Annotated in this window: 38 protein-coding genes and 1 pseudogene; 18 read left to right on the forward strand and 21 right to left on the reverse strand. The window is 65.1% G+C overall.

Annotated elements, in window-relative coordinates:
* Together L995_RS27645 and L995_RS27650 are read left to right on the forward strand one after the other, a co-directional pair.
* On the forward strand, positions 1 to 539 hold a 539-nt coding region (locus L995_RS27645), incomplete at its 5' end, for an OmpA family protein (RefSeq protein WP_047474558.1).
* 105 nt (positions 540 to 644) lie between these two features.
* The gene (locus L995_RS27650; protein WP_047474560.1) at positions 645 to 1919 is read left to right on the forward strand and encodes an amino acid deaminase; all 1275 of its coding nucleotides are present in this window, start codon (positions 645 to 647) and stop codon (positions 1917 to 1919) included.
* Between the two features lie 5 nt (positions 1920 to 1924).
* Here L995_RS27650 and L995_RS27655 read toward each other — a convergent pair whose 3' ends face one another.
* From L995_RS27655 to L995_RS27670, 4 genes are read right to left on the reverse strand one after another with little or no spacing between them, the layout of a single operon-like run.
* Complete coding sequence (locus L995_RS27655) at positions 1925 to 2554, reverse strand: response regulator transcription factor (RefSeq protein ID WP_012202778.1); 630 nt, start codon at positions 2552 to 2554, stop codon at positions 1925 to 1927.
* A 43-nt stretch (positions 2555 to 2597) separates the two neighbouring features.
* A complete protein-coding gene (locus tag L995_RS27660) occupies positions 2598 to 4721 on the reverse strand; it encodes a two-component system sensor histidine kinase NtrB (protein WP_047474562.1) in 2124 nt (707 codons plus the stop codon).
* Positions 4718 to 5533, reverse strand: a complete 816-nt coding sequence (locus tag L995_RS27665; RefSeq protein ID WP_016454246.1) for a carbon-nitrogen hydrolase family protein — start codon at positions 5531 to 5533, stop codon at positions 4718 to 4720. Before L995_RS27665 ends, L995_RS27660 begins: the two co-directional genes overlap by 4 nt.
* Positions 5530 to 9666 carry a YhdP family protein gene (locus tag L995_RS27670; RefSeq protein WP_047474563.1) on the reverse strand — a complete coding sequence of 1379 codons (4137 nt, stop codon included), beginning with the start codon at positions 9664 to 9666 and terminating at the stop codon, positions 5530 to 5532. Before L995_RS27670 ends, L995_RS27665 begins: the two co-directional genes overlap by 4 nt.
* Before the next feature lie 133 nt (positions 9667 to 9799).
* Here L995_RS27670 and glnE point away from each other — a divergent pair, with 133 nt between their 5' ends.
* A complete protein-coding gene (gene glnE / locus L995_RS27675; protein WP_047474565.1) occupies positions 9800 to 12541 on the forward strand; it encodes a bifunctional [glutamate--ammonia ligase]-adenylyl-L-tyrosine phosphorylase/[glutamate--ammonia-ligase] adenylyltransferase in 2742 nt (913 codons plus the stop codon).
* 352 nt (positions 12542 to 12893) lie between these two features.
* Here the strand turns inward: glnE and L995_RS27680 are convergent, their stop codons facing one another.
* Positions 12894 to 13514 carry a glutathione S-transferase family protein gene (locus tag L995_RS27680; RefSeq protein ID WP_016449378.1) on the reverse strand — a complete coding sequence of 207 codons (621 nt, stop codon included), beginning with the start codon at positions 13512 to 13514 and terminating at the stop codon, positions 12894 to 12896.
* Positions 13515 to 13628: 114 nt separating this feature from the next.
* On the opposite strand from L995_RS27680, the gene purB reads away from it, so the two are divergent.
* The 3 genes from purB to L995_RS27695 are packed head-to-tail and all read left to right on the forward strand — an operon-like array spanning position 13629 to position 16676.
* Positions 13629 to 15008: an adenylosuccinate lyase gene (gene purB, locus L995_RS27685; protein WP_017404067.1), complete on the forward strand. Its 1380-nt coding sequence runs from the start codon at positions 13629 to 13631 to the stop codon at positions 15006 to 15008.
* A 4-nt stretch (positions 15009 to 15012) separates the two neighbouring features.
* On the forward strand, positions 15013 to 16089 hold the full coding sequence (locus L995_RS27690; RefSeq protein ID WP_047474587.1) for an acyltransferase family protein: 1077 nt from the start codon (positions 15013 to 15015) through the stop codon (positions 16087 to 16089).
* Positions 16090 to 16115: 26 nt separating this feature from the next.
* Complete coding sequence (locus L995_RS27695) at positions 16116 to 16676, forward strand: YaeQ family protein (RefSeq protein WP_017404069.1); 561 nt, start codon at positions 16116 to 16118, stop codon at positions 16674 to 16676.
* A 29-nt stretch (positions 16677 to 16705) separates the two neighbouring features.
* Here L995_RS27695 and L995_RS27700 read toward each other — a convergent pair whose 3' ends face one another.
* From L995_RS27700 to L995_RS27710, 3 genes are all read right to left on the reverse strand, one after another.
* Positions 16706 to 17395: a hypothetical protein gene (locus L995_RS27700; protein ID WP_043790902.1), complete on the reverse strand. Its 690-nt coding sequence runs from the start codon at positions 17393 to 17395 to the stop codon at positions 16706 to 16708.
* A gap of 140 nt (positions 17396 to 17535) precedes the next feature.
* On the reverse strand, positions 17536 to 17715 hold the full coding sequence (locus L995_RS27705) for a hypothetical protein (RefSeq protein ID WP_047474567.1): 180 nt from the start codon (positions 17713 to 17715) through the stop codon (positions 17536 to 17538).
* A gap of 57 nt (positions 17716 to 17772) precedes the next feature.
* Complete coding sequence (locus tag L995_RS27710; protein ID WP_047474569.1) at positions 17773 to 18204, reverse strand: DUF3717 domain-containing protein; 432 nt, start codon at positions 18202 to 18204, stop codon at positions 17773 to 17775.
* A gap of 508 nt (positions 18205 to 18712) precedes the next feature.
* Between L995_RS27710 and L995_RS27715 the strand changes: the two genes are divergently transcribed.
* From L995_RS27715 to L995_RS27725, 3 genes are all read left to right on the forward strand, one after another.
* A complete protein-coding gene (locus tag L995_RS27715; protein WP_016449385.1) occupies positions 18713 to 19453 on the forward strand; it encodes a TerC family protein in 741 nt (246 codons plus the stop codon).
* A 134-nt stretch (positions 19454 to 19587) separates the two neighbouring features.
* On the forward strand, positions 19588 to 20046 hold the full coding sequence (locus L995_RS27720; protein WP_047474571.1) for a hypothetical protein: 459 nt from the start codon (positions 19588 to 19590) through the stop codon (positions 20044 to 20046).
* Between the two features lie 152 nt (positions 20047 to 20198).
* Entirely contained in the window at positions 20199 to 20546 is a 348-nt protein-coding gene (locus L995_RS27725) for a phage holin family protein (protein ID WP_012202791.1), read from the forward strand.
* Here L995_RS27725 and L995_RS27730 read toward each other — a convergent pair.
* Complete coding sequence (locus tag L995_RS27730) at positions 20520 to 22145, reverse strand: M48 family metalloprotease (RefSeq protein ID WP_047474573.1); 1626 nt, start codon at positions 22143 to 22145, stop codon at positions 20520 to 20522. The genes L995_RS27725 and L995_RS27730 overlap by 27 nt on opposite strands.
* Positions 22146 to 22301: 156 nt before the next feature.
* On the opposite strand from L995_RS27730, the gene moaC reads away from it, so the two are divergent.
* On the forward strand, positions 22302 to 22802 hold the full coding sequence (moaC, locus tag L995_RS27735) for a cyclic pyranopterin monophosphate synthase MoaC (RefSeq protein WP_034366225.1): 501 nt from the start codon (positions 22302 to 22304) through the stop codon (positions 22800 to 22802).
* 2 nt (positions 22803 to 22804) lie between these two features.
* On the opposite strand, the gene L995_RS33575 is transcribed toward moaC, so the two are convergent.
* From L995_RS33575 to sucC, 8 genes are all read right to left on the reverse strand, one after another.
* A complete protein-coding gene (locus L995_RS33575) occupies positions 22805 to 24211 on the reverse strand; it encodes a sulfatase-like hydrolase/transferase (RefSeq protein WP_156136149.1) in 1407 nt (468 codons plus the stop codon).
* A gap of 12 nt (positions 24212 to 24223) precedes the next feature.
* Positions 24224 to 25027, reverse strand: coding sequence for a TfpX/TfpZ family type IV pilin accessory protein (gene tfpZ / locus L995_RS32515; RefSeq protein ID WP_231574548.1), 804 nt, complete (start codon positions 25025 to 25027; stop codon positions 24224 to 24226).
* Positions 25028 to 25162: 135 nt separating this feature from the next.
* Positions 25163 to 25768 carry a pilin gene (locus L995_RS34750; protein ID WP_034366228.1) on the reverse strand — a complete coding sequence of 202 codons (606 nt, stop codon included), beginning with the start codon at positions 25766 to 25768 and terminating at the stop codon, positions 25163 to 25165.
* Positions 25769 to 25991: 223 nt separating this feature from the next.
* On the reverse strand, positions 25992 to 26705 hold the full coding sequence (locus L995_RS27745; RefSeq protein WP_047474576.1) for an FHA domain-containing protein: 714 nt from the start codon (positions 26703 to 26705) through the stop codon (positions 25992 to 25994).
* 248 nt (positions 26706 to 26953) lie between these two features.
* On the reverse strand, positions 26954 to 27736 hold the full coding sequence (locus L995_RS27750) for a PP2C family protein-serine/threonine phosphatase (protein ID WP_047474588.1): 783 nt from the start codon (positions 27734 to 27736) through the stop codon (positions 26954 to 26956).
* Positions 27737 to 28030: 294 nt separating this feature from the next.
* Positions 28031 to 28723: a TerC family protein gene (locus tag L995_RS27755; RefSeq protein ID WP_016449393.1), complete on the reverse strand. Its 693-nt coding sequence runs from the start codon at positions 28721 to 28723 to the stop codon at positions 28031 to 28033.
* Between the two features lie 165 nt (positions 28724 to 28888).
* Complete coding sequence (gene sucD / locus L995_RS27760) at positions 28889 to 29782, reverse strand: succinate--CoA ligase subunit alpha (RefSeq protein WP_016449394.1); 894 nt, start codon at positions 29780 to 29782, stop codon at positions 28889 to 28891.
* 20 nt (positions 29783 to 29802) lie between these two features.
* On the reverse strand, positions 29803 to 30963 hold the full coding sequence (sucC, locus tag L995_RS27765; RefSeq protein ID WP_016449395.1) for an ADP-forming succinate--CoA ligase subunit beta: 1161 nt from the start codon (positions 30961 to 30963) through the stop codon (positions 29803 to 29805).
* 435 nt (positions 30964 to 31398) lie between these two features.
* On the opposite strand from sucC, the gene argC reads away from it, so the two are divergent.
* Genes argC through yddG form a run of 3 tightly spaced genes read left to right on the forward strand, consistent with a single transcriptional unit; the run spans position 31399 to position 35154 of the window.
* On the forward strand, positions 31399 to 32331 hold the full coding sequence (gene argC, locus L995_RS27770; RefSeq protein ID WP_047474578.1) for an N-acetyl-gamma-glutamyl-phosphate reductase: 933 nt from the start codon (positions 31399 to 31401) through the stop codon (positions 32329 to 32331).
* Between the two features lie 20 nt (positions 32332 to 32351).
* A complete protein-coding gene (locus L995_RS27775; RefSeq protein WP_151019365.1) occupies positions 32352 to 34211 on the forward strand; it encodes a hypothetical protein in 1860 nt (619 codons plus the stop codon).
* A gap of 22 nt (positions 34212 to 34233) precedes the next feature.
* Entirely contained in the window at positions 34234 to 35154 is a 921-nt protein-coding gene (gene yddG / locus L995_RS27780) for an aromatic amino acid DMT transporter YddG (RefSeq protein ID WP_047474580.1), read from the forward strand.
* On the opposite strand, the gene recX is transcribed toward yddG, so the two are convergent.
* Both recX and recA read right to left on the reverse strand, forming a co-directional pair.
* Positions 35151 to 35630, reverse strand: a complete 480-nt coding sequence (recX, locus tag L995_RS27785; protein WP_047474582.1) for a recombination regulator RecX — start codon at positions 35628 to 35630, stop codon at positions 35151 to 35153. The genes yddG and recX overlap by 4 nt on opposite strands.
* Before the next feature lie 202 nt (positions 35631 to 35832).
* The gene (gene recA, locus L995_RS27790) at positions 35833 to 36936 is read right to left on the reverse strand and encodes a recombinase RecA (RefSeq protein WP_016449400.1); all 1104 of its coding nucleotides are present in this window, start codon (positions 36934 to 36936) and stop codon (positions 35833 to 35835) included.
* A 147-nt stretch (positions 36937 to 37083) separates the two neighbouring features.
* Between recA and L995_RS27795 the strand changes: the two genes are divergently transcribed.
* From L995_RS27795 to L995_RS27805, 3 genes are all read left to right on the forward strand, one after another.
* Positions 37084 to 37584, forward strand: coding sequence for a MarR family winged helix-turn-helix transcriptional regulator (locus tag L995_RS27795; protein WP_016449401.1), 501 nt, complete (start codon positions 37084 to 37086; stop codon positions 37582 to 37584).
* A 100-nt stretch (positions 37585 to 37684) separates the two neighbouring features.
* Complete coding sequence (locus tag L995_RS27800; RefSeq protein WP_012202808.1) at positions 37685 to 38359, forward strand: response regulator; 675 nt, start codon at positions 37685 to 37687, stop codon at positions 38357 to 38359.
* Positions 38360 to 38454: 95 nt separating this feature from the next.
* Positions 38455 to 39951 (forward strand): sensor histidine kinase, encoded by a 1497-nt coding sequence (locus L995_RS27805; RefSeq protein ID WP_047326381.1) that lies wholly within the window; start codon positions 38455 to 38457, stop codon positions 39949 to 39951.
* On the opposite strand, the gene L995_RS27810 is transcribed toward L995_RS27805, so the two are convergent.
* Positions 39935 to 40918, reverse strand: coding sequence for a LysR substrate-binding domain-containing protein (locus tag L995_RS27810; protein ID WP_047474584.1), 984 nt, complete (start codon positions 40916 to 40918; stop codon positions 39935 to 39937). The two genes, L995_RS27805 and L995_RS27810, sit on opposite strands and share 17 nt — an antisense overlap.
* 109 nt (positions 40919 to 41027) lie before the next feature.
* Between L995_RS27810 and L995_RS27815 the strand changes: the two genes are divergently transcribed.
* The gene (locus L995_RS27815; RefSeq protein ID WP_026062916.1) at positions 41028 to 41996 is read left to right on the forward strand and encodes a Bug family tripartite tricarboxylate transporter substrate binding protein; all 969 of its coding nucleotides are present in this window, start codon (positions 41028 to 41030) and stop codon (positions 41994 to 41996) included.
* Between the two features lie 175 nt (positions 41997 to 42171).
* Positions 42172 to 43104 (forward strand): N-formylglutamate amidohydrolase, encoded by a 933-nt coding sequence (locus L995_RS27820; RefSeq protein ID WP_047218928.1) that lies wholly within the window; start codon positions 42172 to 42174, stop codon positions 43102 to 43104.
* 74 nt (positions 43105 to 43178) lie between these two features.
* Here L995_RS27820 and L995_RS27825 read toward each other — a convergent pair.
* A pseudogene (locus L995_RS27825) lies at positions 43179 to 43480 on the reverse strand (hypothetical protein); the annotation flags it as partial.

Genomic DNA, 43480 nt, shown 5'->3' on the forward strand with positions numbered 1-43480 from the left:
CCGCGTCCGTGATCGGCGCTGGCGTGGGTGCACTGGGCACCTACATCTGGTCGCAGAACATGGAAAAGCAAAAGCGCGAGATGGAGCAGGCCACCCAGGGTACGGGCGTGAACGTGAGCCAGACGGCTGACAACCAGCTCAAGCTCGACATTCCCAGCGACATCTCGTTCGATACCAACCGTTCCGACATCAAGGGCAACTTCGCTCCCATCCTGGACCGCTTCGCCGAGGGCCTGCGCAACAACCCCAATGCCGAGGTGCGCATCATCGGCCACACGGACAGCACCGGCTCTGACGCCATCAACAATCCGCTGTCGCTGGACCGCGCCAACAGCACGCGCAACTACCTGACCATGCGCGGCGTCTCGGGCGCCCGCATCGCCACCGAAGGCCGTGGCTCGCACCAGCCCGTGGCTTCCAACGACTCGGCCAGCGGCCGTGCCATGAACCGCCGCGTGGAGATCTTCGTGGGCGAGATCCCGCAGCAGCACCAGCAGCCTCAGTATCAACAGCAGCCGCAGTACCAGCAGCCCCGCTGACCCGGGCTCTGTGCCAGATGCAACGCCCCGCAACGCGGGGCGTTTTTGCTTGGGCGGGCACCGGCATTGCCCTATGCTGGCTCCCATCCATCAATGGGGAGTCGTATGAGTGAAGCAAGCACAGCGGGCGCGGCCGACGTGGTCAGCCCGCTCGACAAGGGCCTGGGCGCGCTGTCCGCCCCCTGCGCGCCGCAGGACGCTGCCGCGCAGGGGTGGAATCTGCTGCGGGAAGACTTGAGTTTGCCGGTGGCCGTGCTGTCGCAGTCGCGCCTGTCGCACAACCTGGCCTGGATGCAGCGCTTTGTGGATGCCTACGGCGCCCAGCTCGCGCCCCACGGAAAGACGACCATGGCGCCCCGCCTGTTCCGCCAGCAGATCGACGCGGGCGCCTGGGGCATCACGCTGGCCACCGCTCAGCAGACGTGCGTGGCCCATGCCCATGGCGTGCGCCGCGTGCTCATGGCCAACCAGTTGATCGGCCGGCGCAACATGGCGGCCGTGGCCGAGCTGCTGGCCGATCCTGGCTTCGAGTTCTTCTGCCTGGTCGATTGTGCCGAGCAGGTCGAGCAGCTGGCCGCCTTTTTTGGCGCAGCGGGCCGGTCCGTGCAGGTGCTGATCGAACTGGGCCCCCCCGGCGGGCGCACGGGCGTTCGCTCCGATGCGCAGATGCAGCCGCTGCTGGACGCGCTGGCCCGGGCCGGTGCCGGCGTGCGACTGGCCGGGATCGAGGTCTACGAGGGCGTGCTCAAGGAAGAAGAACCCATCCGCACCCTGCTGCGACGGGCCGTGGACTGGCTCCAGCGGCTGGCGGGTGAGGGCCGGCTGCAGCGCAGCCCGGCCGTGCTCACTGGCGCCGGCTCGGCCTGGTATGACGTGGTGGCCCAGGAGTTCGGCAAGGCCGACATTGGCGGTCCGCTGGATCTGGTGCTGCGCCCGGGCTGCTATCTCACGCATGACGCGGGCATCTACCAGGCAGCGCAGCGGCGCATCGACCAGACCAATCCCGTGGCGCAGCAGATGCGTGCCAGCCTGCAGCCTGCGCTGCAGGTCTGGGCCTATGTGCAGTCGCTGCCCGAGCCCGGCCGCGCCATCGTGGCGCTGGGCAAGCGCGATACCGCCTTCGAGGCCGTGCCGCCCCGGCCCGCGCTGCGCTACCGCCCCGGTGATGCCGCGCCGGTGGCCACACCGCCCCATTGGGAGGTCACGGCCATGATGGACCAGCATGCTTTCCTGAAGGTGGCCGAGGACGATGGCCTGCGCATAGGCGACATGCTGGCCTTCGACATCTCCCACCCCTGCCTGACCTTTGACAAATGGCGGCAGTTGGCCGTCGTCAATGACCGCTATGACGTGGTGGACGTGATTGCCACGTATTTCTGAAGGGGTCAGCCGTGTGTGCGCAGCAGGTTGGCCAGTTCAACGGCCGACTTGACCTGCATCTTGTCGAAGACGCGCGCGCGGTGGACCTCGACGGTGCGCACGCTGATGTCCAGCTGGTCGGCGATGAGCTTGTTGGGAATGCCCTCGACCACCAGGCGCATCACGTCGCGCTCGCGCTCCGTCAGCTCGTTGAAGCGTGCACGCACGGCTTCGCGCGCACGGGTTTCAGCCTGGTGCTGGGCCGACAGTTCCAGCGCCTGTTCGATGCGGTCCACGAGGGCATTGTCCGAGAAAGGCTTCTCGCAGAAGTCGAAGGCGCCGCGCTTGACGGTGTCCACGGCCGTGGGCACGTCGGCATGGCCGGTCAGGAAGATCACGGGCATGCCTGCGATCTGGTTGCGTTCCAGCATGAGGTTGAACAGCGCCAGCCCGCTCATGCCGCCCATGCGCATGTCCAGCAGCAGGCAGCAGGGATTGCGTGGCGGTGGGCGCGACTGCAGCATGGCGTCGAAGGCCTCTGCGCTGTCATAGCATTCGCTGAGCAGGCGGCGCGAGCGCAGCAGCCAGGCCAGCGCTTCGCGGACATCGGTGTCGTCGTCGACGATGTAGACGGTGGCGTCGGGTACAGGTTCCATGGGCCTATTGTTCCATTTGTTCCATTTGTTCCATTGGTGCCATCTATGCCTGCACCTGCGCAGGGCTGTGCGCCGGCAGCGTGAAGGCGAAGACGGTTCCGCGCGGGCTATGGGGGCTGTGCTGCAGGTGGCCGCCATGCTGCTCGACCACGGTACGGCACAGGCTCAGGCCCAGGCCCATGCCCTCGTTGCGCGTGGTGAAAAAGGGCGTGAACAGCTGCTCCGCCACATGCTGGGGAATGCCGGTGCCGCAGTCGATGACGGCGAACTCCACCCAGCTGCGGCGCGTGCTGGCGGCCGCACGGCGCACGCGCAGCTGCAGCTCGCGCTCCATGGTCTCGGGCGAGTCCATGGCCTGCATGCCGTTGCGCGCCAGGTTGAGCAGCACCTGCTCGATCATGGTCGGATCGCACAGCACGGGCGGGAGGCCGGGCTCGATGTCGGTGGTCACGCGCACGCCCAGGTTGCGTGCCTGCAGGCTGATCAGCGGCAGCACGGCGTCTATGAGTTCGGCGGCGCCTATGACTTCGCGGGACTGGTCGCGCCGCCGCACGAAATCGCGCACGCTCTTGATCACGCGGCCTGCGCGGTCGGCCTGGAAGCTGATGCGCTCCATGGCCATGCGCAGGTCCTGCAGTTGCTGGCGCAGCCGGGCTTCATGGTCCGAGATGGCGCTGCCCGCACCTGCACCTGCACCTGTGCCCGTGCCCGTGCCATCGTCGCTCCCCAGCATGTTCAGCGACCCCGTGGCGTAGCTGGAGATGGCCACCAGCGGCTGGGTGAGTTCATGGCTCAGCAGCGAGGCCATCTCGCCCACCGTGGCCAGGCGGGCCGTGGCCTGCAGGCGCTCCTGCGAGGCGCGTGAGATCTCTTCCATGCGCTTTTGCTCGCTGATGTCGATGAAGGCACTCATCCAGCCGGTGTGCTGGCCCTGGGCATTGATCAGCGGCGCCTCGAAGATCAACACCGGAAAGCGCGTTCCGTCCTTGCGCATGAAGATGCTTTCATGGCCCTCGCGCGGCGGCGGGGCGTTGCCGGACAGGCGGCTGTCGCGCCGGCGTGCGTAGATCTCGGCGCGCTCGGGCGGCCAGTAGGGCGCAATGCTCAGTCCCAGCAGTTCCTCGGCCGTGAAGCCCACCATGCTGCAGAAGGCCGGGTTCACATAGCTGATGCGGCCCTGCAGATCGCGCGCGCGCAGGCCCGTGACCAGCGAGTCCTCCATGGCCTTGCGAAAGGCCAGCGCATCGCCCAGATCGCGCTCGGCGCGCAGGCGTCGGCGGTTGTCGCGTACCAGCACGGCGACCACGGACACCAGGGCGATGGACATCAGCGTCACCAGGGCCGTGAGCACGTTGGGGAATACGCTGGGCGCGCGGTGCCAGCTGTCCATGCGCAGCACCAGGGTGCTGCCCGGCAGGTCCAGCAGCTGCTGCGCCGTGAACATGCGCGTGCCGCGCCAGGAGGCGCCCAGCAGGGCCAGGCGCGTGCCGTCCGGCTCGGTGAAGGACACTTCCTGGGTGCGCGGCAGGTTTTTGCTGACCTGGGTGATCAGCAGGCTTTGCAGGCTGTAGGTGCCGATGACAAAGCCGATGATGTGGCCGCTTTGCGTCAATGGCAGGCAGACCTCCATCATCTCCGTGCCCAGGCCTTCGGCCAGCAGCTGGAAGTAGCTGGGCGAGTAGGCCGGGCCGTTGAGGCGGCGCGCGTGGGTGCAGGTCAGCACGGCCTCCGGATGGGTGTTTTGCGTGCGCAGCTGGTCTTCCCACTGCACGTTGCGGTAGGGCGTCTCGGCATGGGAGCGGATCTGCAGGCCCGCATCGCGCCATTCGATGCGCATCAGCTCGCGGCGCACCTGCAGCAGCTCGGCGGCGCGGGTCTTCCACTCGGCAGGGTCGTTGTCGGGCGCGTTCAGCGCCTGCAGGTCCTGCAGGTTGCGGTTGAGGGCGGCGCGTATGTCTGCCACGGCATTGGCGGTGTCGCGCTCCAGCTTGTCCTGGACCTGGGAGGCCTCATAGCGTCCGGCCAGCCAGACCATGGTGATGAGCATGCTGGCCACCAAAGCGACCAGCAGGCTCCACAGCGACCAGCGCCGCCAGGCAGTGCGCCAGCGGCGCCAGGGCCAGCGGCCTTCGGCAGGGGCGGGCGTGGACAGGTGCAGCGGATTCACAGGACGCGGTGCTCCAGGGCCGGCAACTGGCGGCGCACATGCGCCAAGCGCTCGCGCTTGATCTCGCCCAGCACCACACCGGCACCCTCGGCCTGCTGCGCCAGCACCATGCCCCAGGGGTCGGCCAGCAGGCTGTGGCCCCAGGTGCGGCGGCCGTTCTCATGGTGGCCGCCCTGGGCGGGCGCCAGCAGGTAGGCCTGGTTTTCGATGGCGCGGGCGCGCAGCAGCACCTCCCAGTGGGCCAGGCCCGTGATGTGGGTGAAGGCGGCGGGCACCAGCAGCAGGTCGGCACCCTGCTCGGCCAGTCGGCGGTACAGCTCGGGAAAGCGCAGGTCGTAGCACACGCTCAGGCCCAGGCGCCAGGACTCGCCCTCGCGCGAGGTGATGTCGCAGGTCACGGGCGTGTGGCCGGCCTGGACCACGGCGGCCTCCGTGTAGCGCTCGCGGCCGTTGTCGTAGTGGAACAGGTGGATCTTGTCGTAGCGCGCCACGCATTCGCCCTGGGGCGAGAACACCAGCGAGCTGTTGAGCACGTGGGCATCGTCATCGGCCACCAGGGGCAGGGTGCCGCCGACGATCCACAGCTGCAGCTCGCGCGCGGCGCGGCCCAGGAAGTCCTGGATGGGGCCTTGGCCGAAGCTCTCGCGATAGGCCAGCTTGTCGGTATCGCGCAGGCCCATGGCACAGAAGTATTCGGGCAGGGCCGCGAGTTCGGCGCCCTGCTCGCGCGCCTGACGCAGCAGGGCCATGGCCTGGTCGAGGTTGGCGCGCACATCGGGTTCCGACACCATTTGCAGGGCTGCGATTTTCATGGGTTCTCTCCTGAAGGGGCTGACTCGGTGGCGGTGGAGGGCGTGCGCGACGGTGTGTCAGAGGGCGTTGCGGCCCGGCGGCGCGGCAAGGCAGTGACCTGGGGATCATCCCAGCTGCCGTCGATGCGGAATTCCTTGGTGGCTGCCGCAATCAGCGGGCCCCGCAGCAGCACCTGCGCCAGAAAGCTGCCCAGGCCGATCACGGGGTTGATGGCCGTGGCCACCAGGGAGGCGGTCATCGCGTTGATCTCGGGCACCACCACCACGTGCAGATTCTGCGTCTCCTGGACCAGGTCTGCCGTGCCTTCCATCAGCACGGCGGCGTTGACGCCCTTCATCTGCATGTTGTTGGTGCGCGCCACGCCATCGGTGATCTGCACATCACCGCGCATGAAGTCGAAGGCAAAGCCGTTGCTGAAGACATCGCGGAAATCCAGCGTCAGCCGGCGTGGCAGCGCCTGCAGGCTGAGCACGCTCAGCAGCTTGGCCAGGCCCGGTTCGGCCTTGAGGAACTGGCCGGTCTGCACATCCAGGTGCATGGAGCCCGAGAGGCTGCGGAAATCGGGCGTGATGGGCGAGCCCGTCCATCCCGCCGAGCCCTGCAGGCTCCCCTTGCCATTGCCCACCACGCCGGGCATGTCAAAGCGCGTGAGCAGCTTGCCCACGTCGCGCAGGTCCAGCTGGAACTGCAGCTGGCTGCGCCCCGGATGCTCGGACTGCCCCTGGGGCAGGCGCCACTGGCCGTTGGCCGTCAGCGTGGCCTCGGGCGTGGAAATGTTGAAGCGCGACAGCTGCCATTCGCGTGCCGCCGCGTTGCCGGGCACGGGGCGGTTGCGGGCCTCGACCTCCAGGCGGCCCAGCGCATGGCCCGACAGGTGCATGTCGTCCACCACGATCTGCAGCGCCGGCAGCTGGCGCGGCCCTTCGTTGAACAGGGCGTCCACGCGTTCGGACTTGGCCTCCGGCACCGTCAGGCGGGACAGCCGGGCGACCAGTTGCCCTTCGGGCTGGGCGTCCGTGCCTTCGCGAAAGCCCACATAGCCATCCAGCTCCTGGGAGGTGAGGTTGCTGTGCCACGAGCCACCATCGCGCGAAATGCCCGCCACCACATCGTGCAGCTGCCGCCCCTTGGCCTGCAGTTGCTTGACGCGCAGGCTCAGCCGATCGGGAAGGTATTCGCGCGCAGGGTCCGTGGCGGCGTCGGCTGGCTCTGGCATGGCGCCGTTGGACTGCGGCGCCAGCGCCAGCCAGTCGTCGATATTGAAGAGCGGCAACTGCACATGGGCCTGCACGCCCTGGCCCGAAGTGGGGGCGGTGCCCGCTTCCTGGCCGATGAGGATGCTGCCGTGCAGCACGCGGCTGTGCTTGCCACTGATGTCGCGCTCATAGAAGACCGAGCCCGTGTCGCCTAGTTGCACGCTGATCTGGTCGCGCAGCGGGGCATCGGGCGAGGTGAAGCTGGCGGGTGCGAGCTGGTGGCTCACGTTCAATGGCTGGATGGACTCCGCCGCCTTGCCCAGCGGGGCGGGCAGGTTGATGCGCATGCCTTGCAGGCTGGACTGGACCTGGATTTCGGGTGTTCCGCGCCGCACCTTCAGCAGCAGGGAATAGGGCGACTGGCCTTCGGCATGGCGGGCCAGGTCGGCCACCCAGCCCAGTTCCCTGGCTTCGCGCAGCCCCTGTGCCGTGGCCGTGCCCTGCACGCGCACTTTGACGGACGATTCGGTGGCCGGCGCATTGCGCGCCAGCGCCTGCATGCCGCCATCGGCGCGCAGCTCACCGCCCAGCGCGCGCGCCTGCAGGCCGGCCAGCGAGAAGCCGGTTTCTGAGAACTTGACGGCCCCGCGCAGCTGGCTCAGATGGGGCGTCTGATCATCGAGCTGCAGGGAGTTGCCCGCCAGCGTGACCTGCCCGGACACCTTGCTGCGGTCCAGATGGTCGATGGGCAATTGCAGTTGCAGGGCCAGTTGCGCGGCGCCCGTGGCCTCGCTGCCGTCCAGCACGTGCCCGGTCAGCGCCGACAGGGCCGAGGTCTTGACCACGCCCAGCATGTCGGCCAGCGGGCCCTGGCCCTTGGCGGTCACGGCCACCTCGGTGTGGGCCAGGTTGGGAATGCTGGCCTGGATGTCGCGCATCTGCAGCTGCGGATAGCCGGCGAACTGGCCGCGCGCATTGCGCACGGCCATGGAGGAGCGGTCAAACACCAGCTCGCCGGACAGATCGACCAGGGCCGGCCAGGGCGCCTCGCCATGCGTGAGCAGATGGGGCGGCACATATTCATAGTGCACGTCATGCAGCTTGGCCGCGATGTGGAACTCGCCCTGGCTGGGCTTGTCGGCCGGTACGTGGTCCAGGTTGCCGCGCACCTTGAAGTTCACCGTGCTCGCGCGCCCGGCGTGTATGGCCTCGCGCACATAGTGGCGCGCGTCGGCGGGAATCTCCAGCGGCAGGTAGCGGTGCACGCGCGTGCCGTCGGCGTTGCGCAGCTGGCCCTGCAGGTCCAGCACGCCGGGAAAGCGCGGCTGCCTGTCGCTGCCGTCGCCGGTATGCCATTGCGCGCGGGCCTCGCCTTCGGTGTCGTCATTGGCAAAGCGCAGGCTGGGCACCTGCACGCTGATGGCCTGGCCGCGCAGTTGCCAGCGCAGGCTGGCCTGCAGGCGGTGCAGCGGGATCTCGGGCTCCTCGAACACGCCGGGGAACGACAGCGACGCCGGCCGCTGCTCTGTGCCCTCCATCTCCAGCTGGGCCTGGCCGCCGTCCTGGTCCAGCGAGAAGCGCGCGTTCAGGCCCTTGAGGCCGGGCATGCCCGGCGCCGCGGGGCCTTCGGACGATGCCACGCCGTTGATCGACAGTTGCTGCAGTTCGCCACTGGCCTTGTACTGCTGCAAGGACTCCAGCGGGCCGCGCCAGCTTCCCTGGAACTGGTGCAGACGGCCGGCCGGTGCCAGATCGGCCAGGTGCTGCTGCACCTGCTCTGGAAGCGGCAGGCGCTGGCCCAGCTGGGCGAGGATGGCCAAGTCAATGCCATCGGCCTGGAACTCGCCGTGCTCACCCAGCGCCCCCTGCGTGCTGGCGCCGGCGGGGTTGTAGCGCGCGCGCAGATTGCCAGCCGGCCAGTGCAGGCCGTCGCCCGTGGAAAATTCCAGGTTCTGCGCAGCGAAGCGCCAGCCGTCCTGGTGTTGCACGCTCAGCCTGCCCGTCAGGGCCTGCAGCTTCAGCGGCTGCAGGTCTTCGCGCCACTGCAGCTGCAGCGCGTTCACGGCCACGTCGGCCATGGCGCCCACGGGCTGGCCCTGGCGCAGGTCTATCCAGGCGCGCAGCGCGCCCCGGCCCTGCTGCAGGCGCAAGCCAGAGATGTCTATGTACTGGCCAAGCTGGGACAGGTCGATCTGCGTGAACATCGCATGGGCCTGGCCGCTCCAGCGGCGCCAGTTGCCCTCGTGCGTGGACAGCAGCGGCTCGCGGAACAGGCCGGTCAGCATGAAGCGCTCGCCCCAGCCCTCGGGCGGCGTGGCATCCAGGCGCAGTCCGTGGCCCCAGCCCTTGTTGCGCAGCACCAGGTCCACATCGCGCAAGGCCAGCGGCGGAGCCTGGCGCAGTTCGTCCAACCACAGCAGGCTGCCGCCGCGCAGGGCCAGTTCGGTCTGGGAAAACAGCCAGTCGGCGGCGGCATTGTCCCCGCCGGCCGAAGGGCTGATCTCGATGCCGGCCACGAAGACTCGGCCATCGGCCGCGCGGCGCACCACGAGTTCAGGACGGTCTATGTAGATCTGTTCCACGCCCAGGCGCATCAGCGAGCGTGCCGAAACGGCGACCACCACGCTGGGCAGGCGCAGGGCGTCTGCCGAATGTTCGGGGTCTTGCACCACCACGTCGCCCAGCTCGAAGCGGGGGACCAATCCCTCGCTGCGGGCCGTGATGCTGCCTATGCGAACCGGTAGGCCCAGCGTGCGTGAGGCCAGGGATTCCAGCTGAGGACGCCATTCGCCGATTCGCGGCACAATCCAGCCATGGAGCACCCCCCACACGGAGGCGAGGACCAGCCAGAAGGCCAGGACCAGCCCCAGTGACCACCGCGCAAGGCCGGCCATCCAACGGGTCAGGCGTGTGGGGTGCGGTTTCGGTTCGATCATCGGCGGCATCAGCTATGACGGGAATTATGACCGGCGCCCTCAGGGCCTGGGCGGTAACCAAGGGTTGCTGCAATCCCTCTGCGCGTGAGTGGCCGCTTCTTTCGCGTTCCGTATGCAATCCTCAGTTCACGCAATGGCAGGTACGGCCTTGAATGTCCCCGCACAGGCCGCCTATTCCCGTTTTCACCAACGGCTGCACCGTCGCTATGGCGACGAGCTGAGCCTTTTGCCGCCGGGTCCGCCCGAGCGCGCGTCCATGGAGCAGGCCCTGGCGGCACTGCTGGAGCGTGGCCTGGATCTGTCGGCTGCGCTGCGTGTGCTGCGCCAGCTGGTCATGGAGCGCACCATGGTGCTCGACTGCGAGCAGCAGGCGCCGCTGGCCGTGGTCACGCGCGCCGTGACCGAACTGGCCGAGCTGGCGCTGGAGCGCGCCTGCATCCAGGCGCGCGCCGAGCTCGACGCGCGCCATGGCGCGCCTCAAGGCCCCGACGGCCGGCCAGTGCAGCTGTGGATCATCGGCATGGGCAAGCTGGGCGCACGCGAGCTCAACGTCTCCAGCGACATCGACCTGATCTACGTCTACGAGCAGGACGGCGACACCGCCGGCCTGCCCGATGGGCGCGGGGTGATCTCCAACCACGAGTACTTCGCGCGCGTGGTCAAGGGCATCTACGGCCTGATCGGCGACACCACCGAGCACGGCTTTGTCTTCCGCGTGGACCTGGCGCTGCGTCCCAACGGGAACTCGGGGCCTTCGGCCGTCTCGCTGGCCTCGCTGGAGGAGTATCTGCAGACCCATGGACGCGAGTGGGAGCGCTTTGCCTGGCTCAAGAGCCGCGTCGTGGCGCCCATGGACTGCGTGCGCTCCCAGCAGGTGCAGGCGCTGCGTGCCGTGGTCCTGCCCTTTGTCTTTCGCCGCTACCTGGACTACGCGGTCTTTGATGCGCTGCGCTCGCTGCACCGCCAGATCCGCGAGCATGCGGCGCGGCGCAGCGCGGGCCATCCGGGCCGCTCCAATGACGTCAAGCTCTCGCGCGGCGGCATCCGCGAGATCGAATTCACCGTGCAGCTGCTGCAGGTGGTGCGTGGCGGTCAGTTCCCCGAACTGCGCTGCCGCCCCACGCTGGAGGCGCTGGGCCGCCTGGCGCGCGCCGGCCTCATGAGCCAGGAAGTGGCCGACGCCCTGGGCTCGGCCTACACCTTTTTGCGCCGTGTCGAGCACCGTATCCAGTACCTGGACGACCAGCAGACCCATGTGCTGCCCTCCCGCGACGATGACCTGGAATGGATTGCGCGCACCATGGGCTTTGCCGATGCCTGCGCCTTTTTGCACCAGCTCGATGCCCATCGCGAAAAGGTGGCCGAGGAATTCGACACCCTGCTGGGCGGCTCGGCCCAGCCCCAGTGCGGCTCGGGCCGTTGCAATGGCGCGCGCAGCCCCGCCCAGGGCACGCCGCGCGAGATAGACGGCCTCATGGAGCAGTTGCCGCCAGCCCTGGCCGCCCATGTGGCCGACTGGCGCGGCAATGCCCGCATCGCCAACCTGCGCGACGAGGCGCGCGGCCGGCTGTTTCGACTCGTGCAGCGCACGGCGCAATGGGTGGCCGAGCGCAGCGTGCCCGAAGACGCCGCGCTGCGCTTTCTGAACTGGCTGGAGCCGCTGCTGCGCCGTGAAAGCTATCTGGCCCTGCTGCTGGAGCGCCCCGCCGTGCACGAGCGGCTGCTGGACCTGCTGGGCGCGGCACGCTGGCCCGCGCGCTACCTGCAGCAGCACCCGGGCGTGATCGACGAGCTGGCCAACGAAGCCATGCTGGGCGAGCGTTTCTCGCCCATGGACTTCGAGCATGAGCTGGCCCTGCGCCTGGCCGCGCTGCAGGCCACGGGCGAGGACGATGACGAAACCCTGCTGAACCTGCTGCGCCGCGCCCACCATGCCGAGGTCTTTCGCACGCTGGCGCGCGATATCGAAGGCCGCATCACGGTCGAGCAGGTGGCGGACGATCTCAGCGCACTGGCCGACTGCGTGCTGCGGGTGACGGCCAGCTGGTGCTGGAGCCGGCTCAAGAACCGCCACCGCGAGTCGCCGCAGTTCGCCATCATCGGCTACGGCAAGCTGGGCGGAAAGGAGCTGGGCTACGGCAGCGACCTGGACATCGTCTTCGTCTTCGATGACGAAGACGAGCACGCCTCCGAGATCTATGCCGCCTTTGTGCGCAAGCTCATCAACTGGCTGGCCGTCAAGACGGGCGAGGGCGACCTGTTCGAGATCGACACCGCGCTGCGCCCCAACGGCAACTCGGGCCTGCTGGTGACCAGCTTCGCCTCCTATGCCAACTACCAGCAGCAGCGCGGCAGCAACACGGCGTGGACCTGGGAGCACCAGGCCATGACGCGGGCGCGCTTCGTGCTGGGCAGTGACGATCTGCAGGCCCGCTTCGATGCCGTGCGCGAGGCTGTGATCACCGCGCCTCGCGACCCCTCGGCGCTGCGCGACGAAATCGTCGCCATGCGCGAACGCGTGCGCGGCGCCCATCCGGTGCGCGGCGGCCTGTTCGATGTCAAGCACAGCCCGGGCGGCATGGTCGATGTGGAATTCGCGGTCCAGTACCTCGTGCTCTCGCAATCAGCCTCGCACCCGGAACTGATGGCCAACCTCGGCAATATCGCATTGCTGCAGCGCGCCGAACAGGCAGGATTGATCCCGGCCGGCGTAGGCCAGCAGGCGGCCCGGGCCTATCGCGAACTGCGCCGCCTGCAGCACGTGGCACGGCTGGATGAGCGCTCGGCACAGCTGGTGCCAGGGCAGGCCGAGCCGCTGAGTGCGCCCGTCAAGGCCTTGTGGGATGCGGTTTTCGCCAACGCCGTTGCGGCTTGACGATGTGAAGCAAAGAAGGCGGCTTGCGGCTGCGAACGCCTTCACTTCAGCATCCGTGGAAATTGGCCTACAGCAGGATCGCGGGCATCCTCAAAATGTTACATTTTTCCTGCCCACGACCCCTGGAACTTCTGCAAAAGTAGCTCATCTATTGAACAGCTTGTTGAGAGAGAGTACCCAGACCGAATTTCACGTTGCGAAGCCTCTGGGGCCACAGTCCTGAACTGTTCCGCCCGAAGCGCTTCTCCTCCCTCCCTCTCTTTATTCGTTTCGGGATGCTTCGCAACTTTTTTATGCCAGCAAAAAGGCCACCCATCGGGTGGCCTTTTTGCATTCCCGGGCTGGTGCGGCGTCAAGGCTGGGGAGGGCGCGTGGCTGCAAAACTGGCACGCTCGGCCAGCTTGGCCTGCAGTGCGGCCAGATTGGGGTGGTCGGCGCGCCAGTCCAGCTCGGGAAAGCGAAAGTCCAGCCAGCCCAGTGCGCAGCCCACGCACACGTCGGCCAGGGTGAAGTGGATGCCGCAGCAATACGGCTTGTCGCCCAGCCCCTGGGACATCACGTTCAGTGCAGCCCGCACCTTGGCAAGCTGGCGGTCTATCCAGGCCTGGCAGCGCTGTTCTTCGCTGCGGCCATCCCAGGTGGCTTCGAGGCGGGCCAGCGCCCCGGCATCCAGCAGGCCATCGGCCAGTGCTTCCCAGGTCTTGATCTCGGCGCGCTCGCGCCCCGTGCCGGGGATCAGCTTGCCTACCGGGGAAAGTGTGTCCAGATATTCGACGATCACGCGCGAGTCGAACATGGCATCGCTGCCGTCCATGACCAGGCGCGGCACCTTGCCCAGCGGGTTGCCGGTGCCGGGCGACAGCTCGCGGCTCCAGGGGTTTTCCTCGACGAACTGATAGTCGAGCCTTTTCTCTGCCAGTACGACGCGTACCTTGCGTACGTAGGCGCTGGTGGAGGAACCTATCAGTTTCATGGCAATTTTCCGTGGCGAAGAGGCGGCCCATGGGCGGGCAGCAGATTCTATGCGCTGCCCGGCGATCTCCCCCTCGGCCCCCGTTTTTGCCGCGCGCACCTACAATCACGGCCCATGAATCTGCCGCACATCTCCGCCCTGTCCCCGCTCGACGGCCGCTACGCCGCCAAACTGTCTCCTCTGCGCCCGATTATGAGTGAGATGGGATACATGCACCGCCGCGTGCAGGTGGAGGTCACCTGGTTCATCGCCCTGTCGGATGCCGGCTTTGCCGAGTTCAAGCCCCTGTCCGAAGGCGCGCGCGTCTATCTGCAGGACCTGGTGAAGAACTTCTCCGAGGCCGATGCCGTGGCCATCAAGGACATCGAAAAGACCACCAACCACGACGTCAAGGCCGTGGAGTACTGGATCAAGGGCAAGTTCGACGGCCGTCCCGAGCTGCTCAAGGCCGCCGAATTCGTGCACTTTGCATGCACCAGCGAAGACATCAACAACACCAGCCACGCGCTGCAACTGCGTGCCGGCCGCGACAGCGTGCTGCTGCCCGCAATCTCCGGCATCACGGCCAAGCTGCGCGAGATGGCCCATGCCTATGCCGCCGTGCCCATGCTCAGCCGCACGCACGGCCAGACCGCCAGCCCCACCACCGTGGGCAAGGAAATCGCCAACGTGCTGGTGCGCCTGGAAAAGGCAGCAGCGCGCATTGCCGAGGTCAAGCTCCTGGCCAAGATGAACGGCGCCGTCGGCAACTACAACGCCCACCTTTCCGCCTGGCCCGAGTTCGACTGGGAAGCCTTCAGCAAGAACGTGATCGAGTCGCCCGAGCCCCAGGGGCTGGGCCTGAGCTTCCAGCCCTACTCGATCCAGATCGAACCGCATGACTACATGGCCGAGCTGTTCGACGCCATCGCGCGCGCCAACACCATCCTCATCGACTTCTCGCGCGATGTCTGGGGCTATGTGTCCCTGGGCTACTTCAAGCAGCGCCTGAAGGCCGGCGAGATCGGCTCCTCGACCATGCCGCACAAGGTCAACCCCATCGACTTCGAGAATGCCGAAGGCAACCTGGGCCTGGCCAACGCCCTGCTCAAGCACCTGGCCGAAAAGCTGCCCATCTCGCGCTGGCAGCGTGACCTGACCGATTCGACCGTGCTGCGCAACATCGGCGTGGCCATGGGCTATGCCACGCTGGCCTACAGCTCGCTGATGACCGGCCTGAACAAGCTCGAACTCAACGAAGAGCGCCTGCAGGAAGACCTGGACAACGCCTGGGAAGTCCTGGCCGAGCCCATCCAGACCGTCATGCGCCGCTACGGCGTGCAGGGCGCCTACGAAAAGCTCAAGGAAGTCACGCGCGGCAAGACCGTGCAGGCCGAAGACCTGCACCGCCTGATCAACGGCCTGGAAATCCCCCAGGCCGACAAGGACCGCCTGCTGGCCATGACGCCTGCCTCCTATGTGGGCAAGGCGGCCGAGCTGGCGCGCCGCGTCTGAGTTGATGCAGGCCCATGGTGCCGGCACTTCGGCGCGATCCAACAATTTCGACGCGCTGAGACTGCTGGCCGCACTGCTGGTCATCTGGAGCCATCAGTTCGCGGTCATGGGCTTGCCGGTTCCCCAGCTCCTGCACAACGAGCCCGGGGCGCTGGGCGTGGTCATCTTCTTTGCCATCAGTGGCTATCTCGTCACCTTGTCCTGGCTGGCTGACCCGCATCTGGGGCGCTTTGCGGCGCGCCGGGCGCTGCGTATCTGGCCCGGCCTCATCGCAGCCGTCCTGCTCTGCGCTTTCGTGCTCGGGCCCTTGGTCACTACCTTGCCCTTGAAGGCCTATCTCGCGCATCCATTGACGTGGGACTATCTGCGCAACCTGTGGCTGGACACACAGTTTGCGCTGCCGGGCGTATTTGATGGCAACGTGCTGGCTTCATCGGTCAATGGTCCCTTGTGGACCATCCCGCTGGAAGTGGGCTGCTATGCCTTCCTTGCTGCAGCCGGAGCCCTGGGTGTGATGCGCTGGCCCTGGGTTGCTCCCCTGGCATTTCTTGCGCTGCTTTTGGGCATGCAGTGGCACTACAGCCCAGCGCCGGGTGCTGCCATGCCTGCCTGGTCGTTCGGACTGCAATACGGCATGGTGTTCGCGCTGGGCGCGACGCTGGCCTGCTGGCGCCATCTGTGGATAGAGCGCCGCCCGTTGGCGATGACTGCAATGCTGCTGCTGCTTGCCGTCCTCTACTTCAAAGGCCCGGCGATCATTGCGGGCCAGGCACCCTTGCTGGCGCTTGCAGTTTTTTCCGTGGTGGCAGGATCGGCATCCACGCCCCTTCTCAAGCATGCAGGGCATTTCGGCGATTTCTCTTACGGCCTGTACATTTACGCCTTTCCCGTGCAGCAGCTGGTGGTCTGGCATTTCGCGGACCGGCTCGGCTATGGCGCAGCTCTGGCCTGCACCGTGGCCGGCACGGGCCTGCTGGCCGTGCTGTCCTGGCATTTGCTAGAAAAGCAGGCACTGAACTTCAAGCCTGCCCGGCCCGCTTCGGGTGCTCCCAAAATCCCTTCGTCGCATGTGACGGGCTGACCCTCACCTGCCGAACTACCTGTCTCATGGCCCTCAAATCCACCATCTTCAAGGCGAACCTGTCCATCGCCGACATTGACCACGGCTACTACGCCGACCATGCGCTGACCCTGGCTCGCCATCCCAGCGAAACGGACGAACGCATGATGGTGCGCCTTGTGGCCCTGGCCCTCAATGCCCACCAGCTCAGCGACATGTGCAACGGCGACGGCACGCTGGCCTTTGGCGCGGGCCTGTCCGATCCCGAGGATCCCGATGTCTCGCTGACCGACTTCACGGGAGCCAAGCGCCTGTGGATCGAGGTCGGCCAGCCCGAGGAAAAGCCCATCGCCAAGGCATGCAACAAGTCCGATGCCGTAGTGCTCTACGCCTTCCACCATGCGGCGGAAGTCTGGTGGAAAGGCCTGGAAGGCAAGCTGGCACGACTGAACAAGCTGCAGGTCTGGCGGATTCCCTCCGAAACCTCCCAGTCGCTGGCGGAGCTGGCCGAGCGCAGCATGCAACTGCAGGCCACCATCCAGGAAGGCGCATTGACGCTCAGCAGCAATCTGGGCACGGTCTTCATCGAGCCGCTGCGCTGGAAGTAGCCGGGCACTGGCCCAAGCAAGCCACTGTCTCAGTCAGGCAACTGCATCCGGACGGCCTGGGCGAAGGACTCCACCGTCCAGCCCGCGCCCAGCAGCATGCGGCGAGTGGACAGCCGGTCCATGACATCGTCGGGCACATTGCAGCCCAGATGGATCAGCGACTTGCTCTCCGTGATGCCCACATAGCGGCCGTCATAGCTGCGCGCCAGATGGTTCCACAGGCCGTGGGCACCCGGCGACTGGCGTGCGCCGCTGACGAGGCAGGTGCCCGTATCGAGCACGCTGCGGTAGACGGCGCTGGCGATGCCGCGCCGCTGGTAGTCCGGCGCAAAGCGCGAATGGGGCGAGCGCACGCGGCGGTCGGTGCGCTTGTCCACTTCGACCAGGCGATTGAACACCGTGTAGCCGGCCAGGCAGCGCCGCTCCATATCCTCCACGTAGGCAAACCATTCGCCGTCGGCCTCCCGCCAGTGCAGCTGGAACTGCGGATCGTGAAGCGGACGTCGCTCCAGGCCGTGCAGCTTGTTGCCGGGCTGGTACAGGCGCTCATGAATGGCTTCGAGCTCGCCCTCCACCAGCGGCTGCATCACGTCGATGCGCAGTTCGGTGACGTGGTGCGGCCGCAAGCGGGCCGAGGCGCGATGCGCCACGGCATCACGCAGATGGCGCCAGAGGGTGGAAAACGAGGGCCCGGCTGGGGCAAAGGCTAGACAGGTCACGGCAAAGCTCGCTTTGTCGGCAGGCCTTGTGGCCCGGCAGACGCGTGAAAATCCAACCGCCTTCAGTTTCAAGGTGAAGGCGGCGCAAGAAGAGCGGATTCAGTGAAGCGACGCTGCCCGGTTCCGCGCAGGGCAGCGCATCAAGACCGTGCGGCCTGTCTGGGGCCGATGTTCAGCCGCGCTGCATCGCGCTCGCGCAGGCGAGCGGCCGTGGCAGGCCAGGCCTTGCCGGCCGGCACGCGCGTGCTCCCCGCATCACTTGCCGTGAGGCGCATGCAGGGGCGGGCGCGGCGGTGGCTGGAAGCGGCGGTCTGCAGCATGGGGGCTGATGTTAGGCCGCCTGCAACATCGCACTGGTTCGGTGCGATATACGGCAATCAGCTGGGTTTGCGCGATATGTCCGCGCGCTCGGCCGCACGCTCTGCATAACGGGTAAAGCGCCAGGAGTCGCCTTCTGTCGTGATCCTGCGCCATACGGCACGCTTCTGTGGTGGCTCCATGGCGGTCCACATCTGCACTTCGTCGAAGCTGCGGCCACAACCCTTGCATTTCTCGTCGCCCTGGCTGGTGGAGCAGATGGCGATGCAGGGCGTATCGGGGGTCGTGTCGTACCAGGCCAGCCAGGCTGCCATGGCGTGCGAGGGAAAGCCCTCAACCTGCACTTCGGTCTCATGCCAGAAGATCATCAGCGCGTACACCTCGGCCAGGGCCCGTACTTCGGGCTGCAGCAGCACGCCGTCCGGGGACGGGTGGCGCTCTCGCCAGTAGTTGATGGCGGCTTCGATATCGGTGATGTGCAGTGCGGTCATGGACGGGCAAGGGGAAGGGACAGCGATGATAAGGCGCATGCCAGTCCTCGGCCGGGCACTGCTGCAACACTCCATCAGCTTCAGGGTTGCTATGAATAGTGAAGCGTTGGGGGCAGATGTATAAAAGGAGTGCGGGATGTGTTGCTTGTGCTTTCCGTGGAATTGAAGGGTTTTTTCACTTGCGTGCCGCAGCGGCTTTGTGTTGCAATCCGCAGGTTCGAAGGGGAGTAGCTCTCTGCCGGCAGGGGTGGTTGCAAAGCCACCGCGCCGGCATCGGAATGGTCGTCAATACGAAGCGCAAGCTTCCGGCCTTCCGGGCTGCGGTGCATACCGCAGCCGAGCAAGACCTTTGATGGACCTGATGACGGTCGATCAAGGTGTTCTCCCCTGAGCCAGGCATGTCCTTGCCCGGGTAGGCGCTGTGTCGTCGCATCGGTCTTTCTGTGCTGGTGGGTGTTTCTCCAGGAGGGAGGAGTTCCCGCCGGCCGTACTCAACAGCGAGGACCTTATGGACTTGGACTTTCTGACTCACGCCCCGTTCTGGGTGGCCCTGGGCCAAATCATCATCATCGACATCCTGCTGGGCGGGGACAACGCGGTCGTGATCGCGCTGGCCTGCCGCAAGCTGCCGCCCGCGCAGCGCAAGAAGGGCATCATCTGGGGCACGGCTGGCGCCATCATCCTGCGCGTCATCCTGATCGCCTTCGCGATGACGCTGCTGGCGCTGCCCTTCCTGAAGTTTGTCGGCGCACTGCTGCTGGTGTGGATCGGTATCAAGCTGATTGCGCCTGATGAAGATGGCCATGACAACATCCAGGGCAGCGACAAGCTGCTGGCGGCCATCAAGACCATCATCGTCGCCGACCTGGTGATGAGCGTGGACAACGTGATCGCCATCGCCGGCGCCGCACAGAGCTCGGGCGAACACCAGCTGCTGCTGGTCGTGCTGGGTCTGTTGATCTCCATCCCCATCATCGTCTGGGGCTCGCAGCTCGTGATCAAGCTGATGGAGCGCTTCCCCATCATCATCGTGGCCGGCGGCATGCTGCTGGGCTGGATTGCCGGCGGCATGCTGGTCACCGACCCCGTCTTCGCCAATACGGAGAAGTGGGACTGGATGGTCAAGCTGCCCCAGACCGACATGCTCAAGTACGGTGCCAGCGTGTTCGGAGCCCTGCTGGTGCTGGCACTGGGCAAGTACATCGCTTCGCGCCGTCCTGCTCCCAAGGCGGATGCCCACGGAGCTTGATTTCCTGAAAAGTTGAGGTTGGCGCCGGGTTGGCCTGTCTGGCCTCCCGCGCCGATTCGCGACAATCCAGTGCAAGGGCGGCTTTGACCGCCCGCCTGTCCCACCCCGCAAACCCAGTTCGACAAGGACTTGCTTTGAACCCCATCATCGTCTACGTGGATGACGCTTCCTACGCCCTGCCTCTGGTCCAGGCCCTGGCCGCCTCGCCGCAGGCCCAGTCCTCGCACTGGTTGCTGGTGGCCTGCGCACCGCGCATAACCCACCGTGTCAGCAAATGGGTGAGCCACAGCGCACGCGAAAGCTGGCGCGGCAAGTGGGCCGACAAGCTGTTTGCCCAGTTGCTGCCGGTGTTCGGTGACAGTGCAGGCCGAATCACGCCGGTGCTGGCCAAGGGGCCGCTGGCCGAACTGGTGGCCCAGCTCCAGCAGGAGCATGGCGCGGCCCAGATCGTCGATGCGCGCCGCCCCAAGCAGGAATCCACGGCCCCAGCCGTGGCGCCTGCAGCCCCGCTGGGTCGGCGCTGGAATCTTCCGGGAACGCTGGCGGCCATCGGCGCGCTGATGGGCCTGGTGTTCGAGGAAGCGATGGTCTAAAGGCTGGCATCTGCCTGGCTGCTCTGGTCAGGCGATCACTGTCAGGACGGCATCCCAGAAAACGGGATGCCGTTTTTCATGGAGTTCTCCGGTCCACGGTTCCCAGTGCGCCGCCTCAACCCGGATCTGCCGGCTGCTGCTATGCTGCCCGCATGAAAATCCTGATCAAATGGCTGCTCAGCGCCGGTGCCCTGCTGGTCGTGGCCTATCTCTATGGCGGCGTGCAGGTCAACAGCTTCAGTTCGGCCATGATCGCGGCGCTGGTCATCGGCCTGCTCAACGCGGTGCTGCGGCCCATCCTCGTGGTGCTGACGCTGCCCGTGACCATCGTGACGGTCGGGCTGTTTCTCTTCGTGGTCAACGGACTGATGTTCTGGGCAGCCTCGGGCCTGCTCAGCGGCTTTCATGTCGCGGGCTTTTGGGCGGCCATGCTGGGCGCGCTCATCTACTCGCTGCTGGGCCTGGCCATCGAGTCACTTCTCGCGCGCCTGTTCCCTTAGCAGCTCCTCCACGGCACGCAGCCGCGTGTCCACGATGGAGGCTTCAATGAAATCCACCTTGGGCCCGCCCTTGCGGGCCAGTTCCTGCGCTGCCTTGAAGCGATCCACCGCGGCCGCATAGTCGTAGTGCGCGACCTGGGCCTCGGCCTCGGCGCGCAGCGCGCGCAGCTCCTGGCCCTGAGAGCGCTGAACCTGGGCCAGCAATTGCCAGGCGCTGGCATCGCGCGGGTGGTCCGTCACCCAGGTCTGCAGCGGGCCTGCCATGCTGGCGGCGCCCTGCTCGCGCAGCAGGATCTGCGTGCGCATCAGCAATTCCGGCCTGCGCACGGCGCGGTTTTCGATCACATTGACGGTGGCCAGGCTGGGGCCGCTTTCCGTTGTCTTGGCGGGAACGGATTCCGTGGGACTGGCCTGGGCAGGTGCGGCTGCAGGCAGGTAGAGCGGTGGCAACGCCTGCAACGCGGCGCCGGGCTTGCCGGCTGTCAGCTCCAGTTCGGCCTGCAGCAGCTTGGCCTGCCGCAGGGCGCCGGGATCGGCGGCCGTGGCCGCTTGAAGGCGCCCGGACATTTCCCGCGCCTCGGCCCAATCGCGCAATTGCACGGCGCTCAGTGTGGCGGCATACAACTGTGCCACCTGCTGGGTCGGGGTTTGGCTGCCAAAGCTGGTGGAGCGCGGCAGCTCGGCCCACTGGCGCAGCACGTCCACGCCCGGGCGCGACAGCACGCGGGCCCGTGCGGCCATCATCACGTGTTCCAGGGAAGGGGCGGGCGCGGGCGCAACGCCGCGCGGCAGGCGTGAATGCATGTCGGCCATGCGCTCCGTGGTCAGCGGATGGCTGCGCAGATAGGGCCAGCTGCCGTTGTCATTGAGCCTATTGGCCTGCTGCAGCTTGTCGAACATGGTGACAAAGCCCTGCGGCGCAAAGCCCGCAGGCGCCATCAAGCCATAACCCATGCGGTCGGCCTCGCGCTCCATGTCGCGAGAGAAGTTCAGCTGGTTCTGCACGGCCAGCGCCTGGCCGCCCATCATCATCGCCATGGCGGCATCCGGGCTGCGGCTGGCGGCCAGGGCGCCCAGGATCATCGAGCCGATCATCAGCGGCGTCTGCTTGCCCTGCTGGGCAATGAGCCGCGCAATGTGGCGCTGGGTGACGTGGCTCAATTCATGCGCCAGCACCGAAGCCAGTTCGTCGCGCGTGCTGACCACGCCGATCAGTCCCAGGTGCACTCCCAGATAGCCGCCGGGCAGCGCAAAGGCGTTGACCGAGCGGTCCCGCCCCAGCAGGATCTCCCAGGCAAAGCGCTCTTCCAGCTCGTCCGACAGCTCGCCCCGCGTGCGCGCCGCATCGACCAGGTGCTGCCAGATGCCTTCCACATACTCCTGCAGTACCGCATCGTCAATGTAGTCCGGATCGCGGTACAGCGAGCGGATGATGCGGTCACCCAGGCGCCGCTCGTCACTGGTAGTCGTGGCTGCGCCGTCGCCCAGCGTTGGCAGGCGCAACTGGGCCTGTGCGGGGGCATGCGTTGCGATGGTGAGGGACGCGGCCAGCAACTGCAGGCCAACGGCGAAACGTGTCTTCAGGCGTGATGGGCGCATGGGCAGGTAGGAGGCCAGAAGGCCGGGCCCTGCACCTTGATGCCGGGCGGTGGAACACCCCACTATGATGCCTCGGTTCGCCGAACGTTCACGGCAGGACTGACCAGCGTGTCAGGTCTGCCGTAGACCGGCCCGTGCATTTTTTGGAGTTGTGCCATGTCTTCCCTCACCCATTTCGACGCCCAGGGCCAGGCCCACATGGTCGATGTCGGCGCCAAGCCTGCCACCCACCGCATCGCGGTCGCCGAAGGCCGCATCACCATGCAGCCCGCCACCCTGGCCATCATCCAGAGCGGCACCGCCAAGAAGGGCGACGTGCTGGGCATTGCGCGCATCGCCGGCATCATGGCCGCCAAGAAGACCAGTGACCTGATTCCGCTGTGCCATCCGCTGGCGTTGACGCGGGTGGCTGTGGAGTTTGAGCTGTTGGCCGAGGCATCTGCCGTCCGCTGCATGGCCACGGTGGAAACGGTGGGGCCCACGGGCGTGGAGATGGAGGCGCTCACCGCTGTTCAGGTCGCCCTGCTCACGGTCTACGACATGTGCAAGGCGGTGGACAAGGGCATGGTGATGGAGGGGGTGAGGGTCGTGGAGAAGCGAGGGGGCAAGTCAGGAAGTTTGAATGCCGCTCATGCAGTAATCAAGTCAACGATATAAACCTACTGGACGGTGAACTGAAGCATGGGAACCTGATCGGCTTCAAATTGCATGCGGGCTGATTCGCTATTGAAGATGGGGGCATGATCTCCCACGACGACCACCTTGACCCCGTGCATTTTCTTGTCGTTGATCATTTCTGATAATTCTTCAAAGAATTGAGTGTGCAATTGATGGTAGGTGCACAGTTGAGATTCGTATATTTCTCCAAATGCCAGCTTGCAGATGCTCTCGCGGAAATTGCTTACATCTCTCTCATCATAAGGGGTGTGTGAATTAAGTGTCATCCAGTAGACAAATGTCTTCGGTGCTGATGAGAGTTTCTCTTTTGCTATGCTGAAAAGGTACTTGTCACAATATCCAGGGAATGAATAGCATTCTGTCTTTCGGGATATTGGAAGAATTTCCTTGAATATCATTTCGTGAAATCCGACTACTGGATACCATTCCAGTCGTCCATACATGGTGCTGTGGGCGCCGTGCAACGATACCGTTTTGTAGCCTTTGGAGTGAAGCAATGCGGGAAGGCATTCTCCGACTGAATTTTCGTCGCTGGATATGTTCTTGAATTTCAGTTTTGTGGGAATCTTTCCGCACAGCTCGCGAAATTCGCCGAATATGGTGGAGCCTACGGCGTGTATACTTCCAGTTTGAATATGGGATGAGTGAGGGTTGGATGTTATCGCTGTAATCTGTTTTTCCAATATGGAATTGTCTTTTGGTTTTCCCCAGGATTCAGCAATTATGAGAAGTATTTTGTCGGGCAGGGGCCCGGAAAGGGAGAGAGACGCTGCGGAAGGCTGGGTTATCTTGTGAAACTCCACATTGTCATTGCTGGTGAGGAAGAACGCCTGCTCGTTCAATGCCTGCAAATTTCCTATGAAATAGGAAGAACTGCCAAAAATGAGGTCACTGCGATCAAGGTATGAGGGATGGGTGAAGTTTCCTTCACGAAATGAAAATGCCCCTTGGAGCAAGGCCAGTAATATACCTGTGGTGAACACACGCTTCCAATTGATTGATTCCAGAAGCTTGATGGATTTGATGAATAGTAGTGCTATTATTCCGGAGCAGACAGCCAATGCTGCCAAGTAGGAAGGCTTGGCCTCAAAGGCAAAGCTTGTAATCGTGCTTATCTGTGAATAGTTGAAAAGGTAAAATACTTTTGTCATTCCCAGGAATATTTCCTGAGAAATAGAAAATATGAAGGCGGCTGATCCGATCCACTTGAAGCCAATCGCCACGAGAAAGAAGGATAGAAATATCTCCGCGCTGATGAAATATCTCTTATAGCCAAAGTGTATGGATATCCATTGAAACAATCCATTCAATGCAATAAATATTGCAAGGAGTAGCCATTTCGGTGCATCAATGGTTTGAATGATATTCTTGAGGTTTTGGAGAATCATGGCTCATGATGGTTAGAATCCATCGACAGGCGCAAAGGATTTTATTTCGGCTGTTCGGGAATCAATGAAGGCAACCCATTCCAGGCTTCGAAAACTGGTCAATGGCAGCCATGCCAGATATTGTTCCGAAAGCCCGCTGTCTCTGATCGCTTGATCAATCAATTGATGTTGGGTGGGATGCTTATTCCTCAGTAATTCCACATTCTTGGCCCTCTCCAGCACCGCTGCCTTGCTCATTTCATAAGGCTGCCACCAATCGGGTCGCATGGATGGATCGATTCCGGCCAAAGATAAATCAAGGCTTTCCAGAAATTCCTGTCCTCCTTGGGGTGTTCTTGTGCCGATGATCCGGGGACCCATCCATGGCAGAACCTGTAATCCACCTTGTCTGGGTTGTAGTTTTTCTGGTGAGATATCTGCTGCAGTGATGACTCGAAAACGATCTGTCTCAAAAACTGTATATACCGGCCTGGCCTGGCTCAAGGTGAAAAGGCCATAGATCAGTGCTGCCAGCTGGAGTATCATGACCAGGCTCAGATCCTGAATAAGTTCGCGTCGAGGCTTGCGAGGATTGAAAACAATGGCAGTGAGTGCTGGGCCGCATATGACATCTACACCAATGATCAGCAAGAAAAGGCTCCTGCCGCCAACCAGCTCGCGGTAGGGGAAAGGAAACCACAGCCAAAATACCAAAAAGGCAATACCTGTTGCAATAGCTGAACTAGCAAGGAGATGCAAGCTTGCTGCACGCAAAGCGCTTTTTACTCTACTGTCCACAATTGTGTGTGATTTAAAATATGTAGAATGCTGGGCCACAGCATTGCGAGGCAAGGAAATCTATTTCCTTGCATCTTCGCGGTTTGTAATTTGTAAAAAATGCAAAAATATCTGTTTTTGATAAAAAAAGGAGCGCAAAGCGCTCCTTTTTATCTATCGAAAAATATTTCGATATCAGCGGCATTCAGCAGGGGAGTACTTTGCCAGAACGCCGATGTCGAGAGGTGTGAAACCACCGCCCAGACGGCGACCAGTGGACAAAGCAGTCGTCGCAGTCTCGCCAACACAAGCCCAGTCAAGAGCACCAGATTTACCCGCAGCCCATGCGGTCGGCAGAGTTACGGCAGCTTCACTTGCAGTGCCTGTGCGCATACGAGGATACAGTTGCAGCAAAACGCGGCTACCCAGGCTGCCGACATTGGCCGCATTGTAGCGAATTGCGATATGTTCAGCTGCAGCACCAGTGGCGGACGAGCCAGCAAGAGCAGAAGTGCCGTTGTCGCTGAAGAACACAGCGTTTACAAACTTGGAATTTGCGCCCGTGCCGCCTGCTTGTGCGTTCCATGTAGCAACAAAACGTTGATAGTCATTCAGGCTGGCAACTCCGTCGGTAGCCAAGCCAGAACGGGCTGGCTGTGCAAGGCCGAGGCCTTCAGTGATACGCGAGCGCACCGTGTAATCCTGATAAGCCGGCAGCGCAACGGCTGCCAAAATGCCGATGATCGCCACGACGATCATCAATTCGATCAAGGTAAAACCTTGCTGGATGGAACGCTTCATGAACTTCTCCTCATAGGGGTTGATTGCATGCTCTGTCGAGCAAGAGCCGTGCCAGCTGTGCTGGAGGGACCGAAGGTCCTTGCAATGTAGGGTTTGGTTGCAACTTACACGGTTGATGCGCATTCTCTGACAAATTGATCCAAGTTGCGTGACATTTTTGTCAAGGATGGTGAGCTTGCTAAAAATGCATTGGCGTAGCTTGTCAGTAGATCAAGCCGGTCCTTCAGGCCACCAGGAACTGCATCTGGGTGCCAGCGAGTTCCAGCGTGTCGCCATGCTGCAGCGGTGCAGCGCGGCGGCCGATTTCCTGGCCGTTGAGCTTGAGGCTGGGGGCGTCGCCTTCCAGCTGGGCCAGCACGAAGCCGTGGTGCTTCTGGGTGATGGAGGCCACGGCCACGCCGGGCTTGCCCAGGGTGGTGACGACCTTGACCAGGGGGACTTCGCGGCCGGCGGCGTTGCCGTTGAGCATGCGGATGGCGGCCTGGCGCGTGGCCAGGCCGGCCATGGAGGGGGGCAGGGTGTGGTCGAAGCCCGAAGGGGTCTCCGAGCTGAACTGCGAAGGCAGGTCCGCTTCGGCCAGCGGGGCGGGGCGGGTGGCCTCGACGGCGGCGGCAATGGCGGCAAGGGCCGAGCGCGAGGAGGCGCTGGCCTGCTGCTGGACGAAGCGGATCTTGTACTTGCCGATGTCCAGCAGGTCGCCGTGGTTCAGGGTCTGGCGCAGTATGGGCTGGCCGTTGACATAGGTGCCATTGGTGCTGCGCAGGTCTTCGATGATGACGGCACCGTCGACGATGCTGAGCACGGCATGCTCCCCGCTGACCGCGAGGTTGTCGATGACGATGTCGTTGTAGGGGCGGCGTCCCAGCGTGGTGCGCTCCTTGATCAGCTGCACTTCCTTGATGACGGCGCCGTCGATGGAGATGACCAGGGTCGGCATGCTCAAAATTCCTTTGTTATGCCCGGCTTGCACTGCACTGGGTGATCCGGAGCTGGGGTCTATCCAACTATTATGTCTGCGGCCCGGGCACGCCGGAGTCCGTCATCGTATTTGATACAGGCTATGGCTTGTCTTTGACCGATTGTTGGGTGTGCAATCATTTTTGACAATTGGAACCTGGGGTTTCTGCGTACGCAAGCGCGTCCATCGGATGGGTTCTGCCGTCGATCCCTGCGCTCTGTCTGGGCTCAATCGATGGCAGCGCAGGCGGCAGAGGGCGGGTTGGCCTGGAGTTCGATGAGCGCTGCGCTGATGTTGTCGTTTCCGCCTGCTTCATTGGCGGCCGTGAGCAGCGAGGTCAGCAGCACGGGCAGCGGGCTGGACTGCTTGAACAGGGCGGCAATGGCGTCGTCATCGAGCATGTCGGTAAGGCCGTCGGAGCACAGCAGGATGCGGTCGCCAGGCTGCAGCGGCCATTCATTGAAGTCGGGTGTGACGTCCTGGGTCACGCCCAGGGCCTGGGTGAGCAGGTGGCCCAGGCCGGACTGCCGGGCTTCGTGGTCCTGGATGCGGCCTGCATCGATTTCTTCCTGGAGCCAGGTGTGGTCCCGGGTCAGGCGCAGCAGTTGGCCATCGCGCCATCCATAGGCCCGCGAGTCGCCGAGGTGGGCCAGCATCAGCAGGCCGGGCAGCAAAGCGGCTGCGATGACGGTGGTGCCCATGCCGCGGCAGCCGGGTGTTTCCTGGGCGGCGGTGAGGATGGCGGCGTTGGCCAGGTTCAGGGCATTGGCAAGTGACTGCTGCAATTCCTGGCGGGCCTGCGGCGTGTTGGCCACGGGCGCCTCGGTGGTGGTGCTTTGCAGCGCCACGGATACCAGGCTGATAGCCATGGCGCTGGCGACTTCGCCGGCGTTGTAGCCGCCCATGCCATCGGCCAGCACGGCAATGGGCCAGGGCTGGGCGCTGGGGTGGATGGTGACGGCGTCCTCGTTGTTGTCACGGCGCCGGCCCACATCGGTGCGTGCAACCATGGCGCAGTACTGGGCAGGAGCTTGCTGCCGGGTGGGTTGGTCCGGGATTTTGGGGGCGCTGGGCATGGTGGCAAAGGACGGATTCGGCGGTGGTGCCATCAGTCCCTGGTGTGCAGATGCAATGGTGAAGACCGGTGCACAGCGTAAATGAAAACAGTGCGCGCAAGTGCCCGGAATGCGCGGGCGCAACGGCTCGTCAGCTTGACGCCACATCAAGATGGGTCCTCACAAAGCAAAAACGCACTGCCGGGGCAGTGCGTTCGTGATGCGGCGACGGTGCTGCCTGCGGCAGCGTCAGGCCTGGGCTGCGTGCTTTGCGCCGGAGCGAGCCTGCAGGAACTTGCCAATGCCCACGACCAGCACGGCGCCGGCTGCGGCCGCCACATAGTGCAGCCAGGGGTGGCTGATGGCGTAGCCGTGCAGCAGGCGGTCGTTGACGATGGTTTCTCCGCCGACCCAGCCGATCAGGGCGGCGCCCAGCGTGATGATGACGGGGAAGCGCTCCATGAGCTTGATCATCAGCGTGGAGCCGAAGATCACCAGCGGGATGCTGATGGCCAGGCCCAGGATCAGCAGGACCATGTTGCCCTGCGCAGTGGCGGCCACGGCGATCACGTTGTCCAGGCTCATCACCAGGTCGGCGATCAGGATGGTGCGGATGGCGACCATCATGCTGCCATGGCCCTTGGATTCGCCTTCATCATCTTCTTCGCCGGTCAGCAGCTGCAGGCCGATCCACAGCAGCAGGCAGCCGCCCACGATCTGCAGGAACGACAGCTCCAGCAGCTTTGCCGCGACCACGGTCAGGATGATCCGCAGCACCACGGCGGCGCCGGAGCCGAACATGACGGCTTTCTTTTGCTGTGCGGGAGGCAGCGAGCGTGCTGCGAGGGCGATGACGACGGCGTTGTCGCCAGACAGGATGATGTTGATCCAGACGATCTTCAACAGGCCGATCCAGAAATCGGCGCTTTGCAGGTATTCCATGGTTTCTCCGCTGTTATGAGTTGAAAAGCGCCAGGGCAGTAGCCTCTGGCGCTTTTTCTTTTTTGGAGTCGTCAGTGTAGGGCGGACTTGCCGCCTTACCGATTCGTAATTCTGCGTAATTTCTTCCTGGGGCGAACCCTGGATGTCACGCAGAACCGGTGCCGCTTAGATCAGGCCCTTGAGCAGGCGGCCCATTTCGGAGGGATTGCGGGTGATGACGAAACCGCACTCTTCCATGATGGCCAGCTTGGCGTCGGCCGTGTCGGCGCCGCCGGAGATCAGCGCGCCGGCGTGGCCCATGCGCTTGCCGGGAGGGGCGGTGACACCAGCGATGAAGCCGACGATGGGCTTTTTCATGTTGTCCTTGCACCAGCGGGCAGCTTCGGCTTCGTCGGGACCGCCGATTTCGCCGATCATGATGACGGCGTCGGTGTCGGGATCGTCGTTGAAGGCCTTCATCACGTCGATGTGCTTGAGGCCGTTGATCGGGTCACCGCCGATGCCTACGGCCGACGACTGGCCAATGCCCAGTTCGGTCAGCTGAGCCACGGCTTCGTAGGTCAGCGTGCCGGAGCGGCTGACCACGCCGACGCGGCCCTTCTTGTGGATGTGGCCGGGCATGATGCCGATCTTGATCTCGTCGGGCGTGATCAGGCCGGGGCAGTTGGGGCCCAGCAGCAGGGTGCGCTTGCCGCCTGCAGCTTCCTTGGCGCGCATCTTGTTGCGCACTTCCAGCATGTCACGGACGGGGATGCCTTCGGTGATGCAGATGGCCAGGTCCAGGTCGGCTTCCACGGCTTCCCAGATCGCGGCGGCAGCGCCTGCGGGGGGAACGTAGATCACGGAGACCGTGGCGCCCGTGCCTTGTGCGGCTTCCTTGACGGAGGCGTAGATTGGCACGTCGAAGATCTTTTCGCCGGCCTTCTTGGGGTTCACACCGGCCACGAAGCAGTTCTTGCCGTTCGCGTACTCGATGCATTTTTCCGTGTGGAACTGGCCCGTCTTGCCCGTGATGCCTTGGGTGATGACCTTGGTGTCTTTATTGATGTAGATAGACATGGTGTGTTCTCCGGGCCTGCTTACTTGACGGCTTCGACGATCTTCGTGGCCGCTTCGGCCATGGTGTCGGCGCTGATGATGGGCAGGCCGGACTCGGCCAGCATCTTCTTGCCCAGTTCTTCGTTCGTGCCCTTCATGCGCACGACCAGGGGCACTTGCAGGTTCACGGCCTTGCAGGCAGTGATCACGCCGGTGGCGATGGTGTCGCACTTCATGATGCCGCCGAAGATGTTGACCAGAATGCCTTCGACCTTGGGGTTCTTCAGCATGATCTTGAAGGCTTCGGTGACCTTCTCGGGGGTGGCGCCGCCGCCCACGTCCAGGAAGTTGGCCGGCTCGCCGCCGAACAGCTTGATGGTGTCCATGGTGGCCATGGCCAGGCCGGCACCGTTGACCAGGCAGCCGATGTTGCCGTCCAGCGAGATGTAGGCCAGATCGAACTTGGAGGCTTCGACTTCGGCGGGATCTTCTTCGTCCAGGTCGCGCAGTGCCACGATTTCGGGCAGGCGGAACAGGGCGTTGGCGTCGAAGTTGAACTTGGCGTCCAGGGCAATGACATTGCCCTTGCTGTCACGGTTCAGGGGGTTGATCTCGACCAGCGAGGCATCCGTGTCCATGTAGCACTTGTAGAGCTTCTGGCAGATGTCGATGAACTGGGCAGTGGAGTCGGCAGGCATGCCGATGCCCTTGGCCAGCTCTTCGCCCTGGGCCTGGGTCAGACCGACCAGGGGATCGACGAAGATGGTGATGATCTTCTCGGGCGTGGAGTGGGCCACTTCCTCGATGTCCATGCCGCCTTCGCTCGAAGCGATGAAGGCCACCTTCTGCGTGGCGCGGTCGGTCACGCACGACAGGTAGTATTCCTTCTGGATGTCGGCGCCGTCTTCGATGTACAGGCGGCGGACCTTCTGGCCTTCGGGGCCGGTCTGGTGCGTTACCAGCTGCATGCCCAGGATCTGGCCAGCCAGTGCCTTGACGTCGTCGATGCTCTTGGCAACCTTCACGCCGCCGCCCTTGCCGCGACCACCAGCGTGGATCTGGGCCTTCACGACCCACACGGGGCCGCCGAGCTTCTGGGCGGCCTCGACGGCCTCTTGCACTGTGAACGCAGGGATACCGCGAGGTACAGGCACACCAAACTGACGCAAGATGTCCTTGCCTTGGTATTCATGAATCTTCATGATGTCTCTCTCAAACAAATAGGGGGGGATTGACCCGGTAGCCCTGGGGTGCTGCCTCAAGGCGGAGTGACCTGGCAATCGCCGAATGTACCATGCTGCACTGCGCCATCCGACACGCCCCCATGCGCAGAATCCACAATTTCCTGCGGGCCAAGCAGCATGCCAGGAACTGTGCAATGCATTGATATGTCAGGGAAAAGACGGTTTCCCGACATTTCCTCCAGACGCCACAGCTCTTTTGTCTTATAGAGGATCTGCAGGCGGCCCTGCCCGCCGTTTGTAACAGGCGCATGTCAGCGGCCCTGGATCGCCGCTGCCAACCGTTTTGCGACAACGGGCGCAGGGGGACCCGGTTTCGGTGAGAATCCGCAGCTGGAACGCGGCAATGGTGCCGCAGCGGCTCCAGGAGGGCCGCGCAGCAGGAGAAATACAGCGATGGCAAAAGTCTTTATCGATGGCGAAGCAGGCACGACAGGGCTGCAGATCCGTGAGCGTCTGGTCGATCTGTCCGGCGTGGAGCTGGTCAGCATTGCGCCCGAGCTGCGAAAGGATCCTGCTGCCAAGCGTGCGCTGATCGCCGGCGTGGACCTGGTCATCCTGTGCCTGCATGACGACGCTGCGCGCGAAACCGTGGCCATGGTCGACGCCATCGAGGCCGAGACCGGCCGCGCCATCAAGATCATCGATGCCTCCACCGCCCACCGCGTGGCGCCGGGCTGGGTCTACGGCTTTCCCGAGCTGCGCAAGGGCCAGCTGGAAGCCGTCAAGGCTGCCACGCGCGTGGCCAACCCCGGCTGCTATGCCACGGGCGCCATCGCACTGCTGCACCCGCTGGTGGCGGCAGGCCTCATTCCAGCCGACTACCCGCTGAGCCTGCCCTCGGTGTCCGGCTACTCGGGCGGCGGCCGCAGCATGATCGAAGCCTACGAGGCCGGCACGGCCGCGCCTTACGAGGCCTATGCGCTGGGCCTGTCGCACAAGCACATTCCCGAAATCCTGCACTACACGGGCATGACGCGCCGCCCGGTCTTCATTCCTGCCGTGGGCAATTTCCGCCAGGGCATGCTGGTGCAACTGCCCCTGCATCTGGACCTGCTGCCGGGCGCGCCCAAGGCCGCCGATCTGCACGATGCGCTGGCCGCCCACTACGCGGCGACCAACACGCCCGAGCAATGGGTGTCGGTGCTGCCGCCCACCGAAGACATGAAGCTGGCTGCCGATACGCTGACCGACACGAACAAGCTGGAGCTGCGTGTGTTCGCCAATGAGCAGTACCGCCAGGCCGTGCTGATCGCCCGTCTGGACAACCTGGGCAAGGGCGCCAGCGGCGCCGCCGTGCAGAACCTGCAGATCATGCTGGGCCTGTGAGGCCCCCCGCGCCCCCGTCCTTGCCGGGCCGGCGCGGTCCGGTCTGGGGCCATGTACTGGCCCTGGCCGTGCTGTGTCTGCTGATCGTTGTGTTCGCCTGGAAGCTGCGGCCGGCATTGCCTTCCTCATCGCGCCTGCTGCTGAGTCCGCTGCTGGGCAATATGGAAGCCTGCCTGGTGCAGGACGGGCTGCGCGAGGATTTTCCCAAGGAATTCCAGCAGGTGCCTGCCAGTTGCCTGGGCCCTCAGGGCTCGGCCGCGGAAATGGTGAAAGCCACGCTGCAGCGCTTGGGCCGGCCGCAGGGCGAGGGGCTGGAGCTGGGCTATACGCTCAGCGTGCCTCTGCTGCGCTATGTGCAGTGGAACGGCCGGGCCTGGGAAGTCCGGGGCGAGGCGCTGGACCGCGTGGTGCGCACGGTGGCGCAGGCGCAGCGGCCCGTGGTGCTCTACCTGTTCGCCACGCATTTCGAGGTGCACTCCCAGGCCGAGGAGCGCCTGGCCGCCGATCCCGCCAATCTGGCCTGGACGCCCAAGGGACCGCTGCCGCTGGACACCTATCTGGGCGCGCGCATCTTCCCGTGGTCGGTTGCGCGGCAGGACAATGAAATCACGCGCGTGCGCAAGCTGGTGGTTGATGCCCTGGCCGAGCGCATGTGCGCTGCGGGCGATGCCGCCATGCATCCGCTGCGTGCGCTCACCGTGCTGGGCGAGACGCACCAGCTGTTCCCGGGTTTCGAGGCCGGCATGGGGTTCGCGGCCGAAGGCTATGCGGTCACCGACTACAGCCCTGCATCCGTGGCGGGCTTCCATGCATTCCTGCGCCAGCGCTATGGCGACATTGCGCGGCTCAATGCCCATCTGAAGTCGGAGTTCGCCAGCTTCGATGCGGTGGAGCCTCCGTCGCGCAACATCCGCAGCGAGCCGCTGCAGAACTTCTTCCAGCACATCGACAGCTATGCGGCTGGCACGGTCCCGGTGTCCGGCTGGGTCCACTCGCCCGACGCGAAGCTGCAAAAGCAACTGGCCGTGGCCGTCTTCGTGGACGGGCGCCCCTACTCGCACGCCCCCGTGCACATGCACCGCCAGGATGTGGCCCAGGCCAAGCCTGATTTCCTCACGCCCGATGTGGGCTGGCGTGCCGACATCCGCTATCCGGCGCTGGGCGAGGGCCTGCACCGCATCGACGTGGTGCTGCAGGCCGGCGGGCGCAGCCTGGGCCTGCTGGCCACGCGCCAGATCGCCGTGATGGACCGCCACCAGGGCGAGCCCAGGCCCCATGCCGCCGAGGCCTTGCCTGACTTCGGCAAGCTGCCCGATGGTGTGGAGTTCTGGGTGGACAGCCCGCAGGACCGGCTGGCGCTGTTCTACAACCCGCTGGTGACGGACTGGAACGATTTTCGCGAGCAGCAGGTGGCCGACTATATCCAGGGCTTTTCCGAGCACATCGGGCACGGCTGCCTGGGCCGGGTGCCTCGCTTTGCCCACCAGCTCAACCCCCATGCGAATCCGAGCTGGGACGCCAGCCGCTACGCCGTGGAGCGCAGCCTGCAACGCATGCCGGGGCTGTCCCTGGGTGTCAGCCTGTATGGCGAAGACACCTATGGGCCGCTGGTCGGCCAGATGCTGCGCCGCTATGGCCACACGGCCTATGGCGTGACGGAGTTCCATCCGCTGGTGGCACTGTCGCCGCAGCGGCTGGAGAAAGTGCTGACCATGCACCGCCGCCAGGGCGCGCGCTTCCTGTCCTTCTTCATGGAGGCGCGTCCCGAGGACGCGACCGGCACGCAGTCCAGCAACGAGTTCTCCTTCGATGCGGACAACCGCGCGCACGGCTCGGACGCGCTTTACCGCTCGCTGCGCCAGGTGCTGCAGCCGCACTGACCTGCCGCGCGCAGCCTTTCCCATGTCTTCAGCGCACAGCAGTTCCCCTGCAGCCGCAGGCCGGGCCACCGCCATCGGCCTGCTGGCCGTGGTGTGCTGGAGCTGCACCGTGGGCCTGATGCGCTCGGTGGCCGAGCCGCTGGGCGCCGTGGGCGGTGCTGCCATGCTCTATACGGTCAGCGCCTTGTGCGTGGCCGCCGTGCGCGGCCTGCCCAGGCCGTCGCAGTGGCGGGCCATGCATCCGGCCTACTTCTGGGGCTGCGGCCTGCTGTTTGCGGTCTATGAAATCTGTCTGTCGCTGGCGATCGGTCTGGCGCAGGACCGCGCCCAGGCACTGGAGCTGGGGCTGATCAATTACCTGTGGCCCAGCCTGACCATCGTCTTGGCGGTGCTGCTGCGCCAGCAGCATGCGCGCTGGTGGCTGTGGCCCGGCGTGCTGCTGTGCCTGTGGGGTCTGACGCGCGTGCTGGGCGGCGAGTCCCTGCAGATGCATGACATGGCAGACCACATGCTGGCCAATCCGCTGGCCTATGGACTCGCCTTTGGCGCGGCCCTGCTGTGGCCCTGCTATTCGCTGGCTGCTCGGCGCTGGGGTGGGGGGCACAATGCCGTGGGGTTGTTCCTGATCTGGACTGCGCTGGCGCTGTGGATCAAGTGGCTGTGGCTGGGTGGCGAAGGCGGCATGCACTGGTCAGGCACCGTGGTGCTGCAGCTGCTGGGCGTGGGCGGGCTCACGGCCATGGGCTACAGCTGCTGGGAGCACGGCATACAGCACGGGCATCTGGCCGTGATGGCGGCGGCCTCGTACTTCACGCCCGTGTTCTCTGCCTTGCTGGCCAGTGCCTGGCTGCAGGTGCAGCCGGGCTGGGGCTTCTGGCAGGGCGTGGCGCTGGTGACCGTGGGGTCGCTGGTGTGCTGGGGCGCAACCCGGCGCGTGGATTAGTTGCCTTCGTCTGCAGCTCCGTCATCCCAGTCTTCGCTGCGCCCGCGCAGCACCTTGCTCGCTATTTCTCCGCCAAAGCCGCGCGCGGCCAGAAAGCGCATCTGCTTGAGGCGTTCCTGCGGGGTGGCCGGCGGTGAGCCGAAGCGCTGGCGCCATACGGCATGGGCGCGCTGCAGTTCGGTGGCGCGCAATTGTTCTGCGGCGGCGCGCACCAGGCCATCGTCCAGCCCCTTGCTGCGCAGCTCCTGCACCACGCGCGATGTGCCAAAGCGCGCGGCCTTGCGATGCAGCACGGACTCGGCCACGCGCTCGGCGCTGATGAAGCCGCGCTGCTCCAGCGCGTCGAGCATGGCGCCCAGGTCCTCGCCTTCCTCCACATGGGGGGCGAGCTTGCGTTCCAGCTCCAGCCGTGAATGTTCGCGCTGGCCCAGCAGCTTGAGCGCCCGGCCCTTGAGCGACAGCTTGGCGAATCCCATGCGGCAATGTCTCCTGAATCATCCCGAATAAAAAAGGCCCCCACGCTCCCCTTGCTGCGCAAGGTCCGCTGCCTCCCAAGGGGGCCGCTTTTTTGCCTTGGGGCGTCCCGGCGATAAAAAAGGCGCAGACGTGAGCCTGCGCCAAGATGGCAAACACAGTGTGTGCAGGCGCGGCGGCGCCTGCTGTGAGGGGTCTGGGCGCTCAGGCTTCGATCACGCCGTCCTTGTCGGCCTTGGCCTTGGCGCCCTTGGCGGCCTTGGCTTCGGGGGCATCGCCGCCGGCCGTGGGCAGCAGGGCAATGCCCAGGCTGTCGCGCACCTTGTTCTCGATCTCCACGGCCAGGCCGCTGTTCTCGCGCAGGAATTCGCGGGCGTTGTCGCGACCCTGGCCGATCTTTTCGCCGTTGTAGGCGTACCAGGCCCCCGACTTGTCGAGGATCTTGGCGTTGACGCCCATGTCCAGGATTTCACCTTCGCGCGAGATGCCTTCGCCGAAGAGGATGTCGAACTCGGCGGTCTTGAACGGGGGCGAGACCTTGTTCTTGACGACCTTGACCTTGGTTTCGTTGCCGATGGCTTCGTCGCCCTTCTTGATGGTGCCGGTGCGGCGGATGTCCAGGCGGACCGAGGCGTAGAACTTCAGCGCATTGCCGCCCGTGGTGGTTTCGGGGCTGCCGAACATCACGCCGATCTTCATGCGGATCTGGTTGATGAAGATGACCATGCAATTGGTCTTCTTGATGGTGGAGGTCAGCTTGCGCAGCGCCTGGCTCATCAGGCGGGCCTGCAGGCCGGGCAGCTGGTCGCCCATCTCGCCTTCGATTTCGGCGCGCGGTGTCAGTGCGGCCACCGAGTCCACGACGATCATGTCCACGGCGCCCGAGCGCACCAGGCTGTCCACGATTTCCAGGGCCTGCTCGCCGGTGTCGGGCTGGCTGATCAGCACTTCGTTGAGGTTCACGCCCAGCTTCTGGGCATAGCTGGTGTCCAGCGCGTGTTCTGCGTCGATGAAGGCGCAGGTGCCACCCTGCTTTTGCATTTCGGCGATGACCTGCAGCGTCAGCGTGGTCTTGCCCGAGGATTCAGGGCCGTAGATCTCGATCACGCGGCCACGGGGCAGGCCGCCCACACCCAGGGCGATGTCCAGGCCCAGCGAGCCGGTGGAGACGACCTGGATGTCCTGGATGGCTTCGCCTTCACCCAGGCGCATGATCGTGCCCTTGCCGAACTGCTTTTCGATCTGGGCGAGTGCGGCCTGCAGGGCCTTGGCTTTTTCACTGTTGGCGGTGGTGACGGCGGTGTTCATGCGGACTCCTGGGTTGGGTATGGATTCAGCTCTGTATTTGCATTCAGGCTGGATGCTTGAACAGTAGTTTATGGGCTTGCTGTCTTGATTTGTTGGTGTTTTTAGTCAGTTTTCCTGACTTGTTGGATTTGCCTCCACAATGCATCCATGAGTGAGCTTTCCCCCGTCACGCCGCCCGCCGACGCCTGGCGCCAGACCCACCTGGGCCGGTTGCTGGGCCATGCCATGCGGCGGTTCGACGCGCGTGTGCTGCAGCTCATGGCGCGCGATGTGGAGGTGCCGCTGGCACTGTCCAACCTCGCTGCGCGCGACAAGGTGGGGGCGGCCCATATCCACATCACGCGGCATCTGTCGCTGGCTGGCGACCGGCTGACGGACCTGGCAGAGCGCGCAGGCATGACCAAGCAGTCCATGGGCGACCTGGTGGCCCAGTGCGAGGCCTGGGGCCTGGTCACGCGCGAGAGCGACGAGCGCGATGCGCGCGCGCGCCGCATCCGCTTCACGCCAGCGGGCCTGGCCTGGCTGCAGGCTTTCCATGACGCCGTCTCCCAGGCCGAGGCCGAATTCCGCGAGGAAGTCGGCGACGACATCGCCACCGTGGTGGCGCTGGGGCTGGAGGCCTACGCGGGCGGCGGCTCACTCGGGTAAGGTCCCTGCCCGCACTGCGGGGCGCATCCTAGAATCCTGGGAATTAAAGGCGCGCATTTCCAACTCCCAGAGCGCGCCTGCATTACAGGAGACATCCCCCATGCGCATTCTGATTGCCGAAGACGACCAGGTCCTGGCCGATGGCCTGCTGCGCAGCCTGCGCGGCTCGGGCGCCGTGGTCAGCCATGTGGCCAATGGCAGCGAGGCCGACACCGCGCTGATGACCAGCAGCGAATTCGATTTGCTGATCCTGGACCTGGGCCTGCCCAAGATGCACGGTCTCGAAGTGCTCAAGAAGCTGCGCGGCCGCGGCGATGCGCTGCCGGTGCTCATCCTCACGGCGGCCGACAGCGTGGAAGAGCGCGTGCAGGGGCTGGACTACGGTGCCGACGACTACATGGCCAAGCCGTTTGCGCTGTCCGAGCTGGAGGCGCGCGTGCGCGCCCTCACGCGGCGCGGTATGGGCGGCGCCAGCAGCACCATCAAGCACGGCCCGCTGGTCTACGACCAGGCCGGCCGCGTGGCCACCATCGACGGCAAGATGGTCGAGCTGTCGGCGCGCGAGCTGGGCCTGCTGGAAGTGCTGCTGCAGCGGGCCGGCCGGCTGGTCAGCAAGGACCAGTTGGTCGAGCGCCTGTGCGAGTGGGGCGACGAAGTCAGCAACAACGCCATCGAGGTCTACATCCACCGGCTGCGCAAGAAGATAGAGCGCGGCCCCATCCGTATCGCCACCGTGCGCGGCCTGGGCTACTGCCTTGAGAAGATCGCGTCCTGAGGCCGCAGCCGTGGCTGTCAGGCCCGGGTTGGCTTGCCTGCGCATAGTGGTGGTTGCCGCGGGGCCGTGAACCCGTCGTAAGGGGCTGCCCGCCGATGAAAATCTTCCAGCGTGAACAGCGCTCCCTGTTCGGCGAGATCCTTGACTGGATGCTCACGCCGCTGCTGCTGCTGTGGCCCGTGAGCCTGGCGCTGACCTGGCTGGTGGCCCAGGGCCTGGCCAACAAACCCTTCGACCGCGCGCTGGAATACAACGCCCAGGCGCTGGCCCAGCTGGTGATGGTGCAGCACGGCAAGGTGCTGTTCAACCTGCCGCAGTCGGCCAGCGAGATCCTGCGTGCCGACGAGTCGGACACCGTGTATTTCCAGGTGCTGGGCGTGAAGGGCGAATACCTGGCCGGCGAGCGCGACCTGCCGCCGCCGCCCGAGCCCGACGAGGCTCTGACTGGCGCGGCGCCTCCAGGCTTGCCGTCCGGCGGCACCGTGCAGCTGCGCGATGCGGAATTTCGCGGCATCGATCTGCGCGTGGCCCATGTCTGGGTGCGCATGCCCCTGCCGGGCGAACCGCAGGCCCTGGTTCAGGTGGCCGAGACGCGCGAAAAGCGCAGCGTGCTGGCCACGGAAATCATCAAGGGCGTGATGCTGCCGCAGTTCGTCATCCTGCCGCTGGCCGCGCTGCTGGTGTGGCTGGCGCTGGCGCGCGGCATCAAGCCGCTGCACCGGCTGGAGGAGCGCATCCGCGCGCGCCGGCCCGAGGACCTTTCGCCCATCAACCACAAGGACGTGCCGCTGGAAGTCGTGCCGCTGGTGGATTCGGTCAATGACCTGCTGGGCCGCCTGGGCGACTCGCTGGCCACGCAAAAGCGCTTCCTGGCCGACGCGGCCCACCAGCTCAAGACGCCGCTGGCCGGGCTGCGCATGCAGGCCGAACTGGCCCAGCGCGAAGGCGTGAGTACGGGCGAGCTGCGTCAGTCCCTGGCCCAGATCGCGCGCTCCAGCATCCGTGCCACGCACACCGTCAACCAGTTGCTGGCGCTGGCGCGTGCCGAGAGCGCGGGCCTGGGGCGGGGCCTGGCCATGCAGCCGTGCAACCTGGTGCGCATCGTCACCGACGTGGTGCGCGACTGCCTGCCGCGCGCCATGGACAAGCATGTGGACCTGGGCTATGACGGCGCCGAGTCCTCGGCCGCCGGCGTCTGGCTGCAGGGCAATGCCACGCTGCTGACCGAGCTGGTGCGCAACCTCGTGGACAACGCCATCAACTACACGCCTTCCACCAGCAGCCGGCCGGGCATGGTCACCGTGCGTGTGCTGGCCGATCCTTTTGGTCAGGTCCTGCTGCTGCAGGTGGAGGATTCGGGGCCGGGCGTGCCCGAGGCCGAGCGCGAGCTGGTGTTCCAGCCGTTCTACCGCGTGCTGGGCTCGGAGGCCGATGGCTCGGGCCTGGGCCTGCCCATCGTGCTGGAGATTGCGCGCCAGCATGGCGGCCAGGTGGTGCTGGAAGATGCGCATCCGGGCCAGCAGCCGCCGGGTGCGCGCTTCAGCGTGCGCTTCACGGCACTGCGCTCGCCGCCGCCTAAGCCTGCGGCGTAGGCGGCACCGGTTCCCCATCTGCCGGCGATTCATCGGGGGCCACAGGCGCCACCGCCACCCGTCCGGGCGTCTGCGCTGCATGGTCCACCAACCAGTTGCGGAAGATGCCCAGTGTGCCGTGGTTGGCGCGGTCGGCCGGATAGCACAGCCAGTAGCCCAGGGCACTCTGGTAGCCGTGCTGGGGCAGGGGCTCGTTCACCAGGCCGGCGGCAATCTCGTCCTGCACCAGGCAGCGCGGCACCAGGGCGATGCCCATGCCCGCCATGACGGCGCGGATGATGGTCTGGAACTGGTCGAACTGCGGGCCTGCCAGCGGGCTGATGCCGTGGATGCCGTGGGCCTCGCTCCAGCGCGCCCAGGCGTCGGGAATCGTCACATGGCGCAGCCGCGTGCAGCGCGCCACGTCCTGGGGCGTGGTGATGCGGGCCTCGGGGCCGGAGCCGCGCGGCGGCGCGATCAACGCGACCTGGCGGCCCACCAGATAGTGGGCGTGCGCGCCGCTCCAGTGCCCGTCACCGAACAAAATCGCGCAGTCCAGCCCCGGACTGTCAAATTGGTAGCTGTGTACGTAGGGTACAAAGTGCAGGGTGATCTGTGGATAGCGCTGCTGGAACTGGGGCAGCCTGGGGATCAGCCACTTGGCAGCGAAAGTCGGCAGCGATGACAGGTGCAGCGCGCCTCGGCTGTCATCGCTGGTGATGAGTTCGAGAGTGGCTGCCTCCAGTTGGCCCAGCAGGGCGCGCACTGCGCGCTCATAACGCTCGCCCGCGGGTGTCAGGCTCAGCCGCTTGCGCTCGCGTTCGAACAGCGACACGCCCACCCACTTCTCCAGTTCCTGGATCTGCTTGCTGACTGCGCTTTGCGTCAGGTGCAAGGCTTCGGCCGCGCGCGAGACACCTCCGAAGCGCACCACGGTGGAGAAGGCGCGCAGCAGATGTATGGGCGGGTTGAGGCGGCGCAAACTCATGACAGGGATATGATGAAACTATTCCTGTTCGGAATATTAACAGGCACAGTATTTGCTTTTTTTGTGAGCAGATTTCTTTTAATCTGACCTTGTTTGTAAGAAAGATCCTATGCAACGACGCCATTTCCTTGCTTCCATCGCCGCTTCTTCTGTCGTTCCTGGAATGTCCTTCGCCCAGGAAACCACCCGTCCCCTGCGCATCGTCGTTCCGTTCCCTGCTGGCGGTTCCACCGACATGGTCCCGCGCAACATGCAGGACGTGCTGCCCAAGCTGCTGGGTGGCCAGGCCGTGGTGATCGAGAACAAGGCCGGCGCTGGCGGCTCCATCGGCATGGCCGAAGTGGCGCGTGCCACCGACGGCGTGACCTTCGGCATTGCCACGCTGTCCACCCATGGCGTGAACCCCGCCGTGTTCAAGAAGCTGCCCTATGACGCCATCAACGACTTCGTCGGCGTGACCGAGATCGTCAAGGCACCCGGCGTGATCGTGATCAACCCCAAGCTGGTGCCTGCCAACAACTTTGCCGAGTTCGTGAAGTACCTGAAGGCCAACCCCGGCAAGGTCAGCTTCGCCACGCCCGGCAACGGCACCATCGGCCACATGTGGGGCGCCCAGTTCATGAAGAGCACGGGCACCGAGATGCAGCACATTCCCTACCGTGGTGCAGGCCCGGCCATCAACGACGTGCTCGGCGGCCAGGTGCCCGTGTATTTCGACCAGGTCGCGTCCTCGCTGCCCCACATCAAGGGCGGCAAGGTCAAGGCCCTGGCCGTGTCCTGGCATGAGCGCCTGGACGTGCTGCCCGATGTGCAGACCTACGCCGAAGCCGGCCACGCCGACCTGAACGATCCTTCCTGGTTCGGCCTCGTGGCCCCCAAGAGCACGCCGCCCGAGCAGATCGCCCGCGTGCAAAAGGCCATCGCGGCCGCGCTCAAGGACCCGGCCGTGCAAAAGCGCATGGCTGCCCAGGGCCTGTACATCTCCGGCACCAGCAGCGATGCTTTCACCAAGCAGATCGCCAGCGAAGTGGCCAAGATGAAGAAGATTGCCGCCACGGCCCAGATCCAGCTGGATTAAAGGCTCCCCCTGAGGCGCTTTGCGCCTTCCCCCTCTCTCGCTTCGCGGGAGGGGGACGACGCCCTCGCTGCGGGGCGGCCCTTGCTCGGCGTCCCTGGCCTGGGACGCGCCAGTTTCATGGCGGGCTGGCCGCAGCGCAGCGGTGCAATGCGTAACCGAGATAGACCACTTCCTCATGCATCCCGTCCTGCGACTGATCAGTCAGAACTTCCTGCAATCCCTGCCCGGCGCGGCAGGCTCCGGCGCGGCCGATGCCGCGCAGCCCATGGTGACCAGCGTGGCCGGCACCAGCGCCGTGGTGCTGGACTCGCCGCACAGCGGCACGGTCTACCCGCAGGACTTCGGCTCCTGCCTGCCGCTGGCCACGCTGCGCCAGGCCGAGGACACGCATGTGGAGAAGATCTATGCCTTTGCGCCAGGCATGGGCGTGGGCTGGGTGGAGGCGCATTTCCCGCGCATCTACCTGGATGCCAACCGCGACACCACCGAGATCGACACCACCATGATCGAAGGCGACTGGCCGCTGCCCGTCACCACCGACCAGGTCGTGCTGCAGAAGGTGCGCCTGGGCAAGGGCCTGATCTGGAAGTTCACCGACGAGGGCGTGCCCATCTACGACCGCCAGTTGCCGGCCTCCGAGCTGCTGCAGCGCATCGAGCGCTGCTGGAAGCCCTACCACGCCGCCGTGGAGCGCGCCATTGACGCCGCCCATGCACGCCATGGCTACAGCATCCACATCAACTGCCATTCCATGCCTTCCGTCGCCGCCAGCCATGCCACGCTGCACCCGGGCCTGGTGCATGCCGACTTCGTCATCGGCGACCGCGACGGCAGCACGGCCAGCCCCGCGCTGTCCGAGCGCATCTGCGCCTTCCTGCGCGAGCGCGGCTACAGCGTGGACTACAACCATCCCTACAAGGGCGTGGAGCTGGTGCGCCGCTACGGCAAGCCTGCCGAGCACCGCCACAGCATCCAGATCGAGATCAACCGCAAGCTCTACATGAACGAGCAGACCCTGGAACTGGACCAGGCCGGCTACCTGCGCCTGACCACCGATCTGAAGGTATTGGTCGAGCAGCTCATGGCCACCGACCCGCGCGCGCTCTGACCCGCGGCGGCTGAAATGAAAAAGGCCCGCGATCCTGTGATCGCGGGCCTTTTCGCATGGCGTGCCCAACGGGTTCAGCAGGGTTTGAACGGCTTGCCCTCGAAGGCCTTGCCGCCCATGGCCTCGACCTGGCTGCGCAGTGCGGCCGTGGCCTGGGGCAGGCGCAGGGTGTAGAGCGTGATGTCGGGGCGCTCCTGCACCACGCGGGCCGTGCGCACGCCCTGGCGCGCGAAGTTGGTCAGCTCGCGCGTGGCCGCTTCCTCGGTGGAAAAGCGGCCCAGCGACAGGCCCGGCTCCAGCGCACCGCCCGGGGCCATCCACATGAAATCCTTGGCCACCTCGGTCCACGAGAACAGGCCGGTCAGCGTGGCCGCGA

Origin of the sequence: Delftia sp. ZNC0008, assembly GCF_000799035.1 — a bacterium.
Lineage (GTDB): Bacteria > Pseudomonadota > Gammaproteobacteria > Burkholderiales > Burkholderiaceae_C > Comamonas > Comamonas tsuruhatensis.

Coding starts and splice junctions, on each gene's coding strand:
- L995_RS34750 (WP_034366228.1), bottom strand. CDS start 25,768: ATGAAGCGTTCCATCCAGCAAGGTTTTACCTTGATCGAATTGATGATC.
- recX (WP_047474582.1), bottom strand. CDS start 35,630: ATGGGATTCGCCAAGCTGTCGCTCAAGGGCCGGGCGCTCAAGCTGCTG.
- L995_RS27730 (WP_047474573.1), bottom strand. CDS start 22,145: ATGCGCCCATCACGCCTGAAGACACGTTTCGCCGTTGGCCTGCAGTTG.
- L995_RS27650 (WP_047474560.1), top strand. CDS start 645: ATGAGTGAAGCAAGCACAGCGGGCGCGGCCGACGTGGTCAGCCCGCTC.
- sucC (WP_016449395.1), bottom strand. CDS start 30,963: ATGAAGATTCATGAATACCAAGGCAAGGACATCTTGCGTCAGTTTGGT.
- L995_RS27810 (WP_047474584.1), bottom strand. CDS start 40,918: ATGAGTTTGCGCCGCCTCAACCCGCCCATACATCTGCTGCGCGCCTTC.
- L995_RS27695 (WP_017404069.1), top strand. CDS start 16,116: ATGGCCCTCAAATCCACCATCTTCAAGGCGAACCTGTCCATCGCCGAC.
- L995_RS27690 (WP_047474587.1), top strand. CDS start 15,013: ATGCAGGCCCATGGTGCCGGCACTTCGGCGCGATCCAACAATTTCGAC.
- L995_RS27745 (WP_047474576.1), bottom strand. CDS start 26,705: ATGCCGACCCTGGTCATCTCCATCGACGGCGCCGTCATCAAGGAAGTG.
- sucD (WP_016449394.1), bottom strand. CDS start 29,782: ATGTCTATCTACATCAATAAAGACACCAAGGTCATCACCCAAGGCATC.
- L995_RS27805 (WP_047326381.1), top strand. CDS start 38,455: ATGAAAATCTTCCAGCGTGAACAGCGCTCCCTGTTCGGCGAGATCCTT.
- purB (WP_017404067.1), top strand. CDS start 13,629: ATGAATCTGCCGCACATCTCCGCCCTGTCCCCGCTCGACGGCCGCTAC.
- yddG (WP_047474580.1), top strand. CDS start 34,234: ATGTCTTCAGCGCACAGCAGTTCCCCTGCAGCCGCAGGCCGGGCCACC.
- glnE (WP_047474565.1), top strand. CDS start 9,800: ATGGCAGGTACGGCCTTGAATGTCCCCGCACAGGCCGCCTATTCCCGT.
- L995_RS27705 (WP_047474567.1), bottom strand. CDS start 17,715: ATGCTGCAGACCGCCGCTTCCAGCCACCGCCGCGCCCGCCCCTGCATG.
- L995_RS27815 (WP_026062916.1), top strand. CDS start 41,028: ATGCAACGACGCCATTTCCTTGCTTCCATCGCCGCTTCTTCTGTCGTT.
- L995_RS27755 (WP_016449393.1), bottom strand. CDS start 28,723: ATGGAATACCTGCAAAGCGCCGATTTCTGGATCGGCCTGTTGAAGATC.
- L995_RS27665 (WP_016454246.1), bottom strand. CDS start 5,533: ATGAAAATCGCAGCCCTGCAAATGGTGTCGGAACCCGATGTGCGCGCC.
- L995_RS33575 (WP_156136149.1), bottom strand. CDS start 24,211: ATGATTCTCCAAAACCTCAAGAATATCATTCAAACCATTGATGCACCG.
- L995_RS27795 (WP_016449401.1), top strand. CDS start 37,084: ATGAGTGAGCTTTCCCCCGTCACGCCGCCCGCCGACGCCTGGCGCCAG.
- L995_RS27725 (WP_012202791.1), top strand. CDS start 20,199: ATGAAAATCCTGATCAAATGGCTGCTCAGCGCCGGTGCCCTGCTGGTC.
- recA (WP_016449400.1), bottom strand. CDS start 36,936: ATGAACACCGCCGTCACCACCGCCAACAGTGAAAAAGCCAAGGCCCTG.
- L995_RS27710 (WP_047474569.1), bottom strand. CDS start 18,204: ATGACCGCACTGCACATCACCGATATCGAAGCCGCCATCAACTACTGG.
- L995_RS27655 (WP_012202778.1), bottom strand. CDS start 2,554: ATGGAACCTGTACCCGACGCCACCGTCTACATCGTCGACGACGACACC.
- L995_RS27670 (WP_047474563.1), bottom strand. CDS start 9,666: ATGATCGAACCGAAACCGCACCCCACACGCCTGACCCGTTGGATGGCC.
- argC (WP_047474578.1), top strand. CDS start 31,399: ATGGCAAAAGTCTTTATCGATGGCGAAGCAGGCACGACAGGGCTGCAG.
- L995_RS27715 (WP_016449385.1), top strand. CDS start 18,713: ATGGACTTGGACTTTCTGACTCACGCCCCGTTCTGGGTGGCCCTGGGC.
- L995_RS27820 (WP_047218928.1), top strand. CDS start 42,172: ATGCATCCCGTCCTGCGACTGATCAGTCAGAACTTCCTGCAATCCCTG.
- L995_RS27800 (WP_012202808.1), top strand. CDS start 37,685: ATGCGCATTCTGATTGCCGAAGACGACCAGGTCCTGGCCGATGGCCTG.
- moaC (WP_034366225.1), top strand. CDS start 22,302: ATGTCTTCCCTCACCCATTTCGACGCCCAGGGCCAGGCCCACATGGTC.
- L995_RS27680 (WP_016449378.1), bottom strand. CDS start 13,514: ATGAAACTGATAGGTTCCTCCACCAGCGCCTACGTACGCAAGGTACGC.
- L995_RS27750 (WP_047474588.1), bottom strand. CDS start 27,736: ATGGTTGCACGCACCGATGTGGGCCGGCGCCGTGACAACAACGAGGAC.